The following is a 56,621-nucleotide window of genomic DNA, read 5'->3' as shown; positions in this document are numbered from 1 at the left end:
ATGGGATACTGAACCGTTTGCTTTTTGGTCGTAAGTACCAGAAAATCGGATGTGAAAGACACTACAGGTTTGTCGGCTAATGCGAAGAACGTCGCCGTTCCGTCAGCATCGCTGACCTTGACATGCACGTAGTCGGCAGCCATGGCCGAAACACCAGCCATCGACAGCAGCAAAAGGCATGTCAGTTTTCGTAAATTTGTTTTGAATCTCATATTGTTTGAAGTTTTTTCGAGTCTGAAAACGGATGCAAAAGTAAACAATATGGAAAACAATCGCAATCCTTATTTATTGGGATTTTTACGTCAGCATTTGTCTTTGCTTCAATTCCAGGTACTTATTAATGACATCTATGCTGAGCGCTTCGGGCCTTGTCAGCAGACTTAGGATGCCATGCTGTTGGAGTTTTGTGACAATGAGACGTTTCTCGTAGGCGAATTTCTCAGCTATGACATGCTGGTAATAATCCTCCGTGGTGCGTTTGTCGGACTTTATAAAGTCGTTCAATTCCGAATCCTCAAAGAAAACCACCAGCAGGCGATGGCGTCGGCTGAGCATCTTCAGGTAAGACAACTGCCTCTGCAGGGCCGACATTCCCGAAAAGTTGGTGTAGAGAACCAGTAGGCTCCGTTTGCTGATTTGTTTGTTCACATTTACACAAAGATTGCTGAAGTCGGTCTCGCTGAAATTGGTCCGCTGATTGTAGAGAGCACCGAGAATGTGCTGCATTTGCCCCGGACGGCGAGACGGGGTGAGCAATGTGTCGAGCTCATCGGAGAAGGTTATCAGTCCGGCCTTGTCCTCCCGGTGAATGGCAACATAGGAAAGCACCAGCGACGCATTGATACTATAGTCCAAAAGCGTCATACCATTGAACGCTTGCTGCATGACGCGTCCTTTGTCTATCACCGAATAGACCTGTTGCGACCGTTCCTCTTGATAGACATTCACCATCAATTGATTACGACGGGCACTGGCCTTCCAATTGATGGAACGGTATTCGTCGCCTTTCACATACTCCTTTATCTGCTCGAACTCAGTGTTGTTGCCCACACGACGGATGCGTTTGATGCCCATATCAGTGAGGTTGTTGCTCATGGCCAACAGTTCGTAATGGTTCAGCATGAGATAGGAAGGATAGACTTTCACATTTTTGTCCTCGCCCTCTGTGTATCGGCGCTCCACTAACCCCAGCATGGTATGCGCAAAGATACGTATCTTGCCGAAGTCATATTCTCCCCGTCTGACAGGGCGCAACGTGTAGGTAAGTCGGCGGACAGCATGTGCGGGGATGACGAGACGGTATTCCACGTCTCTGCGCTGAAAGACTGCGGGTGTCTCATCGATGACCGTCGTCCTAATCATAAACGGATAGGCACTCTCAACCTTGATTACCACTTTGTTGTCATCGCCATTTGACAGGCGGTCGGCACACTCACGCGTTGCTTTAACGGCCTTTTTATAATAGAGTAGCACAGCATCGGTCAACAAAATTGCCAGAAAAGCGCACAACAATCCTTTCCCTATCGTGAACAACAGAGGAAAAGCAAAACCAAGTCCGATAATCAGAGCATTGGCCGTCAACAAGATGTAAAACCTTCGAGATAGGTACATTGATAATCTTTTCTGATGATGAAGAGTTAAAAGAATTGGGAAATTTTTCGTTCCTTACTTGGGCACTTCCACCTTCTCTATCAGCCGCTGGGCAACCTTCAGCGGTGTGTAGCCTTCCATCTCCGCCTCAGCGGTGAGCATGAGACGGTGCTGAAGTACACTCGGCGCTACAAACTTGATGTCGTCTGGCGCAACGAAGTCGCGGCCATTGAGAAGAGCATAGGCCTTGGAGGCGTTGAGAATGGCCACCGACGCACGGGGGCTCGCTCCGAGATAGACTGCCTTTGAGGTGCGCGACCGCTGAACAATGGAGGCAATGTAGCCAATGAGACTCTCTTCGACATAGACTTTCTCAAGCATCTTGCGCATGCCAAGCAATTCATCGATGGAGAGAACAGGCCGCACACCTTCAAGGCGGACGAGGTTTCGTTTGGCCTGATGACGCTTCAATATGTTTATTTCGTCCTCCAAAGAAGGATAATCCATCGTCACTTTAAACAAGAAACGGTCGAGCTGCGCTTCGGGAAGGCGATATGTACCTTCTTGTTCGACAGGATTCTGCGTAGCAATGATTGTATATAGGTCGCCCATCTGCCTTGTCGTGCCGTCGATGGTGACCTGTCGTTCCTCCATCACCTCGAAGAGGGCGGCCTGTGTCTTGGCTGGGGCGCGGTTGATTTCATCCACCAAAACAAGTTGCGAGAAAACCGGTCCCTCGTGGAAATCGAACTGTGAGGTCTGCATGTTGAACACTGTTGTTCCGAGAACATCACTCGGCATCAGGTCGGGCGTGAATTGAATGCGCGAGAAACGGGCATCAATCAATTTTGAGACCAGACGTGCCAGCAGTGTTTTTGCGACACCTGGCACACCCTCAATGAGCACATGTCCATCGGCGAGGATTGCTGTCAGTATGAGATCAACAGCCTGTTGCTGTCCTACAATCACATTGCCTATCTGCTGATGTACCTCAGCAATCTTGCCACTGAAAACGGTCAGGTCGGTTCGTTCAACTGTATTCTCTTCCATAATTTTCTATTGCATTTATAATTGGTTCAATATTTTGTCCATAGCGTCAACAAGCTCTTTCAGTTCGGAGTCTGATGTCTTGGCGGCATCTTTCAGCTTTCTTATTTTCAGTAAGGTATTTTCCACTTCCTGACGGGTCAGCCCTGTGTGGTTGGTTATCAGCGTCACCGTTTCGCGCTGCTCTTCATCGGCCATGATGTCGGCCATGATACTGCGACGGATGGTTTCGGCAAAGTAATTACACTTCTTTGTCAGGATGTCGCGATTGTCGTGGTGCTGATGATAGAGGGTTCCGATGAGTCTCACAAACTCAAGCGATTTGTTTTCTGGTGGTGTGACAACGGGGATGACACGCTGGCGACGACGTGCCGTGAAGACAAAGAAAAGCAGGAGTCCGAAGAGAGCAAGATAGACAGCCCATCGGAGTGGCTCCTTCTCTAAGAAATAGCTCAACGGAGAGTTTGATCCGCTGGACGATTTCGGCAGATAGGCCTGCGTCCTCACCACCTCCATGTTGCCAAACTGTGATATGGTTCGAAAAATCAACGGATTGATATCCTTATCAAGTATCCCGTAATTGGTGAACAACTGCGGGACAGCATTAAGCAAAAGCGTACCCTTGCCTATGCGCATGGAGATTATCTTTGGTTGCCAACCCTCGGTTGTAGGCTGTATGGCCTGCGTGTCGGCAAGTTCGATATCCAGCTTCCTGTATTGCAGCAAGGTGTCACACTCTATTCTTTTTCTGTATTCAAAGCCACCACTCATCAATGGATAGTAAACACGGAACATTCGTTTCTGATAAGGTTTTTGGTCCGCCCACCAAAGGGTATCCATCGGATCGCCCATCTGCTGCAGACTGATTTGCACCATACGTGGGCTGAAGGTACCATAACTGTCAATCCAGACAGGAATTACATCTACACACCTGCTCTCTGGTCTATAGTCGTGCACCACCAACATGATTTTATTTCCTCTGCGAAGCAGCTGTTTCATAGCTTTCAAATCTGTTACGGTCGGTGTGAAGTTGATGGCATTTACCATTATTGCACGAGGTTGTTTACCTTCTGACAGCAGTTGGGGCAAGGTTTTGTTGGTAACAGAATAGTCTTGAGATAGTGAACTCTGCACCAGCGAGTCGAATACGGCACAACCAAAGGGCTGACGGTCGGTGTGAAGGTAGGTGGGTTGCCAGACAAACTTGCTGGGAGCATTCCATTGGAGGACAAACACAAACACAAGGAAAGCCAAAACGCCCAAAACAAACTTACGGTTCATGGTTGCCCTCCTTCCGTTATTTCTTTCTGCAACTCCAACATCAAAGCCACTTGGGCACCGTCAGCCTGATAATTTCCATAGCGAACTCGCATAAAGAGATTCGTGAAACGAACGAAAGCAGGCAAAAGGAATTCCTTGGTGTATTGTGTCGGGGTCTTGTATATCTGCCAGTTTATGCGATGATTATCGGCCAACCAGCGAAGCGTCTGCAAATAGACGATACACACACACCGATTGTAATCATTGAGTCGCCGTGCCTTATCAAACTCCGCCTCAAAGTCAATGCCGTAGATGTTGTTCTCCTCGAAAGCATTTTTCGACGACCGTCCTTCTGTTCTGAAAAGGGCCGGTTTGTAGCGCCAGAGCAAATATCCTACCACGCCCAACAGGGTCAACGCCACAAGAATGTAGAGCAAAATCCGCACGTCACCATCGGACTTGATGGAGAACACATCATCGAGGAAACGGCTTATCTGCTGAAGAATCCATCCAAACAAGCTGCTGTCTGGTGCTTCAAGCTCACGAGCATAGTTGTAAGCCTCATCAGACTGAAACTGATGAAGTAGTGAACTGTCGCACGTTAGGGTGTCCTTGAGCTGTGAGAGCATTGGCAAAGCAGTTAGACTAAGTCCTCAAAATTATCTATTTCCTTGCTTTTGGCAGACATTTCCTCAAAGCGTTGTATGTCCTCATCTACCGAGACATCGTCCATTTCCTCAGCCAAGCTACCGTACTGATAGCCCAGGCCAATTGTGTTCAGTGACATTGAGAGATACATTCCGAAAGTCTGAATCACAGCAAAAAGGTAGAGAGCGAAGCTGAAGATGGATGAATTGACTATGGGATTCTCATTGTCGCTTACCACAAACAAGGCTTTTACCAAGAACATGATGTACCATGGCAGCATGAAACACCCCTGAATGACATTCGCAAGGATATTCAACACAAGCAAAAAGCCCAAGATAGCCCAAAAATGATGCGCCGTTAGCCTTATGCTTTGCCTAAGAGAGTTGAACACTGTCTGACTGTCCTCGAAGATATAAATAGGGTATGCCAATGACAGGGGTACGATAGCGACCACAACCAGCAAAACAAGCAGTAAGAGAATCCCCCACCATTCCGTAAGATAGACTATCAAACCAAACACCGCATATAACAACAACACAATCGTTCCCAAAGTTAAACCCATAATGAGGGAACGCTTGGCAGCCTTAATGATTTTCGGTTTGAGGTCTTTCAGTGTGACCCCTCGCAGTCGTTCGTCATTTTCGTGGTAATGACGCATCATCGCATAGGTAAAAGCCGCCAAGAGAATGCTTCCTATCAAGATAAAGATGAAATAAGAAACATAAGATATGATTAGTTTTACGACAAGGGAATCCCCTATGTTTACCGCCTCATTGACTGCCATATCCGAAAAGATGGAGGTCAAATAATTCAGCGAAAACGCTTGCAACAGGCTAAGAGGAAGGAGCAGATACAAACATCCTTTCAACCATAATTTGCTGTTTTCCTTGAGAAAGTCGAAAGTATCTGAAAACTTATCGCCGAAAGAGCGAACTTTATAGAGTTGAATTTTGGGGCGTTCTATCTGCATTGTGATTACGTTTATAAGGTAAATAAATAAAATAAAATACGACAAATATCGCCGAAAGGGCTATGATGGTCAGCCGAAGCTCGTCGCCCATGTCTGTATGCCGTGTGAGAAAACTCTCAATGAATCCTGCTATGATAAACAAAGGTACTGTCCCAGCCACTATTTTCATGCCTCGCCGTGCACCACACTTGAAGCTCTCAAGACGGGAATACGTACCAGGGAAGAGCCATCCATTACCCATTGCCAAGCCAGCGGCACCAGCCACTATGATGGACGACAGCTCAAGCGTGCCATGAAGCATGGTTGCCATGAGGCTTTCGCCAAGAAGCCCCTGTTGATAGAAGAAAGTATCGAAGCAACCGATCATCAAACCATTCTGAAAGAGTATCAATCCAGGAATGAAACTTGTGAGCAGACCTGACACGAAGATATTGAACGACACCATTATATTATTGAAGGTGATTTGCCAGAACATGGAATCCGAGGGAGACAAACCATAAACACCCATCGGATGTCCAGCCTTGATGTTCTCCATCGTCATGTCCATATAGGCATCGCCCATGATAAGACGGGGGAAATCACTGTCGCCGACCGTTGAAACCACTCCGACAAAGTCACTTACGGCGAAAATCAGGAAGGAAATCAGGAGCAACCGCCGTTCGTTCCACATCACATCGGGCACTTCTTGCGACCAGAAAGTGATCAATCTTGTCCACTTCTCGCGCTTGTTCCGATATATCTCGTTGTGCAAGGCCGAGGCAAGGTTGTTCAAATAAGCCGTGATTCGTGAGTTGGGATAGTGGGTTTGTGCAAAGGCAAGGTCAGCCGTCAGGTCGGTATAGACATCGGCAAGGTGGTCCGGTGAATCGTTCGTGGCTTTTTCCACAACGCTTTCCGTAGCTCTCCACTTGTCAATGTTATTCCGGATGAACAATATCTCTTTCATGAAATTAGAGGTCTGACCGTACTTTTACTTTAGTTTAGCAGCAAAAGTACAGATTTATTCTTATATTTGCAACAGAAAACAGAAATTCTTTTGACTACGATCATGCCTGAATCCAATATCATTACGGGACAATACGTTCGCATCAATCAAACCGCAGCCAGCATCGGGACACGCCTTGTGGCAAGAGGAATAGACGCCATCATAGTGGTTGCCTATGCCATTGGAATAATTCTGCTGATGGAACAGGCCATCACTATTAACCGCTATTACATCTTTGTTTTTCTTCCGGCAATCCTCTATTCGTTTCTCTTCGAGCTCTTCAACAACGGACAGAGCCTCGGCAAGATGATCATGCATATTAAAGTGGTGAAAATAGATGGCAGCACACCCACCATAGGCGACTATTTCATGCGTTGGCTGTTGCAAATCATCGACATTGACATGATGGGAGTGGGCGCATTAGCCATCCTCCTCACCAAGAACAGCCAACGGTTAGGCGACCTCGCCGCAGGCACGATGGTCATCAAGCTGAACAATTACCGGCAATTGCAGGTCTCGCTCGACGAGTTCTCTTATCTGGAGCGCAACTATATGCCAGTTTATCCGCAAGCAGAGGACCTCACTCTCAAGCAGATTGACGTCATCCAACGAGCCCTCAACTCTGACTATGGGCAAGAACGCAACAACAGAATAGAATTATTGGCCGAGAAAGTACACAGTATGCTCGGGATTTCCTATGACAAAACGAGTGCGGAAAAATTCCTCTACACAATAGTAAGGGACTATCAGCACTACTCGCTGGAAATCGTGTGACACCTACCTATTATATTGATATAGATTAGACACTTTGCTAAAAGAGTTGATTAAAATTTTAAAATGCGTACTTTCGTCAGGAAAATTAAATATTTCACATAAAAGCACTTCTGCAATTACCAAGGCTTAAATTTCGACAAAAATACAAAATAAACACTTGCATTCATGCTTTTTAGTTGCAAAACTGATATTTTTTTTATTCTTTTGCAAAATACAGCTTGAGCCAATTGGCATCAATAAATTACATATTGTTGGCGATGGGAAGAAAAAGACACGATTTTCTTTGGTGTTTTGATTTAATTTGGATAAATTTGCGGTATCATTTGACAAACTAACACTAACATAAACATTTAAAGTTACAATTACTATGGAAGTTGTTAAAATTATGAAAGCTCTGGAGCAGAAGCATCCAGGTGAGTCTGAGTACTTGCAGGCAGTGCAAGAGGTTCTCGAATCTATCGAGGAAGTTTACAATCAGCATCCCGAATTCGAGAAGGCTAAAATCATCGAAAGAATGGTAGAGCCTGAACGTATCTTCACGTTCCGCGTTACATGGATTGACGATAAGGGCGAAGTACAGACTAACCTCGGCTATCGCGTACAGTTCAACAGCGCAATCGGTCCGTACAAGGGTGGTCTTCGTTTCCACAAAGCTGTTACACCTTCAATGTTGAAGTTCCTCGGTTTCGAGCAGACCTTCAAGAACGCGCTGACAACATTGCCCATGGGCGGTGGTAAAGGTGGTTCCGACTTCGACCCGGTAGGCAAGTCTGAAGCTGAAATCATGCGTTTCTGCCAAGCATTCATGCTCGAGCTCAAACACAATATCGGTCCCGATCAGGATATCCCTGCCGGCGACGTAGGCGTTGGTGGTCGCGAAATCGGTTTCATGAACGGTATGTATCAGAAACTCACACGCCAATACCACACGGGCGTGCTCACCGGTAAAGGTCTCACCTGGGGTGGTTCTTTCTTCCGTCCTGAAGCTACAGGGTTCGGTGCACTCTACTTCACAGAGCACCTCCTCAAGAAAGCCGGCAAAGACATCAAGGGTAAGAAAATCGCTATCTCCGGCTTCGGTAACGTGGCTTGGGGTGCTTCAAAGAAAGCAACAGAATTGGGCGGTAAGGTAATCGCTATCTCAGGTCCTGACGGTGTTTGCGAAATCCCTGACGGAATGACAGCCGAGATGAATGACTACATGCTCGAAATGCGTTCTTCCAACCGCAACAAGGTAGAAGACATGGCTACTAAGTTCCCGGGCAAGGCTAAGTTCACAGCTGGCAAGAAAGCATGGAGCATTCCTTGCGACATCGCTCTGCCATGTGCATTCCAGAACGAGCTGAGCGAAGACGACGCTAAGGAGCTGAAAGCTAATGGTTGTTGGTGCTGCTGCGAGGTTTCCAACATGGGTTGCCAACCGGGTGCCATCCACTTCTTCCAAAAGAACGGCATCCTCTTCGCACCGGGCAAGGCTGTAAACGCAGGTGGTGTTGCTACTTCCGGTCTTGAAATGACTCAGAACGCAGCTCACCTCAATTGGGCTCCTGAAGAAGTAAACGAAAAACTCCACTGGATAATGCAAAGCATCCACGAGCAGTGCGTTAAGTTCGGTACACAGCCGGATGGTAGCGTTGACTACGTGAAAGGTGCCAACATCGCAGGCTTCATGAAGGTTGCGCAGGCTATGCTTGAGCAAGGCATTATCTAATAGGTTTTCTCCGTCAGCCACAAGCTAAACAAGTGGCGACGACAATACAGGGAGGAAACAGAACAAAACTTTTGAATATGAAGAAAATCAGAATCCTCCTAATAGTATTAACATCATTTGCAGGCTTTACCATCTCGTCATTGTGCAACGCACAGACGAGTGGTAAAGCCTCTTATTATAGCAACAATCTGCACGGACGCAAGATGAGCAATGGCGAACGTTATAACCGCGACGACTTCACTTGCGCACATCGCTCCCTACCTTTCGGTACAAAACTCAAAGTTACCAATACCAAGAACGGACGTTCAGTAGTGGTGCGCGTTACCGATCGCGGTCCATTTGTCAGAGGAAGGGTGGTTGATCTCTCGTATGCTGCGGCAAAAGAAATTGGCATGATTTCGAGTGGCGTGGCTTACATCAAGGTTGAAAGACTGGAGAAGGAAACAGAAGTGCCCTACGCTGCCAATCCAAACATCATTCATGTGCCGGAGATAGAATACGGTTTGGCGGGTGTCTGCTATGAATTCATCCCGGAATGGAAGGAAAACAACAAGTTGGAGCAGCCCAAGAAGATAACACGAAAAAGACAACACCCCACCAAGCAAAATCAACAACCGCAAAAGGAATCTAAATCAAAGAGCTGGACAAACTTCTTCAAGAAAGTAAAAGAAGGCGTAACGGGGCTGTTTGAGTAAGCGCGAGATTTCTTGCTTTTTCACAAATTTTCTTATCTTGGGGCAGACAATTCCCCACACCTGATTTCAACCTCCATGCTTTCTCGTTCTAAAAGCTAAACTTTCAAGACGAGAATCACAGCCCAATGTTTATCAGTGCCCTTCTTCTCTGTCCCTGACATTTTCCATAATGCACTTACGGCGATGGCAAACCGGTTCAATTTGACAAGAAGAAAGGCATATCGACTTCTCGATATGCCTTTCTTTATGGTTGCTTCTCATCGTCAAGAAGCAATGTCCCAAATCAGAGATTATTGTTATCTTTCTTCCATTCAGCCACAGCGGGGATGATACCCAAACTAACAATCTCTTCACGCATTTTGCAGAGGTGGTTGTAAGAAGCCTTGAGCGAAGCCATTTCCTCATCTGTACCCTTTGGTAGCTCATAGTGAACTCCGGTGGTGTCAATTGTCGTCGGCATCGCCATCATTACGTTGTGGAAGCCGAGTTCATCGTTGTTCACATAGCAACCGGCAGGCAACGTGAACTTCTCGCCACCCATGGCAGCCTCTATCATCTTCACCGCATTGTGAGCCGGGCTTTGGAAGGAGCTACGTCCGCGCAGTTTAATAATGGTGGAACCACCCTGTACCGTGCTGTGTTTGATGCTTTCCCAACGATCGGCTGCCAAATTCATTTCCGTCAGTGGCTTGCCATCAATTTTAACCTGCGATGCAAATACTGCCATCTGTTCGCCGTGACCGCCATAGGTGTGCGCACCCGTAACTTTGTCTTGCTGAACACCAAACTCCAATGCCAGCGCTTGTTGCAGACGAGTGGAGTCGAGAGCAGCCAAAGAGGTGAGCTGGTTGGGTTTCAAACCGGAATGGATGAGTGCCGTGAGTGCCGTAACATCAGCCGGGTTGAAGATAACGACAACAAATTTAACCTCCGGACAATATTTCTTAATATTCTCACCGAATTCTGCGGCAATCTTGCAGTTGCCTTTCAACAAATCTTCGCGAGTCATACCCTCCTTGCGAGGTGCGCCGCCTGACGAGATGATGTATTTGGCACCGGTGAATGCCTCTTCGGGATTGGTTGTCCAAGTGATGTTGGCACCCGGAAAGCCACATTGAGCTATTTCGTTAGCTACACCGTGAAGTCCCGGTTCGTAGATATCATAAAGACACACGTTGGGAGTGAGACCAAGCGTGAGAACGCTCTGAGCCATGTTTGAACCAATCATACCGCCTGCACCGACGATAACAAGTTTCTCGTTTGTTAAAAATGACATAATAGTTTACTTATATTAAATTGAAATACTAAATTACCCTCTATTATTTTTATCCGCAAATTTACTAAAAATTGAGTAAACATCCGCATTTTTTCTCGTCTTATTTGTTATTTATTCTAAAACTACTTTGTTTGCCATCCGGGGATAGCAAATAATCGTGAAGTAAGATTTGAAAAATGGGGATGTATCAGAGAATATGCGTATCTTTGCCATGAGAAAAACTACTGAACATGAAAACCGAAATCAATGCGCGTTTAACGGCTTTGCGCAGAGTAATGCGAAGGAAAGGGTTTGCCGCCTTTGTCTTTCCGAGTACCGATCCTCATCAAGGCGAATACGTCCCCGACCATTGGAAAGGAAGGGAATGGATTTCAGGATTTGATGGCTCCGCGGGAACTGCCGTCGTAACAATGACGAGCGCAGCCTTATGGACCGACTCTCGCTACTTTATAGCAGCTGCCGAACAGCTGGCGGAAACAGAATTCGTATTGATGAAAGAGCGAATCGCGACAACACCTTCTGTCAGCGAATGGCTCGCAAAAGAACTGAAGAAAGATACTTGCAAAAAGATTGGGATTGACGGATGGGTGTGTTCACATTCGGTTGCCGAAGACTTGAGAAAAGCTTTGAAGAAATTGGGTGATTTCACTTTGCAGACCGATTTCGACCCTTTGGCTGAAATTTGGAACCACCGTCCGCTGCGTCCGAAAAATAAAATCTTCTTGCACCCTTTGCAATATGCGGGCGAGACGTGTTCTTCCAAGCTGAGACGCATCCGCAAGGCGTTATCCGAACAACAAGCCGAGGGCACAATCGTTTCCGCCCTCGACGATGTGGCATGGACACTGAATCTCAGAGGTTCCGATGTGCATTGCAATCCGGTGTTCGTGGCTTATCTCTTTATTCTCAAACAAAAGGCGGTGCTCTATACCGATATGGAGAAAATCTCGCCGGAGATAAACCGCTATTTGTTGTCGGAAGGGGTGGAAACAGCACCTTATGAACAAATTCCAATCGCACTGGCTCAATGTACGGACATTGCGTTGCTGTTGGATTCGGATGCACTGAACGAGCGTTTATTCACGGTGGCTTTCAACGCAAGAAGCATCATCGGGAAGTTGCCCATTCCTACCATGAAAGCCGTTAAAAACGAAACAGAGATAAGGGGCTTTCGCAATGCCATGTTGCGCGATGGAGTGGCAATGGTAAAGTTTCTGAAATGGCTCAGACCTGCGGTAGAGGCAGGAGGACAAACCGAAATAACACTGGGCGAAAAGCTCACCTCGTTGCGTTCAGAACAAGCTTTGTATGAGGGAATTTCGTTTGATACCATCGTGGGATATGAAGCGCATGGTGCCATCGTGCATTACGAAGCAACGCCTAAAACCGACAGGCTCGTTGAGCCTCGAGGACTTGTGTTGATTGACAGTGGCGCGCAGTATGTTGATGGCACGACAGACATCACCCGGACAATCGCACTCGGACCGGTTAGTGAGGAACAGCGAAAGATTTACACACTTGTGCTGAAAGGGCATATACAGTTGGCATTGTGTAAATTCCCTACCGGTGTTTGTGGTTCGCAGCTCGATGCCTTTGCCCGACAAGCCATGTGGCGCGAGGGTTACAACTTCATGCACGGCACGGGGCACGGCGTGGGGAGTTTTCTCAATGTTCATGAAGGACCTCACCAAATAAGAATGGAATGGGTGGCTGCGCCTTTACTTCCGGGAATGACCGTTACAAACGAACCGGGAATATATTTGGAAGGGAAATTTGGAGTGCGCATAGAAAACACGATGCTTATTCAGCCTCATCGGCAAACCACATTCGGAGATTTTCTTGGTTTCGATGCTTTAACGCTCGCCCCCATTGACACTACTCCCATTGATTTCAATATGCTGACAGCGGAAGAAGTGCACTGGCTGAACAGCTATCACGAAAGGGTCTATCGCGAGCTTTCACCTTATTTAACCAATGAGGAGCAGACGTGGCTAAAAAACGCCACACAACCTGTCGAAAGAAAGTGAAAATAAACAGCCGGAATTAAATCCAAATCGGGCATAAGTAACAAAAAAAGAACTAAAGTGGTTTCTAATGGTCGGTTGAGGTTAAAGATATTTCTTAACCCATTCTGCCGTTGTATTCTTCCGTTGCGAATCGTTGCAACAAATTGAATATGTGCATCTCTCAAAGAATAATTGGGAGGAATGTCAAGAGTGTCGATATTTTTCTTTATTTTTGCAAAAGATAAATTTAATGACAATGAAAAAAATATTAACAGCAGTTCTTTTAGGACTTTCTCTTTCTGCAATGGCAGGAAACAGTCCTTTGTGGATGCGATTCAGTGCCATCTCTCCCGATGGGCAGACGATCGCATTCTCTTACAAAGGCGACATCTTCACCGTTCCCGTTGGTGGAGGTGCTGCTCGCCAACTTACCACCAATCCGGCTTATGACGCTTATCCTGTTTGGAGTCCCGACGGACAAAAGATTGCTTTCGCGTCATCGCGGGAAGGAAGTTTGGATGTGTACCTGATGTCAAAAGAGGGAGGTGCGCCCACACGCCTGACTACGAATAGCGGAGATGAAATTCCCATGGCGTTCAAAGACAACAACACCGTACTTTTCTCTTCCTCGCTCATGCCCACGGCAAAATCAATATTATTTGCTTCGGGTTCTTTCCCACAAACTTACGAGGTGAGTATTGAGGGCAGCCGACCTCGTCTCTTCTCGCCGATGCCCATGCTTGATGTGTGCGTAAGAACGAATGGGGACATACTCTATCACGACCAAAAAGGGTATGAGGATAATTTCAGAAAACACCATCGTTCGCCGATTGCTCGTGATATCTGGATGTACAGCAAAGGGAAATATACCAAACTGACAGATTTCAACGGAGAAGACCGCACACCGGTTTGGGCAAACAGTGGCGACAGCTATTATTACCTGAGTGAGGAAGACGGAACTTTCAATGTGTATAAACGCAATATCGATGGCTCCGGAAAGGTACAAATCACGCATCACGTGAAGAATCCGGTGCGATTCCTTACCATCGCCAACAATGGTACGTTGTGTTATGGTTACGATGGCGAGATTTACACCGTGACCGATGGTGAACAGCCGCGAAAGGTAAATATCAGCATTGTTACCGACCAAATCGATCAACAGCTCAATCGCCAGTTGCGCACCTCGGGAGCAACGGAAATCAAGGTGTCGCCCAACGGAAAGGAAATCGCTTTCGTGCTGCATGGCGATGTGTATGTAACATCGGTGGATTACAAGACTACGAAACAGATTACCAACACGCCGGAACAGGAACGCGATATCGACATCTCGCCGGATGGAAAGAGCATTGTTTACGGAGCAGAGAGAAACGGTATTTGGCAGATTTATCAAACGAAGATAAAGAACAGTGGCGAAAAGAACTTTACTTACGCCACGGACTTGGTAGAGGAACGCATGACCAACACCAACCAAACCTCGCAAATGCCTCAATACAGTCCTGATGGCAAAAAAATTGCCTTCTTTGAAAATCGTGCTTCCCTGAAAGTAATGGATGTAAAGACAAAGAACGTGATTGCCGTTACCGATGGAAAGGATTTGTATTCTTACAGTGATGGCGACATTTGGTTCTCTTGGAGTCCCGACAGTCGCTGGCTGTTGGTTCCCTATATGGGAAATGCAGGCTGGAACAACTCCGATGTATCATTGGTGGATGCCACCGGAAAGAAAAAGCCTTTTAACCTCACACAGAGTGGCTACAACGACGAATCGGCTAAATGGGCTTTGGGCGGAAAGGCAATGCTCTTCTTCAGCGACCGCGCCGGCTATCGCAGTCATGGCAGTTGGGGAGCAGAGGCGGATGTTTACCTGATGTTCTTCGACCTTGATGCATACGAGCGTTTTTGCATGACGAAGGAGGAAAGGGAACTTGCCGACCAACTGGAAAAGGATAAGAAGAAAACAGAAGCCGAAACCAAAGAGAAAGAGAAGGCAAAGGGAAAGAAGAAAGGGAAAGACGCCGACAAGAACAAGAAGAAAAATGAGGTGAAGCCCTTAGAGTTCGACTTGGAAAATTGTCGCGACCGAATTGTTCGACTAACGGTCAATTCCTCTCATTTGGGCGATGCAGCATTAAGTCCCGGAGGCGACACGCTTTATTATCAGGCATCGTTCGAAGGGGGTTACGACCTTTGGAAACACGACTTGAAAGAGAATAAGACGCAGATTGTATTGAAGGATGTGGGAAGAGGGGCATTGGAGGCCGACAAGAAGTTCAAGAACCTTTACCTCTGTTCGCGTCGCAACATAAAAAAGGTGGATTTGACAAAGAACTCCGTGAGCAACGTGCCTTTTGAAGCTCGGTTCGACTACAAGCCGTATGAGGAACGTGCTTACATCTTCGACCATATCTGGCAACAAGTGACTGACAAGTTCTACGTGGAAGATTTACATGGTGTGGATTGGGCAGGCTATCGGAAGATTTACGAGCGATTCTTGCCGCATATCAACAACAACTACGATTTCCGAGATATGCTTAGCGAACTCCTTGGCGAATTGAATGCTTCTCACACCGGAGCGCGTTTTAGTCCCGATGGTCCGAGTCTCTACACCGCTCGCTTGGGATTGTTCTATGATGAAAATTACAATGGCGACGGACTGAAAATCGAGGAGGTAATCAAACGAGGTCCCTTTGCCGTTAAGAAAACAGGGGTAACAGCCGGTTGCGTGATTGAGAAAATCGACGGAGAGCCCATTCTCAAAGGTAAGGATTACAACTATATGCTCGATGGAAAGGTAGGAAAACCCATTCGAGTATCGGTATTCAACCCAAACACGAAAAAGCGTTTCGACGTAACTGTAAAAGCCATCAGCAAAGGCGCGGAACAAGAACTGCTCTACAAGCGTTGGGTGGATCGCAACCGTGCTTTCGTGGATAGCATCTCAGGGGGGCGCATTGCCTATGTACACGTGAAGGGCATGAACAGCCCGAGCTTTCGAACGGTTTACAGCGAACTGCTCAATGCCGAAAACAGGGCAAAGGATGCCGTGATTGTCGATGAACGCCACAACGGTGGCGGATGGCTGCACGACGACCTCTGCACATTGCTCAGCGGAAAGGAATATCAGAAATTCATCCCACATGGAAAACTGATTGGAACCGACCCCTTCAACAAGTGGAACAAACCATCATGCGTCCTGATTTGCGAGGATGATTACAGCAACGGACATGGTTTCCCACAGATTTATCAGAACTTGGGAATCGGTAAACTCGTGGGTACGCCCGTGGCAGGAACCATGACTGCCGTATGGTGGGAGACGCTCATCAATGGAATGGTGTTCGGCATTCCGCAAGTAGGCTGTCAGGGAATGGATGGTAAGTTCGCCGAGAACAAACAGCTCAATCCCGACATCGAGGTGTACAACACACCGGAAGACTATCTTAACGGCTACGACCGCCAGCTCGTTCGTGCCGTCGAGGAAATGATGAAGAAATAATCATTCCATCGTAAGACAAACAGGTGTCGGAGATATAAATTTCTTTTGTCATGCCGGCTCCCGACTTCACGATGAAAAGTCATTCCCTTCCATTCGTTGTTCGTCTCTGCTCGACCACACACGGGGAAATTCTGTTCATCGTGATTCTTCCCTTGCCAACCGTGGCAATTCCATTTCTCCGTCGGGACAAACCTTGTGTTTGTCCCGATGGTAGATAAGGTTTGCCAATCGGTGGATACATATTGCAAAGAAATTCTACTGCCTTGTGGGTGCATCTTAGGGACACTGCCAAATACTTTCTCTTATATTGAATTTATGTTCATTGACTTTAAATAATGTTAAATGGGGGGGGTAAATGTGTACTTATTGGAAAGAAATTTATAGTTTTGCACCAATTTCAATAGAAAATAGGATAAAACTGACTTTAATATTCTGCAAGCCGGACTTGAGAGATAGCGAAGTCGATTCCTATAGAATGGCTTTCGGGCATACCTGAGAAAAGACTTATTCGGAATCAAAAGAAGCTAATTGATTGTACTAATATATTTAAAACAAATGACTCAGTCAAAATTGCAGTCAAACGGGGTCAGTCGTAAAACGGTCGTTCAAGAATTATCACACAGCCTTTTTCAGAGTCGTCCGGTTCTCGCATCACGGGAAAAGACAACCGTAAAAAGCGAGTGACAAAAAGGAAAGATGGAACAAATAATGTAAAAAATACCGGAAATTATTTCGTTAATAAAAAAAAGAAAGAACTTTGCAGCAGTATAAATACAATAAGCCCCATATATAATTACCAAACAAAATCAAAAGCTTACGCAAGGGAATAAATCTTGTGATAATTATAAATTTATAACATTATATTCATCATGGTCAAAATTACAGAAAAAAATGAAAAACAGCATTATGTAAAACCGGAAATGGTTGCATTGATGCTTGAAAACCAATCATTATTGGCAGGGTCAGGTCCCGTAAAACCAGAAGACAAGCCAACAGAAGTCCCGGGTGAGGACGGTACCGATGCTCCCAAAGGAGACTGGTAAACACATCATTGTCAATATGATAAGTGAACAACTATTTAAAAAAATCAAGAATTTCATTATGAAAAAGAACAAATATTTATATATGGCCTCTCTTGCCATCGCATCATTGGCAATGGGAGCTTGTAGCAGCGACGATGCAGTTACGGGAGAAAACGGCGAGCAGAACGCACGCAAAATAGAGCTTACGGCAACTTATCCAACCGACGACAATGCCACAGCCAACGCCAAAGGCACACGTGTTACCTACACTCCCGACGGCAAGAACTTCATCTGCAAGTGGGAATCAACCGACAAGATGAAATACTATGGCAGCAGCTTCACTTCCACACCTACAGATTTCAGCATTGTGAGGATGACTGACGACAAAGCTGTTTTCGCAGGCACAGCCACAGAAACCAGCGGAATGGTGATGTATCCGGCAAAGGATTATGAATTAGCAGGCTCCAAGCTCGTGATCGACATCGACCATCAGAAAGGCACAAGAGAAGGCTTGAAAGACGTTGACTACATGTGGGGCAAAGTGAATGTTTCCAAAGGTGAGTCTCAAGCTCCAAAGTATTATACCAAGCTTCAGAAGCTGACCAATACCGTTCATTTCGTTGCGCAATTGAACGCAGAAGACAAAGATCAGAAAATTATGAAGATACTCGTTTCAGGCGAGAATTTCAAAACCAAGGCAACAGTGGACAATTCCGGCTCAGTGGGTTCAGATGATAGCTATATCGGTTACTTGACCATCGAGCCTGAAAACATGACTGTCGGTGCCGATGGGAAGACTCCCGACATCTACTTCAAGACGTTCCAAACCGAAATTTACATTGCTCAGACGATGACCATCCAGATTTTGCTCGAGAACGGTAAAACATATAAGAAGACCTATGGCAGAACCAAAAAATCAAGCAGCAATGCGGTGAAGTTCAATACAGGCTCGGATGAGCTATACGGTCACATGATGCACTTCAACAACATCACCCCGGAGCGCAACATCAACACCTACCTCTTCAGCGACGGTGTCTCAGCAACTATCGACGAATACTACGGCAACAACAACGCCGGCGCAAAAGACCCATCACACCCGGGATGGCCTATCGCATGGGTAGTTCCACAAGCAGATGCAGAAGACTTTGCCGGAAATGCAGTTGACGAGAACGGCAATCCATTGAAGCACATCGCCATCGCTCTGACAGAGTTGGAACAGGGCACCAACTACGTGAACGCATGGGGTCCTTCAACAACAAGATACGACAACCATCCTCTTGAAACAAACGCATCCGACCCCAAGCAGGATTATAACGGCTATGACTATACCTACAGCCCTCTTGGTTACGTAGGGGAAGGTGGTAACATAGTAAATGCCAATATCATCAAAGCTGAAAGTAAAAATTATCCTTTGTTCTATCTAACGGCAACCTACTTCCATGAGCAGAACTCTCCTTGCGACGATGGTACCAACACCCGCAAGATGGTCGTACCGGCAGGCTGCTCAAAATGGTTCGTTCCAAGTTGGGCACAGTGGGCAAAATGTCTCCAGAATAACTTCAAGGAGGGATTCCTCGGAGCAGATCACCGGCCAAGTGTCACAGACCGCTATGAGTCCAACTTTGAGGATGCGACGATGTACGCCACAGCAGAATTGGCTCTTTGCTACAAACTGACCAATGCCGACTTGAACTTGACAGACCGCAAGGTTGGTTATAACCTGACGGCAGGAAAGATTTACGCAGTAAGTACAGATGGTAACGATACCAAAGCTGTCCCATTCTACCTCGCATTCGGTAGATACGGCAGACCTACATCGTTTAACCTCGCTGATGATGGTACGGCAGTATCCGGTTTCGATGAGACCAACTATCACAAGACCAGACCAATGTTTACTGTTCGTCCGTTCATTGCTTTCTAAGCATAGTATTAATATGATAATTACTCTTGGGAGATGTGCCGAAAGGTGCATCTCTCTTTTTTATCATGGCATTCCCATCAACAGAGGAGGAACGGATATCCAACGAGGGGCAAACCTTATCCACCGCAGGGACAAACCTTATTCATTTGTTGGCAACACATATCCAGCGATTGGATAATCTTATCCACCATAGGGACAAAAAAGGCAGTGGTAATAAATCCACTGCCTGAAATTTCCTGCGAAGAAAATAGGAGACCCAACCTACCTCTTCCGAGTTTGAATATTGAATTCTGTTACTTTACTGATGCTTCGCTGTCCTTGTAAGACGGTAACGGCAAAAGTAGCCGTGCCGGACTTTAGACGCTTGTCGGCTTTGACAAGTGCCGTATAACGAACGCCATCTCCGGGTGCAATGCTTTCGACATGAATGGACGGACTGATATAGATGTATTTGTTATTGGTGGTTTCAAGAACAGAGGGCTGAACATCAAAGAGAGTCTCCTCTCCCCTATTCATGATTTCAAAAATCAGTTTGCCCATTTCTCCGGCCGACAAGACACCATCCTCGTTGTCATCAACGAAACGGGCATTTCGGATTTCGATATGAGGGGCATACTGATAGGCACGCACCAAGTCTTCAACACTTGATTCGGAAGGAATGACCGACGTGGGTGGGACAGCACTGTAATCGCCGGTATATTCGCTATTCGTGAAATCATAAATTCTGTCGTCGCCGGAGTTCGTGGCATCAAATCCACTTTGCTCGCAATTGGAATTATCCAATGAAGGGCTTGTGGCGGCATAGGGATTCATGCCTTCGGCTTTATTGCGTTGTATCTGCTCGTAACGTTCATGCAGCTGCCCACGGTCTTGTTGCTCTTTTTGAGCGGCAATGGAAGCACCAATAACAGCTCCTCCCGCCATTCCAATAATCGTTCCTACATCAGACCCACGTGCTCCATTGGATATGCCTCCAATCGCACTGCCCAAAATGCTTCCAAGGTAGGCACCGTCAAGAGCACCGGAACCGGTATAAGTGCTACAAGAACCAAAAAGAAATAAAGACGCTATGGCAATGATGGCACTATTTTTCATACGCTATATTTTTTAATTTGTAGCAAAGATAGAAAGAATAAAACAAATAAATGCAAATAAAATCCCTATTAATAAAAGGATTTTCCCTAAACAGCCCAACAGTGTCCCAATTTTTCTTCATTCCTCCATCCAAAGCTTAGCTCTCACTTTCCAAAAGCTTACCTTTTGCACTGCAAAAGGTCATGAATTGGAATGCAAAAGCCAAGCTTTTAAATTGCAATTAATATCATCCTGATTATCAACAGATTACGAAGCATGTTCCCAACATAGTTTTTTGTAATGTAATTTCATGGTGTCGGGCAGGTCGGATGCTCGCTGTCAAGCTTCTGTTTACCACCACCTGAAATAAAAAAAGTCCCTGACAAGAGTTTGCCAAGGACTGATATTTAGAAGAGAAAAAGAATTAATTTATTCAGCGGAAGCCTCTTTAGCCTCAGTCGATTCAGTGTTATCAACCGTCGGTTCTGCCTTCTTTGAAGAACGACGACTACGACGTGTCTTCTTAACTTCGGCCTTAGGCTGTTTTGCCATATTCTCATCGTAATCAACCAATTCGATGAATGCCATTTCAGCTGCATCGCCTTGACGTGCACCCAACTTAATAACGCGAGTATAGCCACCGGGACGATCGCCCACCTTAACAGAAATTTCTTTAAACAATTCTGTTACGATTTTCTTGTCCTGAAGGTAACGGAAGACAACGCGACGAGAGTTGGTCGTGTCGTTCTTGGCACGCGTGATAAGGGGTTCTACATATTTCTTCAAGGCTTTTGCCTTGGCAACGGTCGTAGTGATTCTTTTGTGCCGAAGCAAGGAAATAGCCATATTTGCCAACATGGCATTGCGATGGTCGGCAGTACGACCTAAATGATTGAACTTTTTATTGTGTCTCATTTTTTGTTTTAATTGTTGAGGTAAAGAAAAGAGGGAGAAAAATTGGAGGAGCAAAAGTCCTACAATCAACTTCTTCAAACTTATTCTTTATCCAATTTGTATCTTGAAATGTCGGTTCCAAACGATAGATTCAGACTCTCAAGCAAATCATCAAGCTCTGAAAGCGATTTCTTACCAAAGTTACGGAACTTAAGAAGGTCGGTCTTGTTGTATTGAACCAAATCGCCCAACGTCTCCACATCGGCAGCTTTCAGGCAATTAAGTGCCCGTACGCTAAGATTAAGCGTGGAATCAGTGAGTTTAGTCTTTAACAACTGACGCATGTGCAACACTTCTTCATCAAACTCTTGATTGGTCTCCTGCTCGGGATTCTCAAGGGTAATCTTCTCGTCGGAGAACAACATGAAGTGGTAAATCAGAATTTTTGCAGCTTCCTTTAGCGCGTCTTTGGGGTGAATGGAACCATCGGTAGTAACTTCCAATACCAGTTTGTCATAGTCGGTCTTTTGTTCAACACGATAAGGCTCAACTGAATATTTAACGTTACGGATAGGAGTATAGATGGAATCGATTGGTAGCACATTGACATCGGTGCAGAATTCACGATTTTGTTCAGAGAACACATAACCGCGTCCTTTGTTGATGGTGATATCCATCTGCATGGATGCCTTGGAATCTAAATGACAAATCACTAAATCCGGATTTAACACTTCAAATCCAGAAAGATACTTACCAATATCACCTGCTTTGAACTCTGTAGAATTCTCAACGGTGATACTAACTTTCTCATTCTCGAATTCTTCTACTACTTGCTTGAATCGAACTTGTTTGAGATTCAAGATGATGTTGGTAACGTCCTCCTTCACTCCCGGTACGGAAGAAAATTCATGCTCCACACCATCGATACGAATGGTGTTGATGGCATAACCTTCAAGAGAGGAAAGGAGAATGCGGCGCAAGGAGTTACCGATGGTAACACCAAAGCCGGGCTCAAGGGGACGAAATTCGAATTTTCCGAATTGGTCATTAGCCTCCAGCATCACAACTTTTTCAGGTTTTTGAAATGCTAATATCGCCATTAATTTAATGATTTTATTGTTTAGAGTACAACTCTACGATTAACTGCTCCTTAATATTCTCTGGTATGTCAGCTCGATCCGGTTTGTGGAGGAACTTGCCACTCTTGGTGTTTTCGTCCCACTCTATCCAAGGATACTTGCTGTGATTGAAGCCGGCCAATGCTGCTTCAATAACCTCCAAAGACTTTGCCTTCTCGCGAACACCAACGATGTCGCCGGGTTGAACAGAATAAGATGGAATGTTTACAACTTTACCATTCACGATGATGTGCTTGTGTCCCACTAACTGACGTGCAGCAGCACGAGTTGGAGCAATCCCAAGACGATATACTACGTTATCGAGACGGCTCTCAAGATTTTGGAGCAATATCTCACCGGTAATTCCACTTGCCTTTGCAGCACGCTCGAACATATTGCGGAACTGACGCTCAAGAACACCGTAAGTATATTTTGCTTTCTGCTTCTCTGCCAACTGTGCTCCATACTCAGAAACCTTGCGACGACGGTTATTTCCGTGTTGCCCGGGAGGATAGTTTCTCTTAGCCAACACTTTATCTGCACCGAATATTGGTTCACCGAAACGGCGCGCAATTCTGGATTTTGGACCTATGTATCTTGCCATAATTAATATAATTTCTTTTAATTGTTATAAGATGTGATTATACGCGACGACGCTTGGGAGGACGACAGCCATTGTGGGGTAAAGGTGTTACGTCCACAATCTCCGTTATCTGAATACCTGCGGCGTTAACGGCACGGATAGCACTCTCGCGACCATTTCCCGGACCTTTCACGTAAGCCTTAACCTTACGAAGACCAAGGTCGAAAGCAACCTTCGCACAGTCCTCGGCTGCCATTTGAGCAGCGTAAGGAGTATTCTTCTTTGAACCGCGGAAACCCATCTTACCGGCAGAAGACCAAGATATAACCTGACCTTCATTGTTTGCTAAAGATACAATAATATTGTTAAATGAACTATGAACATGAAGCTGACCCAATGCGTCAACTTTTACGTTTCTTTTCTTAGATGTTGCTGATTTCTTTGCCATAATTTCTTTTAGTTTAAGCATGAAGTCCGAAAAAACAAAAGAGATTTGCTTATTTCAGGACTTTGAACTAAATATTACTTAGTAGCTTTCTTCTTATTAGCAACAGTCTTCTTCTTTCCTTTACGGGTACGAGCATTATTCTTAGTGCTCTGACCACGAACCGGAAGACCATTACGATGTCTAACTCCACGATAGCAACCTATATCCATGAGGCGCTTGATGTTCATTTGGATCTCGGAACGGAGATCACCTTCTACCTTGAATTCAGCACCGATAATTTCACGGATTTTAGCAGCTTGGTCGTCAGACCACTCGCTAACCTTCAGGTCGCGATTGATACCTGCTTTATCCAATATCTTTGCTGAACTACTTCGACCTATACCATAGATATAAGTCAATGCGATTTCGCCACGCTTATTTTGGGGCAAATCTACTCCAACAATTCTTATTGCCATTGAATGTAATAAATTAATAAAACGTTTTTGCTATGAAAAGCATGCAAAGGTAACCATAAATTTATTCACAATCACCTTTTTACGATTCTTTAACTCAACCCTGACGCAGTTTAAACTTAGGGTTCTTTTTGTTAATAACGAACAGACGACCTTTTCTACGTACTATTTTACAGTCGGCTGTGCGCTTCTTTAAAGATGCTCTTGTCTTCATTTTAATTCTATTTATTTGTATCTGAAAACTATTCTGCCTTTTGTTAAGTCATAGGGGCTCATCTCAACTTTCACCTTATCGCCGGGAAGTATCTTGATGTAGTGCATTCTCATCTTGCCCGAAATATGGGCAGTAATATCAACACCATTTTCCAACTCAACACGAAACATTGCATTTGACAATGCTTCAACTATTGTTCCGTCCTGCTCTATTGCAGTTTGCTTTGCCATACTTATATTCTTTTTCTTTCTAAATGTTCAACTTCTTACTTATGAAGATAAAATGTTTCACTCGAATTGAGAATTGCTTTCAAAAAGATGGATGCGGTAACTACAACCCGGTGGCGATTAGTGTCTGAAAAATCCAAACACGTAATCAGCCACATGGATTTATTTCATCTTCTGCTCAAGGAAGTATATCAGTTCATCAAGAAAAAACTTAATAAGCAGCTACACCACCATTGCCTCGTGTGTGTCCGGCATTCAACAATCCATCATAGTGACGCATCATCAAATGCGACTCTATCTGCTGAAGTGTATCAATGACTACACCAACAAGGATGAGAAGGGAGGTACCGCCAAAGAACTGTCCGAAAGCATCTTGAACGTTTAACCAACCTACGAGAGCCGGCATAATAGCAATGAATGCTATGAAAAGCGATCCGGGGAAAGTGATACGCGACATAACGGTATCGATATAGTCTGCGGTGTCTTTTCCCGGCTTTACTCCCGGAATGAAGCCATTGTTGCGCTTCATGTCCTCTGCCATCTGTGTAGGATTAAGAGTAATAGCTGTATAGAAATAGGTAAATGCGATGACTAAAATCACATATATCACATTATACAGAACACTCTTGGTGTTCATCAATGATTGAAGAATCGGACTCGCATTATCGGTCGAATACTGCACAATTGCCAAAGGAATGAACATCAACGCTTGCGCGAAGATAATGGGCATAACGTTGGCAGCGAAGAGCTTCAAAGGAATATACTGGCGAGCTCCTCCATATTGCTTATTCCCGACAATGCGCTTGGCATATTGCACCGGAACTTTTCGAGTTGCCTGGGTGAGAAGAATTGCAGCGCACATTACGGCGTACAGGATGATAAGCTCAACGATGAACATTACCAAACCACCACTGGTGATTGCGGTGAAACGGCTGCTGACCTCCTGAATGAAAGCCTGGGGCAGACGTGCGATAATACCCACCATAATAATGAGCGAAATACCATTTCCCACACCCTTATCGGTGATACGCTCTCCCAACCAAAGGATGAACATGGAACCTGCTGCCAAAATAATGGAAGCAGAGAAAATGAAAGCCGTCCAGCTAACGCCTGATGCGAGAGCACCGGCAGCTTGGGTTTTCAAGTTGATGAGGTACGCAGGTGCCTGAAAGAATAAGATAATTATCGTCAAGACACGAGTGTACCAATTGATTTTCTTATGTCCACTTTCACCTTCACGCTGCATCTTTTGGAAATAAGGTACAGCGACGGCAAGGAGCTGCATTACAATGGAAGCTGAGATGTAAGGCATGATTCCCAATGCAAAAATGGAAGCATGGGAGAATGCACCACCGGAGAACATGTCCAACAGCGACATAAGACCGCCGGCTGTCTGCGACTGCAATTTTTCAAGTAACGCAGGGTTGATACCCGGGAGTACGATGAACGACCCAAAACGGTAAATTGCCGTAAAGAGGATGGTAATGAGAAGTCGCTGACGCAAATCCTCTACCTTCCAACAGTTCTTCAGTGTCTCAATAAACTTTTTCATTGATTTAGATTATAGTTGTGTTACCACCAACTGCCTGAATTGCTTCTTGGGCAGTTTTTGAGAATGCATTTGCCTCTACATCGATTTTTGCTGTCAATTTTCCCATTCCGAGAATCTTAACAAGTACATTGCCTTTGATTAAACCGGCTGACTTCAATTCTGCAAGTCCTATCTTCGTGAGGTTCTGCTGCTCAGCAAGTTTCTGAAGAGAAGACAAGTTTACAGCAAAGTATTCCTTACGATTGATATTCTTAAAGCCACCTTTAGGAACACGACGCTGAAGTGGCATTTGTCCACCTTCAAAACCAATCTTCTTCTTGTAACCGGAACGAGATTTGGCTCCTTTGTGTCCACGAGTAGAAGTACCGCCGAGACCAGAACCTGGTCCGCGACCAATGCGACGACGTGAATGAGTGGAACCCGATGCCGGTCTCAAATTATTTAATTTCATAATTACTTTTACCTTTTATAAGATGAATTAATCAATTATTGATACCAGATGATGAACCTTGTTAATCATTCCGCGGATACTTGGAGTATCTTCTACTTCAACAACCTGAGAAATCTTACGAAGCCCAAGAGCCAATAATGTGCTCTTCTGGTCTTTAGGAGCGTTGATACGGCTCTTTATTTGCTTAACCTTTATTGTTGCCATAATTTATTCTCCTTAATTAACCGTTAAATACTTTTTCCATCGAAATACCACGTTCACCTGCCACGGCGTACGCATCGCGCATCTGAGAAAGAGCTGCAATCGTTGCCTTAACGAGGTTGTGTGGGTTGGACGAACCTTTAGACTTTGCTATCACATCAGAGATGCCCGCACTCTCAAGAACGGCACGCATGGCACCACCGGCTTTTAGCCCGGTACCGGCTGCTGCCGGTTTAAGGAGTACCTGTGCCCCACCGTAACGAGTCTCTATCTCATGAGGAATAGTACCTTTTAACACGGGAACCTTCACAAGGTTTTTCTTGGCAGCATCAGTACCTTTCTGAATAGCTGCTGTTACCTCTCCGGCTTTACCAAGTCCCCATCCGATTACGCCTTTACCGTCACCTACAACGACGATAGCAGCGAACGTGAAAGTACGACCACCTTTTGTAACTTTCGTCACGCGGTTGATGGCAACCAAGCGGTCTTTCATTTCAACATCACTATTTACTTTTACTTTATTCATTGCCATAATCGTTTAGAATTTAAGTCCTCCCTCACGTGCTGCATCAGCCAAAGCCTGGACGCGACCATGATAAAGGTATCCATTACGGTCGAAAACAACCTTTTCAACACCTGCTGCTGTTGCTTTGTTCGCAACAAGAGCTCCTACTTTCTTAGCTTGCTCTATCTTAGCCATTTTCTCAAGACCAACCGAAGAAGCTGAAGCAAGAGTAGTGCCTGTCAGATCATTTATCACCTGTGCATATATCTGCTTGTTACTGCGGAAGACGCATAAACGTGGACGCTCTGCAGTTCCTTCCACATTCTTACGAATACGGAATTTTATCTTAAGTCTTCTTTGTTCTTTCTTTGTTGTCATAATCTCAATAAATTATTAAAGTTACTTAGCTGCAGCTGTCTTACCAGACTTTCTGCGAATAACCTCTCCCTTGAAGAGAATACCCTTGCCCTTATAAGGCTCCGGCATACGGAAAGAACGGATTTTAGCACAAATAAGACCTAACAACTGTTTATCAGCCGATTCGAGTTTTATGAGAGGGTTCTGATTTCTCTCACTCTTGGTTTCAACTTTGACTTCATTCGGTAGTTGAAGGAAGATGGGGTGAGTGTAACCAAGTGAAAATTCTATAAGATTTCCTTGATTAGAAACACGATAACCAACACCTATAAGCTCCAAAGTCTTTGTATAACCTTCGCTAACTCCAACTATCATATTGTTTACGAGTGAACGATACAAACCATGATAAGCCTGCTTCTGTTTGTAATTCTCAGGATGATTTTCATCAACCTCAAAACTTACCTGATTCTCATCGATGATAGTCTTAATGGAAGGATGTACAAATTGGCAGAGCTCACCTTTGGGGCCTTTTACCGTAACTACATTATCCTTGAGATTAACCGTAACGCCGGCAGGGATACTAATTGGTAATTTTCCGATTCTTGACATAATAATCCTCCCAATTAATAAATGTAGCAAAGAACTTCACCACCGATTTTCTCGGTAGCAGCCTCTTTGTTAGTCATTACACCTTTGGACGTAGAAATAATCGCTATTCCCAATCCGTTAATAACTCTCGGCATGTCTTTGTAGCCAGTGTACTGGCGAAGACCCGGTGTTGAAACGCGCTTCAAACTCTTGATGGCGTTTTTCTTTGTAACAGGGTCATACTTCAGCGCAACCTTAATGGTACCCTGAGGACCATCTTCAATGAACTTGTAGTTCAGAATGTAGCCCTTCTCAAAGAGAATCTTCGTAATAGATTTCTTCAAGTTCGACGCAGGAACCTCAACCACACGGTGATGAGCCATAATAGCGTTCCTAAGTCTTGTCAGATAATCTGCTATTGGATCTGTCATAAATATAAATGTTTAATTAATCGGGACTGCCCCGACAATATTAAAAAAAATCTTCATCTTCACTGCGTTATGTATTTAAGGACTCAAGCCTTAAACACATAACACAATAGATAAATTACCAGCTAGCTTTCTTTACTCCGGGGATTAGCCCTTGAGAAGCCATCTCACGGAACTGTATTCTGGAAAGACCGAACTGACGGATATATCCTTTCGGACGACCTGTAACTTTACAGCGATTGTGAAGACGGATAGGATTCGCATTCTTAGGAATTGCCTGAAGTTTACGAGCAGCCTCATATGCTTCAGCCGGATCGTTAGAAGTAGCGATAATCTTTTTTAGAGCCGCGCGTTTTTCAGCATAACGTGCAACGAGTTTAGCACGTTTGATTTCGCGAGCTTTCATTGATTCTTTTGCCATATCTCTTAATCGTTTTTAGCGTTCTTAAACGGTAGTCCGAAGCCTTTCAAGAGAGCATAACCTTCCTCGTCCGTTTTGGCGGTGGTTACGAAAGTTATGTTCATACCTTGAATACGATCTACCTGATCGATGTTAATTTCCGGGAAGATAATCTGCTCATTTACACCTAAGGTGTAGTTGCCACGACCATCAAATTTGCTCTCAATACCTTTAAAGTCGCGAATACGAGGTAAAGACACACGTACCAACTTTTCGAGGAATTCATACATTCGTTCCCTTCTCAAAGTTACCATAACACCAATTGGCATTTTCTTGCGTAGCTTGAAATTCGCAATATCTTTCTTTGAATAGGTAGCCACAGCTTTTTGACCAGCGATCTCGGAAATTTCATTGAGTGCCACCTCTATGATTTTCTTATCTTGAGTCGCATCACCCAAGCCTTGATTGATAACAATCTTCTTCAAGACAGGAATTTGCATGGCAGAAGTGTAGTTGAATTGCTTCTGCAATGCGGGAGCAATCTGCTCCTTATACGCTTTCTTTAACTGTGCTGTATTCATCATTTAATTTCCTCCCCTGACTTTTTAGCGATGCGCTTCACAGTTTTGCCTTCACGCTCGATTTTAATACGAGTTGGCTTACCGCTTTTAGGATCTATCAAACTTAAATTTGAAATATGAATAGGTGCCTCTTGCTTAACAATACCTCCCTGAGGACTTGCTGCAGAGGGTTTTGTGCTCTTGGACATCATATTGATTCCTTCAACAAGCACGCGTTGTTTGTCAACGAGTACTTTCAGCACTTTACCACTTTTACCCTTATCAGAGCCAGCAAGAACGATCACCTTATCGTCTTTCTTTATATGGAATTTTGCCATTTTATTATTCGATTTAAATAATTAAAGAACCTCAGGTGCCAAAGATACCACTTTCATGTTTACTGCACGAAGTTCACGAGCAACAGGACCGAAAATACGGCTGCCTCTCAATTCACCGGCGTTATTCAGTAAAACACAAGCATTATCGTCGAAACGAATATAGGAACCATCGGCACGACGAATTTCTTTTTTAGTACGTACTATCAAAGCTTTTGATATTGCACCCTTTTTAATTTCACTTGATGGGATGACGCTCTGTACAGCAACTACGATAACGTCACCAACACTTGCATAACGACGACGTGTACCACCAAGAACGCGGATACACTTAGCTTCACGAGCCCCGCTGTTATCACATACTGTAAGTTTTGATTCTGATTGTATCATAATTACTTAGCTTTTTCTACTATTTGAACTAATCTCCATCTCTTTGTTCTACTCAAAGGACGTGTTTCCATAATGAGAACGGTATCGCCCACGTTGGCTTCATTCTTCTCATCATGAACATGGTACTTTTTCGTTTTCTGAACAAATTTACCATATATAGGGTGTTTCTCCTTGAACTTAGCGGCAATAACGATGGTTTTATCCATTTTGTTGCTGATAACGACACCCTGTCTTACTTTTCTTAAATTTCTTGTTTCCATCTGGACCATTGTTATTTGTTAAGTTCTCTCTGACGAAGTTCTGTCTTCATACGCGCAATATCGCGACGAGTCGCCTTAATCTGTGATGGATTCTCAAGTGGAGTAATGTGGTGGTTCAGCTTCATTTTCGCAAGAGCTGCCTCCGCATTCTCGATTTTCTCAACCAAATCCTTGGTTTCGATTGATTTAACTTCTGCTGTCTTCATCTTTCTTAAGCGTTTTTATCGTAATCACGTCGTACAACGAACTTTGTCTTAACAGGAAGTTTCTGTGCGGCGAGACGTAAAGCCTCTTTTGCCACATCAAAACTAACCCCTTCCACTTCAAAGAGGATGCGTCCCGGTGTTACCGGTGCCACCCAACCTGCAGGATCACCTTTACCTTTACCCATACGCACATCGGCAGGTTTACGTGTAATAGGCTTATCCGGGAAAATACGAATCCAGACCTGACCTTGGCGGTTCATGTAGCGGTTTACGGCTACACGTGCTGCCTCAATCTGTCGGCTGTCAATCCATTTCGGTTCAAGTGTCTTGATACCAAAAGAACCAAAAGCCAATTGTGTACCTCTGTGAGCATTGCCTTTATTGCCACGCCCATCTTGAGGTCTCCTATATTTTACTCTTTTTGGCTGTAACATGATAGCTTCTACATTTAACGGTTATTGTTTCTTCTGCGATTACCGCGTCCGGAGCGACCTCCGGTGTTGGAACGATTGTTGCCCTTGTCTTGGGTAAAGGTCGGGGTAAGATCCACTTTCTTATACACCTCACCACGACAAATCCACACTTTGATACCTAAAAGTCCTACCTTTGTAAGAGCTTCGGTTTGGCAATAGTCGATATCGGCACGGAAAGTATGAAGAGGGGTTCGCCCTTCCTTGAACATTTCCTTGCGTGCCATTTCGGCACCGTTCAAACGACCTGTAATCTGCACTTTAATACCTTCAGCACCGGCACGCATAGTATTGGCTACAGCCATTTTAATGGCACGACGGTAAGCAATCTTACCTTCGATTTGGCGAGCGATATTGTTGCCAACAATGTTTGCATCCAGCTCAGGTTTTTTAACTTCAAAGATGTTAATTTGAATATCTTTCTTAAAAAGATTCTTCAATTCTTCTTTCAACTTGTCAACGTCCTGACCACCCTTACCAATGACGAGTCCGGGGCGGGCAGTGCAAATAGTGATGGTGACAAGTTTCAATGTGCGTTCGATGACAATACGAGAAACACTTGCTTTCTCCAAGCGTTTGTTCAAGTATGTACGGATTTTCTTATCTTCCAAGAGATTATCTCCGAAATCCTTGCCACCAAACCAATTTGATTCCCAACCGCGGATAATACCCAAGCGGTTGCTTATTGGATTAACTTTCTGTCCCATTCTACTATTTAATTATCATTGTTAGCGTCAGACTTTGAATCTACAAAGAGTGTGACGTGGTTAGAACGTTTACGAATTCTGTAGCCACGGCCCTGAGGTGCAGGACGCATGCGCTTCATTGTTACACCTTCATCAACGAAGATCTTAGAGATATAAAGTTCACCGTCTTCAGCTTTGCGGTCATTCTTATTCTCCCAATTAGCAATAGCTGAACGCAAAAGTTTCTCAACGTTCTGCGCAGCTGCCTTTTTAGAGAACCTAAGCACGCCAAGGGCACGATTCACCTCCATACCACGAACCATATCTACGACATAGCGCATTTTGCGGGGTGATGAAGGGCAGTCCTTGAGCTTTGCAAAATACTGGCTTCTTAAAGCTTCCTTGCGAGCCTCTGCCTTTATATGTTTTCTTGCTCCCATTATTATTTTATTTTTCTAAATGGTTTTGACCTGCTTACTTCTTATTATTACCGGAATGTCCACCAAAACGACGAGTAGGGCTGAACTCTCCGAGCTTATGTCCTACCATGTTCTCAGTAATGTAAACAGGGATAAATTTATTTCCGTTATGAACTGCAACAGTGTGTCCCACGAAATCCGGGGAAATCATTGATGCTCTGGCCCAAGTCTTAACGACACTTTTCTTACCACTCTCATTCATTGCGAGGATTTTTTTCTCGAGTGAAACGTTAATGTAAGGACCTTTTTTTAATGAACGACTCATAATTTACTCTTAATTACTTAATTACTTCTTGTTAGCTCTTTCAATAATATACTTGTTTGAAAGCTTCTTCGGTGCGCGTGTCTTCAGTCCCTTAGCATACAAGCCCTTGCGAGAACGTGGGTGTCCTCCGGACTGACGACCTTCACCACCACCCATCGGGTGATCAACAGGGTTCATAACAACACCACGGTTGTGTGGGCGACGACCTAACCAGCGAGAACGTCCGGCCTTACCAGACTGTTCGAGAGCATGGTCAGAATTACCAACACTTCCGATCGTAGCTTTACAAGTTGAAAGAATCTGACGTGTTTCGCCAGAGGGGAGCTTAATCACACAGTAACTGCCTTCACGAGAAGTAAGCTGAGCAAAGTTACCAGCCGAACGAACAAGCAATGCACCTTGTCCCGGTCGTAATTCAATGTTGTGAATTACGGTACCAACGGGAATGTTTGCCAATGGAAGTGAGTTTCCAACCTCAGGTGCGGCATCTGCGCCGGACATGAGACGTGCGCCCACTTGCAGTCCGTTTGGAGCAATAATGTAACGTTTTTCACCATCTGCATAGTATAACAAGGCAATTCGAGCAGAACGGTTAGGATCATACTCGATTGTCTTCACTACAGCTGGAACACCATCTTTCTCACGTTTGAAATCAATGAAACGGTACTTTCTTTTATGACCGCCACCCATGTAGCGAACCGTCATCTTACCGGTGTTGTTTCGACCGCCGGTAGAACGTTTACCGTAAACGAGAGACTTCTCTGGCACGGATGCAGTAATATCCTCGAACGTGCCAATAATCTTGTGTCTTTGTCCCGGGGTTACCGGTTTTAATTTACGTACTGCCATTTTCTATTTAAATATTGCTGTAAAAATCAATTGTATCGCCTTCTTTCAAAGTTACGATAGCCTTCTTGAATGCGTTCTTCTGACCTTTCACAAGTCCTGCCTTTGTATAACGTGCCTGACGTTTTCCGGCATAACGAATCGTATTCACATCAATCACTGTAACATTATACAGACTTTCAATTTCCTTCTTAATCTCAAGTTTGTTAGCTTCCGGTTTCACGATAAAGCCGTATTTCGGTTGAGCTATCTTGGTGTAGGTATAAACGGTTTTTTCCTTGTTTATACCTTCCGGATGGCGTCTATTCTTAACAACGTACTTGCGGATTTCAGCAGTTGCGTTATGGCGTTTGCCTGCCTTTTCGCTGGGAGCTGTAATCTTTTTGTCTTCGGAAGACTTGTCTGTAATTTTGGTCATCTTCTCGGTGACCACCGGTTTAATGATAAATCCCATAATTCTAACTGTCTCCTACTTTTACTTGGTTAAGATTTCATCAATCGTCTTCAAAGAATTTTCGGTTACAACAAGCACGTCAGCATTGAGAACATTATATGTATTCACCTGTGCTGCTGTTGTAACTTCGGCTTTCTTCAAATTACGAGCTGACAAATATACATTTTTTTCCGCATTCGGCAAAACGAGAAGTACTTTCTTACCGTCAATCTTAAGATTTTTAGCAATGTTTATAAAATCTTTAGTTTTCGGTGCGTCAAAGTTGAAATCTTCTACGATTACTATCGCGTCGTCTTTTGCCTTGTAAGACAGAGCTGACTTACGTGCGAGCACTTTCACCTTCTTGTTGAGCTTAAAGCTATAATCACGGGGTGTTGGTCCAAAAACACGTCCGCCACCAACAAGAACAGGCGAGTTGATATCACCACGACGAGCTCCGCCGCCACCTTTTTGGCGACCAAGTTTGCGTGTAGAACCGGCATGTTCGCTTCTTTCCTTTGACTTTGCTGTTCCCTGACGTTGTGCAGCGAGATATCGCTTTACGTCAAGATAGAGTACATGATCGTTTGGCTCAATTCCGAAGATATTCTCGTTAAGAGTAACCTTACGGCCGGTCTCCTGACCTTTGATATCTAATACGTTAATATCCATTACTTATTAATTATAAGGGTTGAACCATTGCATCCGGCAACACTTCCTTTCACGAGAAGAAGATTATGTTCCGGAATTACCTTTAACACTTGAAGGTTCTGAGTAGTAACTCTGTCGCCTCCCATTTGACCGCCCATGCGCATTCCTTTGAAGACCTTCGCAGGATACGAACAAGCACCGATAGCTCCCGGTTTACGAGCGCGGTCGTCCTGACCGTGAGTAGATTGACCTACACCACCGAATCCGTGGCGTTTTACAACGCCTTGGAAGCCTTTACCCTTAGACGTACCTACGACATCAACGTATTTCACATCGTTGAACAGTTCTACGGTAATCGTGTCACCGAGGTTGTACTCCTCATCAAATCTGAACTCGGCCAAGTGCTTTTTCGGTGTTGTGCCTGCCTTCTTGAAATGTCCCAACTGTGGCTTAGAGGTTCTTTTCTCCTTAGCCTCGCCGAAACCTAACTGAACAGCCTTGTAACCATCTTTTTCTTCTGTTTTGACTTGGGTTACAACACAAGGACCGGCTTCGATAACAGTGCACGGTACATTTTTACCGTCGGCACTGAAAACGGATGTCATTCCGATTTTCTTTCCTAATAATCCTGGCATTTCAATTAAATTTTAATTAAAAAACAATTTTGTTTACTTTACTGAATAAGTGCGATTACACTTTAATTTCAACTTCCACGCCGGAAGGCAATTCCAACTTCATCAATGCGTCAACCGTCTTGGGAGTTGAGCTATAGATGTCGATAAGACGCTTAAAGTTAGACAACTGAAACTGCTCACGTGATTTCTTGTTAACGAAAGTTGAGCGGTTTACCGTGTAAATGCGCTTGTGTGTTGGCAAAGGGATAGGTCCACTTACGATAGCACCTGTGGCTTTTACTGCCTTCACAATCTTTTCAGCTGACTTATCAACCAACTGGTGGTCGTAAGATTTCAGCTTGATACGAATTTTCTGACTCATATTTTAATTAAATTATTATTGATAACAAGTGGGCATACTTTCATAAGAGTCATTCGCTATGAAAGTATCGCCCTCTTTTAAATATTATTTCAATAAATCCGAATTTCCATTCAACTCTTCCAAGATGTCTTTCGCGAGGTTGTTGGAAACGGGCGAGTGATGGTCATACTCCATTGAAGAAGTGGCACGTCCCGAAGTAATTGTACGAAGAGCGGTTACATAACCGAACATCTCTGCCAAAGGAACCATGGCTTTCACTACGCGTGCTCCGCTTCGTGCCTCTTCCATGCCCTGTACGAGACCGCGACGTTTATTCAAGTCGCCAATGACATCACCCATGTTTTCTTCCGGAGTTACCACTTCCACTTTCATGATAGGTTCCATCAGCACCGGACCCGCCTGCGGACAGAGTTTCTTGAATGCCTGATGAGCTACCAACTCGAAAGATAACTGGTCGGAGTCAACCGGGTGGAAAGAACCATCAGTAAGTGTTACCTTCATACCTGTAAGTGGAAAACCTCCAAGAACGCCGTTGCTCAGACATTCCTTAAATCCTTTTTCCACTGAAGGGATGAATTCCTTGGGTACGTTACCACCTTTTACCACGTTGATAAACTGTAAATCACCTTCCTTGTAATCCTCGTCCTTGGGTTCAATCGTAACATCGATGCAAGCGAACTTACCACGACCACCCGATTGTTTCTTGTAGGTTTCACGACTTTGGGCAGCCTTAGTGATTGCCTCCTTGTAATTAACCTGTGGTTTACCTTGGTTGCACTCAACCTTGAATTCACGCTTCAAACGGTCAATAATGATATCCAAGTGCAACTCACCCATACCGGATATAATGGTCTGTCCGCTCTGTTCATCCGTACGTACGGTGAATGTTGGGTCTTCTTCAGCAAGTTTTTGCAGACCGGTATCCAATTTAGCAATATCTGCCTGACTCTTTGGTTCTACCGCAATAGAAATCACGGTATCAGGGAAAGTCATGGATTCCAAAACAATAGGGTGAGCCTCATCGCACAACGTATCACCGGTACGAATGTCCTTGAATCCAACGCCTGCACCAATATCACCTGCATCAATAGACTCCATGGCGATTTCCTTGTTGGAGTTCATCTGGAACAAGCGACTGATACGCTCTTTTTTTCCTGAACGAGGATTATATACATAAGAGCCTGCTTCCACCTTACCGGAATAAACGCGGAAGAACACCAAACGTCCCATGAACGGGTCAGTGGCAATCTTAAACGCGAGTGCCGCCGTAGGTTCGCTAACGCTTGCTTTTCTGTCTTCTTCCTCTTCGGTATCCGGGTTGGTACCCACGGTTACAACTGTGTCAAGCGGAGAAGGCAAGAATGCACAAACGTAATCCAACAATGTCTGCACTCCCTTATTCTTATAGGAAGAACCCAATAGCATTGGGCAACAATCCATGGAAATACAACCTTTACGAATGGCAGCGATGATTTTTTCCTCCGGAATGTCCTTACCCTCAAGGTAAAGTTCCATTACTTCGTCATCGTAGTTGGCAGCACCTTCGAGAAGTTTATCACGCCATTCTGCTGCTTCATCTGCCAATTCAGCGGGAATTTCTTCTACTTCATATTCAGCGCCCATTGTCTCATCATGCCAGAAAATAGCTTTCATCTTGATGAGATCTACAACGCCCTTAAAGTTTTCCTCAGCTCCAATAGGTATCTGAACGGCGATAGGATTAGCTCCCAAAATATCTTTCATTTGGCTGATTGTCTCGAAGAAGTCAGCTCCGGAGCGGTCCATCTTATTAACATATCCAACGCGAGGTACATTGTATTTATCTGCCTGACGCCATACGGTCTCTGACTGTGGTTGAACACCGTCAGCGGCAGAATAAGTAGCCACGGCACCATCGAGCACACGCAGTGAACGTTCCACCTCAGCGGTAAAATCCACGTGTCCCGGGGTATCAATCAAATTGATTTTGTAAGACTTTCCCTGATAATTCCAGTTACAGGTTGTAGCGGCCGATGTAATGGTGATACCGCGTTCCTGCTCCTGTGCCATCCAGTCCATTGTAGCTGCACCATCGTGTACTTCACCGATTTTGTGCGTCTTACCCGTATAGAACAAGATGCGTTCAGAGGTTGTCGTCTTACCGGCATCAATATGAGCCATGATACCGATGTTACGCGTTAAATGTAAATCCTGATTTGCCATTTTTTTTGCTTTATAGTTAAGTTTCGTCGTTTAGAATCTGAAGTGAGCGAAAGCACGGTTAGCCTCAGCCATGCGATGCATATCTTCCTTACGCTTGTAAGCACCTCCCTGACTGTTGGATGCATCCATAATCTCGGCAGCAAGTTTTTCAGCCATGCTCTTTCCACCGCGTTTGCGCGCAAAAGCAATCATGTTCTTCATTGACACACTTTCCTTGCGATCAGGACGAATCTCTGTCGGTACTTGGAATGTCGCACCACCAATTCGGCGACTCTTCACCTCTACTTGAGGCGTGATATTGTCGAGTGCCTGTTTCCAAATTTCAAGCGGAGACTTCTCTTGGTCTTTCATCTTTGTCGCTACAATGTCCAACGCGGCATAGAATATTTCGTATGAGGTATTCTTCTTACCATCATACATAAGATGATTAACAAATTTTGAGACCTTTTGGTCATTAAACTTTGGATCCGGTAAGATCACACGTTTCTTTGGTTTTGCTTTTCTCATTTTATATTAAAAACTTTTATTAGTCTGCGGAGGCTGTCGTCTTTTCCGTTCTTCAAAATCCACTCTTGGACTTTTACTCAACCTTGTGATTAACAATTCTCCAGCAAAACTTATTTTGACTTTTCTATTGTTTTCCTCTCATTTACCAACCTTCTCCGACTGTTAATTGAAAGGCTTTACAACCATTCAAGTTCCCTTCCCTGTAAAGGGAAAGAAACTCAAACGATTATTACTTCTTAGCTGCTTTTGGACGCTTTGCACCGTACTTTGAACGGCGCTGTGTGCGGTTTGCAACACCTGCGGTATCAAGCGTACCGCGAACGATGTGATAGCGTACACCAGGGAGATCCTTAACACGACCACCACGAACCAACACGATACTGTGTTCCTGTAAGTTATGACCTTCTCCCGGTATGTAGGAGTTGACTTCCTTTTGGTTTGTCAAACGAACACGGGCAACCTTACGCATTGCCGAATTAGGCTTTTTAGGTGTTGTAGTATAAACACGAACACAGACTCCACGACGCTGAGGACAATTATCCAAAGCCGGAGACTTGCTCTTTTCTACAATCACTTTTCTGCCATTTTTTACCAATTGTGAAATAGTAGGCATAATTGAATTTATTATATATTATTATTTTGTTTGTTATCAACCTGTTAAAACGCCAATGCACACCTTAATATATATGAAGACACGCATAGAGGTGTTTCGGGGTGCAAAGGTACAAACTTTCTGTTAAAAGACCTAAGAATAAGAAAAAGAATAACTTAGCTCATTTATATAATTAACAATAAATAACTTTTGTATCGTTATTTAACATTCGTCTCGTCATCCATCCGTTTAAAATTTCCAAACATCGTTGCAACTCATTCCCTTATCGCAGGCTTCTTGCGAAACAGCTGCCATCCCAATCCTCACATTATAAATGCAATATTGCACGTAAAAAATCATGTTTTTAACCCATAGTGTCCTAAATATTTTCATTCTATCAGTACAAAGCTTAACTTTCACGTTCCGAAAGCTGACCTTTTGCAATGCAATAGGTCATGAATTGAAGTGCAAAAGCTCACCTTTTAGATCATAATCAATATCACATTGATTATCAGAAGGTTACGAAATGCTATCCGAATGTTGTTTTTGTCATATTATTTCGCAGCGATGGTCGGGTCGCTTTTTTCGGTAACAAGAATCTGTTTTCCACCGTCTAAACATGAATTGAAAACATGAGGAGCCGGGTGCTGTTCGGCATTGGAGCACGACACGTCAAGTCGCATGATCGGATGCAACGCATCGTGAGTTCTCTAAAAATATTTAGGACACCATGGATAAAAACGAGCAAACAGACCATCCCCAAAAATAAACAGGGGCAATCTGATTAGTTTGGCTTTTTCCATTATTACGCCTCGCCCTTGTTTACACCGAAGGGGGCTATTGTGCGTGGTTGTTGGTTAGGGATATTTATTTTACCAAATTCCGCTTCGTATCTGATGATATTCTCCTGTAACGCGCCCAACAAGCGTTTAGCGTGTTCGGGGGCCATCACCACCCTACTGGAAACAGAAGCCTTGGGTATGCCCGGAAGCATGGTTACGAAATCTATCACAAATTCCGAACTGGAATGGGAAATGATTTGAAAATTGGTATAAACACCTTTTGCCAATTCGGGACTTAAATCTATTTGCAACTGCTGACCTTGTGGTTTTTGATTGTTATTTTCCATTTCTTCTTTTGATTATTGATTTAACTGATGCAAAGTTAATGTAAATAAGGGAAAGCAACAAGAAAACATCATCATCTTTTTCCACGTAAAAGATCATAAGCCAACAACAAGACGTAGAAAATGAAAGGAAATGATTAAAGTGTGCTTACTTGGACGCAAGTAAAAAAAACGTGTATCTCTGTACAATGTTCGCACGCAAGAAAATCAACCTCCCGGGCACTGTCAATATCACGGTTGTGAACAAAGCGCATAACAATTCGCAGATTACCTTTTGCAATGTTCCATTAAAAAAACGGTTACACGTCCATTCCCAATGCGAATATAGAGTTACGCCTCATTCCGAAAAAGGATTGAAAAAAAGAGGACATACCATAGGCATGTCCTCTTTTTATTCAAAAGTATAGAGATTTATTCCTCTTCGACTTCGTTACCATCTTGATCGGTGAAGTCGAGAACGTTCTTTTTATTGGCCTCCATACGCACATGATCTTCTTTTGAGCCGACAACGAGTCGTTGCCACTGACGAAGTCCGGTTCCCGCAGGAATAAGATGACCACAGATTACATTTTCCTTCATACCATCCAATGTATCGCTCTTAGCCCGGATAGCGGCTTCGTTGAGCACCTTGGTTGTCTCTTGGAAGGAAGCGGCACTCATGAAGCTCTTCGTACCCAAAGCGGCACGAGTGATACCCTGCAGCATCTGGGTGGCTGTGGCTTGAACGGCATCGCGCACTTGAACCAACTTGAGGTCGCGACGCTTCAGGCTGGAATTCTCATCGCGGAGTTTGCGAACGGATAGGATTTGTCCCTTGTAACAATTTTCCGAGTCGCCGGCATCGATAACCACTTTCTTGCCCCATATTCTATCGTTCTCTTCGGAGAAGTCGAGCTTATCAACCAACTCTTGTTCAAGGAACGTGGTATCGCCCGGGTCTTCTATGCGAACTTTACGCATCATCTGACGCACGATAATCTCAAAGTGTTTGTCGTTTATCTTCACACCCTGCAAACGATACACGTCCTGAACCTCATTAACGATGTATTCCTGTACGGCGGTAGGACCTTTGATAGAAAGAATGTCTGCCGGTGTAATGACACCATCTGAAAGTGGGGTTCCGGCACGAACGGCATCATGTTCCTGAACAAGTATCTGTTTGGACAGACTTACGAGGTACTTGCGTTGTTCACCGGTTTTTGAAGTGATAATTATCTCACGATTACCACGCTTCACTTTACCCATTGCCACCTCACCATCGATTTCTGAAACCACGGCAGGATTGGATGGATTACGCGCTTCGAAGAGTTCGGTAACACGTGGAAGACCACCGGTGATATCGCCTGCGCCTCCAACAGAACGCGGTATCTTTACAAGCGTTGTTCCGGTCTTGATTTCAGCACCATCGCGCACAATCTGCTCAAGGTGTCCGCCCACCGGAAGGTTATAAGTTCCGAGAATATCCTTATCCTCATAAACGCCATTAGCACCTTTCTTCGCGCCTTTCTTAACGACATCCACAGTGGGCACTTTACCCTTGTCGCGAGATTCGGTGATGATGCGTTCGGTCAAGCCGGTAGCATCATCGGTTTCCGCCTTGTAGGTAAGACCTTCAGCGACATCGTGAAGCCGAAGCACACCTGCATATTCACTGACGATAACGGCATTGAACGGATCCCACTTACAGATAAGATCACCCTTCTTCACCTTATCACCATTCTTGAAATAGAGTGTGCTACCATAAGGAACGCTCTCCGTCAAAAGCACAATACCGGTATTCTGATCAATGAACCTAATTTCAGCCAAGCGGCTTACTACCTTTTGGCAGGCTTTATCCTCATCGTCAACAAAAGGAACGGTGCGAAGTTCATCAAACTCCACTTTGGCATCATTCTTTGAGGTGATGGTAGCGTTCGCTGCGGCGTTTCCGGCTACACCTCCGGCGTGGAAAGTACGAAGCGTCAGCTGTGTTCCGGGCTCACCAATAGCTTGTGCGGCAATAACTCCGACTGCTTCGCCCAAGTGTACCATGCGCGCAGAAGCAAGGTTGCGACCATAACACTTTTGACATACTCCGCGCTTACTCTCACAAGTAAGAACAGAACGAATCTCCACCATCTCCAACGGAGACTCGTCTATCATCTTGGCTTTCTCTTCCGTAATCTCCTCACCCGATGCAACAATGAGTTCTCCCGTGGTAGGATGGATGACATCGTGAACGGAGACACGCCCCAAAATGCGCTCAAAAAGAGAAGCAATGACCTCATCGCCGTTCTTCAATGCCCGACATTCCAAACCGCGAAGTGAACCGCAATCTTCTTCAGTGATAATCACATCGTGAGAAACATCCACCAAACGACGCGTCAAGTATCCTGCATCGGCTGTCTTCATAGCCGTATCGGCAAGACCTTTACGAGCACCATGCGAGGAGATGAAGTATTCAAGCACCGACATACCTTCCTTAAAGTTTGAAAGGATAGGGTTCTCAATGATCTGTGCTCCTTCGGCACCTGCCTTCTGTGGCTTTGCCATCAAGCCTCGCATACCTGCCAGCTGCGCAATCTGGTCGGCAGAACCACGAGCTCCCGAATCAAGCATCATATAGACAGCGTTGAAGCCTTGATCGTCCTCAACCATGTGTTTCATAACGCTCTGTTTCAGTTTGTTGTTCACGTGTGTCCACGCATCAATCACCTGATTGTAACGTTCTTTATCGGTGATGAAGCCCATTTCATAATTCGCCTTCACCTGATCGACTTCTGCCTGCCCTTTACCGACAATATCGACTTTTTCTTCGGGCACGATAATATCTCCCAAGTTGAAAGATAAACCGGCGGTATAAGCCATGCGATAACCCAAGTTCTTGATACCATCGAGGAAAGCACACGCACGCGCCATACCAACGGCTTTAATCACCTCGGCAATGAGACCGCGAAGTGATTTCTTGGAAATGATATCGTTAAAGTAGCCTACCTCTGTCGGGATAATCTGATTAACTATCACACGACCGATGGAGGTTTCAACCATATGTTTTTGAAGTTTTCCATCAATAAGGTCGTCAACGACAACCTTTACTTTTGCGTGCAAATCGCAACGACCTTCGTTATGAGCGATTATCGCCTCTTCAGAGCCATAGAAGCATAAGCCTTCACCCTGTGCACCCGGACGGAACTTGGTGATATAATACAGACCCAGCACCATATCTTGGGATGGGACGGTAATAGGTGCACCATTGGCAGGATTCAAAATATTATGACTCTGGAGCATCAAGACTTGCGCCTCAAGGATTGCTTCGTTACTTAAAGGAAGGTGTACTGCCATTTGGTCGCCATCAAAATCGGCATTGAATGCCGTACAAGCCAATGGATGAAGCTGTATGGCTTTTCCCTCTATCAGCTTAGGCTGGAAAGCTTGAATACCCAAGCGGTGGAGCGTAGGAGCACGGTTCAAGAGTACGGGATGTCCCTTCATAACGTTTTCCAAGATGTCCCAAATAACCGGTTCGCGACGATCTACAATTTTCTTAGCACTCTTCACGGTCTTCACGATACCTCGCTCGATGAGTTTACGAATAATAAACGGCTTGTAAAGTTCTGCCGCCATGAGTTTGGGAAGACCACATTCGCCCATCTTCAATTCCGGCCCAACAACGATAACCGAACGAGCCGAATAATCCACACGCTTACCAAGGAGGTTCTGACGGAAACGTCCTTGCTTACCTTTTAGTGAATCGGAAAGCGACTTCAATGGGCGATTGCTCTCGCTCTTTACGGCTGACGATTTGCGACTATTGTCGAACAAAGAATCGACGGCTTCTTGAAGCATACGCTTTTCGTTGCGAAGAATTACTTCGGGAGCCTTAATCTCAATCAGGCGTTTCAAACGATTGTTACGAATGATAACCCTTCGATAGAGATCGTTCAAGTCGGATGTGGCAAAACGCCCACCATCCAACGGAACCAAAGGACGCAGTTCGGGGGGTGTTACGGGGATAATCTTCATTATCATCCATTCCGGACGATTAATTCCTTCCGATTGACGGAAAGCTTCCACCACTTGCAAACGTTTCAGAGCCTCTGTCTTGCGCTGCTGACTGGAATCCGTAGTGGCACGGTCGCGAAGTTCACCGGCAAGATGATCCAAATCTATCCCAACCAAAAGGTCATAAACAGCCTCTGCGCCCATTTTCGCAATGAATTTCTTGGGATCGGAATTATCCAATCGCTCATTCCCCTCGGGTAGTCTGTTGTCAAGAATGTCCAAATATTCCTCTTCGGAGATAAGATCGAATTTATGAGATCCGTTCAGTTCTTCGTCCGTATCGGCATTTTTCATTCCTTCAACGACACCGGGTTGGATGACGATATATTTCTCATAATAGATTACCGAATCCAATTTCTTGGTGGGAAGTCCCAACAGATAGCCAATCTTGTTAGGAAGGCTTCTAAAGTACCAGATATGAGCAACGGGAACAACCAGTTCGATATGACCGGCACGCTCACGTCTAACCTTCTTTTCTGTTACCTCTACGCCACAACGATCGCAGACAATTCCCTTGTATCGGATACGCTTATATTTACCGCAACCACACTCGTAATCCTTTGTCGGACCAAATATTCGCTCACAAAACAAACCATCGCGTTCCGGTTTATAGGTACGATAATTTATTGTTTCAGGCTTAGTTACCTCACCATAGGAATTCTCAAGAACTTCCTCAGGAGAAGCAAGTCCTATTGTAATTTTGTTGAAATTACTCTTAACCTTATTATCTTTCTTAAAAGCCATTATTCTTCAATTTTTGAGGTGTTCGTATTAGTCAAGTTTAACACTCAAGCCCAAACCGCGGAGTTCATGTAATAACACGTTAAGCGATTCCGGAATACCCGGCGTAGGCATGGGCTCGCCCTTGACAATTGCTTCATAAGCCTTGGAACGTCCAACAACGTCATCCGACTTAATGGTAAGAATCTCTTGAAGGATATGCGATGCGCCAAATGCCTCGATCGCCCAAACCTCCATTTCTCCAAAACGCTGACCACCAAACTGTGCTTTACCTCCAAGAGGTTGTTGCGTTATAAGAGAATACGGACCAATACTGCGTGCGTGCATCTTGTCTTCTACCATATGACCGAGCTTTAAGAAGTAGGTCATGCCTACTGTTGCCGGCTGGTCGAAACGTTCTCCGGTTTCACCATCATAAATATAAGTGGAACAGAGGTTTGGCAAGCCTGCCTTATCCGTCCATTCTTTCAACTCTTCCAATTTAGCTCCATCAAAGATTGGAGTAGCAAACTTTATTCCCAACTTACTCCCGGCTGCGCCAAGGATAGCCTCAAAAATCTGTCCGAGGTTCATACGCGATGGCACACCCATTGGGTTCAAGACCAAATCTACCGGACGACCATCTTCCAAGAAAGGCATATCCTCCACACGAACCACTTTAGAAACGATACCTTTATTTCCATGACGACCCGCAAGTTTATCACCAACTTGAATCTTACGTTTTTTCGCGATATATACCTTCGCCATCTGCAACACTCCCGACGGTAGTTCATCGCCAATGGTGATGGAGAATTTCTTACGTTTCAATTCCGCGTCCATCTGCTTGAACTTGCGGATGTAATTCATGATGACTTGCTGAATCAAAGAATTGGTATGTTCGTCATCCGTCCATCCATTAGATTGAATGCCTTCATAATCAAGGTTCATCAACATCGCGATGGTGAATTTACTGCCCTTCGTAATAATTTCAGCATTGGAATAATCCTTTATTCCTGCCGACACCTTATCCTTGGTAAGTAGGACAAGCTTATCTACCAGCAACTCCTTTAGGTCTTTATTCTTTGCTTCTTGCTCTTCGTCAAGTTTTTTAAGTGTTTCTTTATCTCGGCGTTTGCTTTCACGAGTCTTTACGGCACGAGCGAAGAGTTTCTTATCAATGACCACACCGCTCAAAGACGGATTGGCTTTTAACGAAGAATCCTTAACATCCCCCGCCTTATCCCCAAAGATGGCTCTTAGCAGTTTTTCTTCCGGCGAAGGATCGCTCTCTCCCTTTGGTGATATCTTACCAATCATGATATCACCCGGTTCTACGCGTGCACCAACCCGAATGACACCGTTCTCATCAAGGTCCTTTGTGGCTTCTTCACTTACATTGGGTATATCGGAAGTGAACTCCTCTACACCGCGTTTTGTTTCTCGAACCTCCAGGGAATATTCATCCACATGGACTGAAGTCAGTACATCCTCACGAACCATCCTCTCTGAGATTACCACAGCGTCCTCGTAGTTGTAACCTTTCCATGGCATATAGGCAACAAGCAGATTTCTACCTAATGCTAACTCGCCGTTTTCCGTTGCGTAACCTTCCGTCAGGATGTCGCCCTTCTTCACGCGCTGACCTTTATCGCAGATGGGACGAAGATCGACAACCATGTTTTGGTTCGTCCTTCTGAATTTAGGAATACGATATTCCTTTAATGCCGGCTCAAAACTTACGAATTCTTCTTCTTCGGTACGGTCGTAAAGAATACGAATGGTAGTGGCATCAACATATTCTATCACGCCATCTCCCTCTGCCGTAATCATGGTACGAGAATCCTCGCATACCTGTCGTTCCAATCCTGTTCCAACGATTGGAGCATCATTGTGCAACAAAGGTACAGCCTGACGCATCATGTTACAGCCCATGAGAGCACGGTGACCATCATCATGTTCCAAGAAAGGAATCAATCCTGCCGAAACGGAAGCGATCTGCTGAGGAGATACATCCATCAGCGACACCTCGTGAGGTTCAACTACGGGATAGTCGGCATCCTGACGACATTTCACATAACTACGAATAAATGTACCATCAGGATTCAAAGGAGCATTGCCCTGTCCTACAGGCAAATCCTCCTCTTCTTCAGCTGTCATATAAACAACATGGTCGTTGTCAAGATCAACCTTTGAATCCGTTACTTTTCTATAGGGTGTTACAATAAAGCCAAGTTCATTTATTTTCGCATAAAGGCAAAGAGAGGAAATCAAACCAATGTTAGGTCCTTCAGGAGATTCAATCGGGCAAAGACGACCATAATGCGTATAATGCACATCACGTACCTCAAAACCGGCACGTTCACGAGAAAGACCACCGGGACCCAATGCAGAGAGGCGACGTTTATGTGTTACTTCAGCCAAAGGATTGGTCTGGTCCATGAACTGACTCAGCGGATTGGTTCCAAAGAATGAATTGATAACGCTGGATATGGTCTTGGCATTAATCAAGTCGGTTGGCTGGAACACTTCGTTATCGCGAACATTCATGCGCTCACGAATGGTTCTACTCATACGAGCCAAACCAATAGAGAATTGGTTTGCCAACTGCTCACCCACGGTACGTACGCGCCGATTCGACAAGTGGTCGATATCGTCAACCGTAGCGTTTGAATTGACAAGATTGATGAGATATTTGATAATCTCAATGATATCATCTTTGGTCAAGACACGTACATCCATGTCTGTGTCAAGCCCCAACTTCCTGTTAATGCGATAACGCCCAACTTCACCTAAATCATAACGTTTGTCGGAGAAGAAGAGGTTTTGGAAGACTTCCCGTGCACTGGCATCATCAACAGCATCAGCATTTCTCAACTGACGGTAGATGTAATTAACAGCCTCTATCTCAGAGTGGCTTGGATCTTTAGCGAGTGTATTGAAAATGATGGAATACATATTCGCAATTTCCTCGTCTTTGTGCAAAAGAATGGAAGATACTCCACTCTCAAGTATTTCCCCAATGTTCTCCTCGCTGATTTCAGACTCACGTTCCACAACGACTTCGTTTCTTTCGATGGACACCACTTCACCCGTATCTTCATCAACGAAATCCTCGTTCCAACTTTTCATTACATTGCCGGCAAGCTTTCTTCCGATAGCCGCCTTCATATTCTTCTTATTGACCTTAACTTCCTCGCAAAGGTCAAAAATCTGAAGAATGTCTTTATCGCTTTCAAAACCAATCGCACGGAGCATTGTTGTAACAGGTAGCTTCTTCTTACGATCGATGTACGCATACATGACATTGTTAATATCCGTAGCAAACTCTATCCAAGACCCTTTGAACGGAATGATACGAGCACTATAAAGTAAAGTACCATTGGCATGTACGCCTTGTCCAAAGAATACCCCCGGAGAGCGATGAAGTTGGGAAACAACAACTCGTTCAGCACCGTTAATTACGAAAGTGCCATTAGTGGTCATATAGGGAATAGTACCTAAGAACACGTCCTGTATAAAGGTTCCGAAATCCTCATGATCCGGGTCCGTACAATACAATTTCATCTTAGCCTTCAAGGGGACGCTGTAAGTCAGTCCACGTTCAAGGCATTCCTCAATGGTATAGCGAGGCGGATCAATATAATAATCCAAGAATTCAAGAACAAAATTGTTACGTGTATCGGTAATGGGAAAATTCTCTACAAATACCTTATAGAGACCGTCATTCTTACGTTCCTCCGGTGGAGTATCCAATTGCAAGAAATCGCGGAACGACTTCAATTGCAAATCAAGAAAATCCGGATAAGGATACGGATTCTGAACACTGGCGAAGTTTATTCTGGGTTTATTCTCTGTTGCCATAAATTAAAATTGAAAATAAAGTGTAACTTGAAATACACCTATCGGATTAAATCCGAATAATTGTCGAAAGACACAAAAAGGTTAGGACCTGCCTACTTAGCAAATCCTAACCGAATTTCTATACATTGCGCATAACGTTAGTCAATGACAACGCCATGAACAACATCTGCTATGAGAATTACTTCAATTCTACCTTAGCACCTTCTGCCTCGATAGCTTTCTTCAAGTTCTCAGCTTCGTCCTTAGACAAGCCTTCCTTCAATGTAGAAGGAGCACCATCAACGAGGTCTTTCGCCTCTTTCAAGCCGAGACCGCAAGCCTCTTTAACAGCCTTAACTACCTTCAGTTTGCTTGCACCTGCTTCAGTGAGAACAACGTCAAACTCTGTCTTCTCAGCAGCAGCATCAGCGGCACCGGCTGCACCGGCTGCGGGACCAGCAACTGCAACAGCTGCAGCAGCAGGCTCGATACCATACTCGTCCTTCAGGACTGTTGCCAACTCATTTACTTCTTTAACAGTAAGATTTACTAACTCTTCTGCAATAGCTTTTACGTCTGCCATTTTTATTCTAAATTTTAATTTTTATCTTTAAAAAACTGTAACTAATGACTTTATTAAGATTATTCCGGACGCTCGCCTAAAGTCTTAAGCACACCATGAATGGTGGTTGCGCCTGATTGTAGAGCTGAAAGAACGTTCTTCGCAGGAGATTGCAGCAATGCCACAACGTCGCCAATGAGTTCATTCTTGCTCTTGAGAGCTGCAAGTTCTTCGAGCTTATCTGCCCCCACAAAGATTGTCTCTTCAGCATAAGCTGCCTTTAGAGCTGGAATTCCTTCCTTCTTATAATCTTTTAGGAGTTTTGCGGGAACATTTGCTGTTTGTGCAAACATCACAGCAGTGTTACCTGTCAAAGAACCATACAGAGGTTCATAATCAACATCCGAAGCCTCAAATGCCTTGTGAAGAAGTTTGTTCTTCACAACAACCATTTTTATCTCACTCTTGAAGCACTTTCGACGGAGAGCACTGGTAGCCTCAGCATTTAACCCTGTAACATCTACAAGATAAAAATGAGGATATTCTTTCAGCTTCTCACCGAGTTCAGTGATAATCGTATCTTTTACTTCTTTTTTCATCTTACAAAACTTTTAGAGTTACTCAGCTGATTTAGGATCAATCTTGATACCCTTACTCATTGTGCTTGAAATAAAGATACTCTTAATATATGTACCTTTAGCAGCAGCAGGCTTCAACTTGATAACGGTTGAAATAAATTCTTTCGCGTTACCATAAATCTGTTCAGGTGTCATGCTAACCTTACCAATTGATGTGTGGATAATTCCCGCCTTATCAACCTTGAAGTCAATTTTACCTGATTTAACATCCTTAACTGCTTTAGCAACATCCATAGTCACAGTACCGCTCTTCGGGTTAGGCATCAAACCGCGAGGTCCGAGCACACGTCCTAAAGGACCTACCTTACCCATGCAAGACGGCATCGTAATGATAACATCAACATCTGTCCATCCGCCCTTGATCTTGTCAATATATTCATCAAGACCAACATAATCAGCACCGGCTTCCTTAGCGGCAGCCTCCTGATCAGGAGTACAGAGACAGAGCACACGCGTTACTTTTCCCGTTCCGTTAGGCAATGTTACCACGCCGCGAACCATTTGGTTAGCTTTGCGAGGATCCACGCCAAGACGGATATCAATATCGAGAGAAGCATCAAACTTAGTAGTGGTAATTTCTTTTACCAATTTTGAAGCCTCTTCCAAAGTGTATGCCTTCCCTGTTTCAACCTTCTCAGCTACTGATTTCTGATTTTTTGTCAGTTTACTCATTTCTACTTTTGAAGTTTAAAATTATTTACCAGGGAAGTCACCTTTTACAGTGATACCCATACTACGTGCAGTACCGGCTACAAGTTTCATAGCACTCTCAACCGTAAAGCAGTTGAGGTCTGTCATCTTGTCCTCTGCAATCGCTCTGACCTGATCCCAGGTTACGGAAGCGACTTTCTTGCGGTTAGGCTCGCCTGATCCGCTCTTAATCTTTGCTGCCTCGCGCAACTGAACCGCTGCGGGAGGAGTCTTGATTATAAAGCTGAAAGACTTATCGGTGTAGTAAGTGATGACAACTGGTAGTACTTTTCCAGCTTTATCCTGGGTACGGGCGTTGAACTCCTTGCAAAATCCCATGATATTAATACCCTTGGAACCCAGTGCAGGTCCTACGGGAGGGGAAGGATTTGCAGCGCCACCTTTAATCTGTAATTTGATTAATCCAGCAACTTCTTTAGCCATTTCTTTTGTTAATATTTAAAATTGATTACTATAAAAGAAGAGGTATTCGTAACAATACTTTAATCTTCTTTTCCGACTTGCATAAAACTCAGCTCCAAAGGATTCTGACGTCCGAAAATCATCACCATCACCTTCAGCTTATGTTTCTCATTGTTCACTTCTTCAATGATACCATGGAAACCACTGAAAGGTCCGTCGGTAACTTTCACAGATTCGCCTACTTCGTATGGGATGTTCTGAATATCTTCCAATTCGGATTCTTCCACATTACCCAGCAAGCGATTAACCTCGGACTGACGAACGGGAGTAGGTTCGGACATTCCACCCAAGAATCCAAGTACATTAGGCATATACCGGAGTTTGGAAGCAACTTCCGAATTCATAATGGCTTGAACAAGCACATAGCCGGGAAGACTTAACTTCTCGGAAACTACACGTTTGCCATTGCGCATGGTTGCGTGTGTCTCGGTGGGCAATAAAACCTCTGAGACATACTGCGCAAGTTTGCTGTTCTGTCGCAACTCAGCATCGATGTATTCTTTCACCTTTGCTTCCTTGCCACTAACAGCACGAAGAACATACCATTTCTTTTCTGTTTCAGCCATTTTTCCTAAACTTTTAACCCGGATAGACAAAATCCATCACATGCTGTGATATAAAATCAAAAACGAACACAATCAAAGCAATGACAAGGGAAGCAGATAATACAACCATTGCAGTGTGTGTAAGTTCAGCAGGTGTAGGCCATGTGGTCTTATGCGCAAGTTCGTCGTAGCAAGTCTTGCAGTAATTTACTATCTTCTTAAACATATTATCTTTCTTTAGCACGGGTTGAAGGACTCGAACCCTCGACACCTGGTTTTGGAGACCAGTGCTCTACCAACTGAGCTAAACCCGTATATAGAGTTTCCATATTTTGGAAACTCTATATATGATGTATGTGATTAGTCTTCGTAAACTTCAGTGATCTGACCGGAACCTACCGTACGACCACCCTCACGAATAGCGAAACGCAGACCTGTGTTCAAGGCAACAGCATAGATAAGCTCAACCTTGATTTCAACGTTATCACCCGGCATAACCATTTCAACGCCTTCCGGTAATGTAATTTCACCGGTGCAATCCATGGTACGGAGATAGAATTGAGGACGATACTTGTTACCGAATGGTGTGTGGCGACCACCCTCTTCTTTCTTCAAGATATAAACAGATGCCTTGAATTTCTTGAAAGGCTTAATCTGACCCGGATGGCAAAGAACCATACCACGTTTGATTTCTTCTTTGTCAATACCACGGAGAAGCAAACCTACGTTATCTCCTGCCTGACCTTCGTCCAAAATCTTACGGAACATCTCAACGCCGGTTACAGTGGATTTCTTATCTTCGCCGAGACCGAGCAATTCTACTTCATCACCTACGTGGATAACACCTGTTTCAATACGACCTGTAGCAACAGTACCACGACCCGTGATAGAGAATACGTCTTCAATAGGCATCAAGAACGGTTTGTCAGTAGCACGAGGAGGTTCTTGAATCCACTCATCAACGGTATTCATAAGTTCCATGATCTTATCTGTCCATTTCTCAACGCCATTCAAAGCACCAAGAGCGGAACCGCGAATGATAGGAGTATCTTCCTCGAACTCATACTGGTCAAGAATTTCACGAACTTCCATTTCAACGAGCTCGAGCATTTCCTCATCCTCAACCATATCGCATTTGTTCAAGAACACAACCAAACGAGGTACGTTCACCTGACGAGCGAGCAGAACGTGCTCACGAGTTTGAGGCATAGGACCGTCGGTAGCAGCTACTACAAGAATGGCACCATCCATCTGAGCAGCACCAGTAACCATGTTCTTTACATAGTCGGCGTGTCCCGGACAATCTACGTGCGCGTAGTGACGCTTTTCCGTTTCGTACTCAATGTGTGAAGAGTTGATGGTAATACCACGCTCTTTTTCTTCAGGAGCGTTATCAATCTGATCGAAAGACTTAGCATCTTCACCACCAAATCCCTTATCGTGAAGAGTCTTAGAGATGGCAGCTGTCAAAGTAGTCTTACCGTGGTCAACGTGACCAATTGTACCAATATTAACGTGCGGTTTGGTACGCTGAAATGTCTCTTTTGCCATAGCTTTTTATTTTATTTATATAAATGAATTATCTTTGTTTTTCTCTATCTTTTACTAAGATAAGATTGTAGAGCTGTAACTGAGAGTTGAACTCAGGACCTCTTCCTTACCAAGGAAGTGCTCTACCACTGAGCTATTACAGCAAAACCGTGAGCGGAAAACGGGGCTCAAACCCGCGACCCCCAGCTTGGAAGGCTAGTGCTCTATCAACTGAGCTATTTCCGCATGTTTATCTAAACTATCTCTTGCCCATATTGGGAGTCGAAGGTTAGATGTTTCTTTTATCGAGTGGGTAGTGATGGATTCGAACCACCGAAGCAAGAAGCAGCAGATTTACAGTCTGCCCCATTTGGCCACTCTGGAAACTACCCTTATCATCTATATTGTTTTCTCGTAGTGGAGCCTCTTGTCGGATTCGAACCAACGACCCCGAGATTACAAATCACGTGCTCTGGCCAACTGAGCTAAAGAGGCAATTGCAGCCGCTCGGCCACTTGCGTTTCCACTTGTCGTAAAACGGCTGCAAAGGTAATGCTTTATTTTTTATCCTCCAAGAAAAAAGGATTTTTTTTAATAATTTCTTTGTTTTTCTTTTACCTTGGTAAGTTGTACCTTCATTGCGTCCAAGCATAAATCAACGCCTTCCTCGAACGTATCGCAGGTCTTTTCCACATATAAGTGGCTTCCCGGAGCTGTTACCGTAAGGCTGGTTGTTTTATTTAATGCTGTCGCAGGTTTCTCTACCTTTAATTGCACCTCAACTTTCTGAATTTCCTCGTAAGTTCTTTCTAACTTCTCTACCTTTTTAATAATAAAGGCTTCCAACTTCTCGGTAGTGTCAAAACGAATTGCTTGAATTTTAATTTCCATATTTGCCTCCTTTTTTTGAAAGGTTAAGCCCGTGGGTGGGCATGTTTATAGACTTCTTTCAATTGCTCGAACGTTGTATGCGTATAGATTTCGGTGGTCGTCAATCGCTCATGTCCCAACAATTTTTTCACACTCTCCAAACCGGCATCGTGATTAAGCATGGCTGTCGCAAACGTATGTCGAAGTACGTGTGGACTGCGTTTTTGAAGTGTAGAGACAGACGACAAGCTCTGTCTAACCATTGCGTAAATCTGTGACCTTGCTACGCGTTTTCCTTTTTCCGAAAGGAATATGGCTGCCGATTTCTTGTCAATCTCCTCATCTCGTTTACGCATATACGCCTTAAGCGCCATGTATAGTTCGTCGCCGAAAGGAATGATGCGCTGTTTGTTTCTCTTCCCCGTAACTTTGAGTTCTCGCAAGTCAAAATCAACATCACTGTCATCCAGTCCGACCAATTCCGCCAAGCGAACCCCCGTAGTATAGAATGTCAGGATGATGGTACGTGCGAGAACGCTATTGTAGTCATCTGTCCATTCCTTCGAGTCGAGTAGTTCGTTCACTTCCGACTCTTTAAGAAACTGTGGCAAGGGTTTCTCCCGTTTAGGTCCTTGTATGCCGTAAGTAGGATCGTTTTGCACCAGTTTTCTTTTCAAGGCATAACGATAGAATGTTCTCAGAGCACTCAGCTTCCTATTGACGGAAGTAGCTTTCATGCCTTTATCCATCATGGATTCTATCCAATCGCGAACGAGATCCGAATCAATCACTTCCCATGTCAGGGATTTTTCGATAGTCTTGAAAAACAGCTGAAACTCTTTCAAATCCCCACTGTAGCTCTTTAGCGTCAACAGTGAACTATTTCGCTCCAACAATAAATAATTCAAGAAATCCTCAATCCTCAACACGTCACGAATAATTGGTTATTGGCAACGAATTTACGGAAATTATTTTGAACTACCAAATTCTACGCGATTTTTTATTCTTCCGCATCACGAAGCTTCTGTACATAGATGGCGCGTTCCATCTTCAAGCGCCTCTTAACAGAAGGTTTGTCAAACTGCTGACGTGAACGAAGTTCTTTTACGACACCTGTTTTTTCAAACTTTCTCTTAAATTTTTTGAGAGCTCTTTCGATGTTCTCACCATCCTTTACCGGTACAATAATCATGCTTTTTGTTTTAATTATTTAATTGTTAAACATTTACAAAGTGGCATGTGCCAACTTTAGCGGTGCAAAATTACAGTTTATTTTCCTAACTACCAAATATTTATCGGATAAATGCAAATTTCGCGACGTTTTAAAGGTTGTAGTGGAAAGATTCCAACGATGCACGTCCCTTTCGCGAGAATCCTCGCAAACCAGTGTGAGCTCCTATTTTTAATATGAATATCCGGTTTGCAACAGTCGGAGGTTTTTCGCTCGGGTCTCATTCATGATCAGGAACAAGTCAACAATCCACCATATACCGGCACCACCACAAGTAATCAGTTTCAGAACTCCCAATCCGATATCACCGATGTAGAATCTGTCAATTCCCAATTGCCCCAAAAGAATCGACAAGATGATGGAAATCGTAGGATCTTTCATCATCGAAAATCGTAGATTTGCCGTGTGGAGGTCCATTTCCATCAAGCTGCGTTTCACAAGTTCCCATGCCTCAAATGGGATTTTTCCGCCATTTACTGCCAGTAATTGTTCCACTTGAATTGTGTTCATAGTTGTAAGGCTTTTGAAATTTTATATATGCAATACGTTACGTACAACCAACCAAACAAAAAAAATCACGATATAGGTCCAAACAACATACCGGTGTTCCGCTATCCTGCCCCATTTTGACTTCCATTTTCCTATGGGTAGCACCCAAAGCAAGCACAAAACCAGCAAATAGGGCAGTGCAAGCAACAAGAAATAATTGTAAGAGATAGCCTCTCCGAAATTGCCGTGAAGTGCAGCATGCAAAAACCGCTGCGCTCCGCAACCCGGACAGCTGTAACCCGTTAGCAACTTAACGGGACACTTTGGGGACAACCGATACTGAGCAGGATTTAACAGAAAGTAAAAGCTGCCAATTGCAATTGCCCCCAACAGCAAAAAGGCGATCTTTCTCAACCCTTACTGATTAAGGAGATCCGCAAGAGAGCCAAAACCAAAAATGCCGAAATAGGCTAAATTGCATACCACGGAAATGATAACTCCTATCCAGCACCATTTCTTCACGTCATTGGCAGTTGCCACAGCCAACTCGTACTGATTGGTCATATAATAGGTATTCACCTTATTTGCCAAGATAATCGCATAAATGCCCAAAGGCAAGCAACAACAAATAGTTGTAAAAATGGCAAATATCAGGTTATTGTTAGGTTTCGGAGGCATTACATTGCCTGCACTCCCATTCTGTCCCATGCCATCATTGGTAAAATTTTCATTCATAGTCTTTGGTTTATTAATCAATTGTTTTAAAAGTTGAGTTCAAAAGTACGAAATTATTATCAATGCCACAAATCCCCAATAGTTTTTTTTAGCAATTCCATAAAAGCGATCAGCATATGGTACTGTCCTATAAAAGTGTGTAAGCCCCTTTTTCTTATCTTTGTTTCGGAAAAAATATTATTACTGTCCGCTAAACATCCCACATTTTTTATGAATTAGGGCTGACACTTCTCACGAGGTATCAGCCCTTTTTGTTATCTTTGCTTTTGTTTCCCAACTCAGATAACATGGGCAAAAGTACACATTTTACCGGACAGCAATAATGAATTATCTTGTCTTATACGGATTTAGCT

Annotated in this window: 65 protein-coding genes and 5 tRNA genes (1 of these 70 running past the window's edge); 8 read left to right on the top strand and 62 right to left on the bottom strand. The window is 44.3% G+C overall.

All coding sequences use genetic code 11. The features are described 5' to 3' along the window. The 7 genes from ETF27_RS03695 to ETF27_RS03665 all read right to left on the bottom strand — a co-directional run. Positions 1–212, bottom strand: the 5' portion of a protein-coding gene (locus tag ETF27_RS03695; protein WP_130830024.1) for a T9SS C-terminal target domain-containing protein. It extends 271 nt beyond the left edge of the window; only the first 212 of its 483 coding nucleotides appear in the window; it begins with the start codon at positions 210–212; its stop codon lies beyond the left edge, outside the window. Positions 213–297: 85 nt separating this feature from the next. Next, positions 298–1,611 (bottom strand): DUF58 domain-containing protein, encoded by a 1,314-nt coding sequence (locus ETF27_RS03690; RefSeq protein ID WP_130830025.1) that lies wholly within the window; start codon positions 1,609–1,611, stop codon positions 298–300. 54 nt (positions 1,612–1,665) lie between these two features. After that, the gene (locus ETF27_RS03685; protein WP_130830026.1) at positions 1,666–2,640 is read right to left on the bottom strand and encodes an AAA family ATPase; all 975 of its coding nucleotides are present in this window, start codon (positions 2,638–2,640) and stop codon (positions 1,666–1,668) included. 15 nt (positions 2,641–2,655) lie between these two features. Continuing rightward, positions 2,656–3,918 (bottom strand): DUF4350 domain-containing protein, encoded by a 1,263-nt coding sequence (locus ETF27_RS03680; protein WP_130830027.1) that lies wholly within the window; start codon positions 3,916–3,918, stop codon positions 2,656–2,658. After that, entirely contained in the window at positions 3,915–4,526 is a 612-nt protein-coding gene (locus ETF27_RS03675; protein WP_130830626.1) for a DUF4129 domain-containing protein, read from the bottom strand. The genes ETF27_RS03680 and ETF27_RS03675 overlap by 4 nt, the downstream gene beginning before the upstream one ends. 11 nt (positions 4,527–4,537) lie before the next feature. After that, positions 4,538–5,515 (bottom strand): hypothetical protein, encoded by a 978-nt coding sequence (locus ETF27_RS03670; RefSeq protein ID WP_130830028.1) that lies wholly within the window; start codon positions 5,513–5,515, stop codon positions 4,538–4,540. Continuing rightward, positions 5,481–6,461: a stage II sporulation protein M gene (locus ETF27_RS03665; RefSeq protein WP_130830029.1), complete on the bottom strand. Its 981-nt coding sequence runs from the start codon at positions 6,459–6,461 to the stop codon at positions 5,481–5,483. Before ETF27_RS03665 ends, ETF27_RS03670 begins: the two co-directional genes overlap by 35 nt. A gap of 102 nt (positions 6,462–6,563) precedes the next feature. Between ETF27_RS03665 and ETF27_RS03660 the strand changes: the two genes are divergently transcribed. The 3 genes from ETF27_RS03660 to ETF27_RS03650 all read left to right on the top strand — a co-directional run bounded on the left by ETF27_RS03660 (position 6,564) and on the right by ETF27_RS03650 (position 9,680). Next, the gene (locus ETF27_RS03660) at positions 6,564–7,274 is read left to right on the top strand and encodes an RDD family protein (protein ID WP_130830030.1); all 711 of its coding nucleotides are present in this window, start codon (positions 6,564–6,566) and stop codon (positions 7,272–7,274) included. 367 nt (positions 7,275–7,641) lie between these two features. Next, on the top strand, positions 7,642–8,985 hold the full coding sequence (gene gdhA / locus ETF27_RS03655) for an NADP-specific glutamate dehydrogenase (protein WP_147785506.1): 1,344 nt from the start codon (positions 7,642–7,644) through the stop codon (positions 8,983–8,985). Between the two features lie 77 nt (positions 8,986–9,062). Continuing rightward, on the top strand, positions 9,063–9,680 hold the full coding sequence (locus ETF27_RS03650; protein WP_130830032.1) for a septal ring lytic transglycosylase RlpA family protein: 618 nt from the start codon (positions 9,063–9,065) through the stop codon (positions 9,678–9,680). Positions 9,681–9,963: 283 nt separating this feature from the next. Here the strand turns inward: ETF27_RS03650 and ETF27_RS03645 are convergent, their stop codons facing one another. Next, entirely contained in the window at positions 9,964–10,956 is a 993-nt protein-coding gene (locus ETF27_RS03645) for a malate dehydrogenase (RefSeq protein WP_130830033.1), read from the bottom strand. 230 nt (positions 10,957–11,186) lie between these two features. On the opposite strand from ETF27_RS03645, the gene ETF27_RS03640 reads away from it, so the two are divergent. From ETF27_RS03640 to ETF27_RS11155, 5 genes are all read left to right on the top strand, one after another. Continuing rightward, the gene (locus ETF27_RS03640) at positions 11,187–12,983 is read left to right on the top strand and encodes an aminopeptidase P family protein (RefSeq protein ID WP_130830034.1); all 1,797 of its coding nucleotides are present in this window, start codon (positions 11,187–11,189) and stop codon (positions 12,981–12,983) included. Between the two features lie 235 nt (positions 12,984–13,218). Beyond that, positions 13,219–16,455, top strand: coding sequence for a S41 family peptidase (locus ETF27_RS03635; protein ID WP_147785505.1), 3,237 nt, complete (start codon positions 13,219–13,221; stop codon positions 16,453–16,455). 869 nt (positions 16,456–17,324) lie between these two features. Then, positions 17,325–17,498 carry a hypothetical protein gene (locus tag ETF27_RS11160; RefSeq protein ID WP_158635975.1) on the top strand — a complete coding sequence of 58 codons (174 nt, stop codon included), beginning with the start codon at positions 17,325–17,327 and terminating at the stop codon, positions 17,496–17,498. 58 nt (positions 17,499–17,556) lie between these two features. Beyond that, on the top strand, positions 17,557–19,398 hold the full coding sequence (locus ETF27_RS03630) for a fimbrillin family protein (RefSeq protein WP_147785504.1): 1,842 nt from the start codon (positions 17,557–17,559) through the stop codon (positions 19,396–19,398). 65 nt (positions 19,399–19,463) lie between these two features. Next, positions 19,464–19,628, top strand: a complete 165-nt coding sequence (locus tag ETF27_RS11155; RefSeq protein WP_158635974.1) for a hypothetical protein — start codon at positions 19,464–19,466, stop codon at positions 19,626–19,628. 31 nt (positions 19,629–19,659) lie between these two features. Here the strand turns inward: ETF27_RS11155 and ETF27_RS03625 are convergent, their stop codons facing one another. From ETF27_RS03625 to ETF27_RS03360, 54 genes are all read right to left on the bottom strand, one after another. Then, on the bottom strand, positions 19,660–20,493 hold the full coding sequence (locus tag ETF27_RS03625) for a hypothetical protein (protein ID WP_130830037.1): 834 nt from the start codon (positions 20,491–20,493) through the stop codon (positions 19,660–19,662). Between the two features lie 408 nt (positions 20,494–20,901). Beyond that, entirely contained in the window at positions 20,902–21,387 is a 486-nt protein-coding gene (rplQ, locus tag ETF27_RS03620; RefSeq protein WP_130830038.1) for a 50S ribosomal protein L17, read from the bottom strand. An 80-nt stretch (positions 21,388–21,467) separates the two neighbouring features. After that, positions 21,468–22,466, bottom strand: a complete 999-nt coding sequence (locus ETF27_RS03615) for a DNA-directed RNA polymerase subunit alpha (protein WP_130830039.1) — start codon at positions 22,464–22,466, stop codon at positions 21,468–21,470. 13 nt (positions 22,467–22,479) lie between these two features. Next, positions 22,480–23,088 (bottom strand): 30S ribosomal protein S4, encoded by a 609-nt coding sequence (rpsD, locus tag ETF27_RS03610; RefSeq protein WP_130830040.1) that lies wholly within the window; start codon positions 23,086–23,088, stop codon positions 22,480–22,482. Positions 23,089–23,125: 37 nt separating this feature from the next. Then, complete coding sequence (gene rpsK / locus ETF27_RS03605; RefSeq protein WP_130830041.1) at positions 23,126–23,515, bottom strand: 30S ribosomal protein S11; 390 nt, start codon at positions 23,513–23,515, stop codon at positions 23,126–23,128. A 74-nt stretch (positions 23,516–23,589) separates the two neighbouring features. After that, positions 23,590–23,970, bottom strand: coding sequence for a 30S ribosomal protein S13 (rpsM, locus tag ETF27_RS03600; RefSeq protein ID WP_025067926.1), 381 nt, complete (start codon positions 23,968–23,970; stop codon positions 23,590–23,592). 94 nt (positions 23,971–24,064) lie between these two features. Next, complete coding sequence (gene rpmJ, locus ETF27_RS03595; protein ID WP_004335771.1) at positions 24,065–24,181, bottom strand: 50S ribosomal protein L36; 117 nt, start codon at positions 24,179–24,181, stop codon at positions 24,065–24,067. 11 nt (positions 24,182–24,192) lie between these two features. Further along, entirely contained in the window at positions 24,193–24,411 is a 219-nt protein-coding gene (infA, locus tag ETF27_RS03590; RefSeq protein ID WP_130830042.1) for a translation initiation factor IF-1, read from the bottom strand. A gap of 208 nt (positions 24,412–24,619) precedes the next feature. Next, on the bottom strand, positions 24,620–25,960 hold the full coding sequence (gene secY, locus ETF27_RS03585; protein ID WP_130830043.1) for a preprotein translocase subunit SecY: 1,341 nt from the start codon (positions 25,958–25,960) through the stop codon (positions 24,620–24,622). A gap of 4 nt (positions 25,961–25,964) precedes the next feature. Continuing rightward, the gene (rplO, locus tag ETF27_RS03580; RefSeq protein ID WP_130830044.1) at positions 25,965–26,411 is read right to left on the bottom strand and encodes a 50S ribosomal protein L15; all 447 of its coding nucleotides are present in this window, start codon (positions 26,409–26,411) and stop codon (positions 25,965–25,967) included. Between the two features lie 27 nt (positions 26,412–26,438). Beyond that, a complete protein-coding gene (gene rpmD, locus ETF27_RS03575) occupies positions 26,439–26,615 on the bottom strand; it encodes a 50S ribosomal protein L30 (protein ID WP_130830045.1) in 177 nt (58 codons plus the stop codon). A gap of 16 nt (positions 26,616–26,631) precedes the next feature. Next, a complete protein-coding gene (rpsE, locus tag ETF27_RS03570) occupies positions 26,632–27,144 on the bottom strand; it encodes a 30S ribosomal protein S5 (RefSeq protein WP_130830046.1) in 513 nt (170 codons plus the stop codon). Between the two features lie 6 nt (positions 27,145–27,150). Then, entirely contained in the window at positions 27,151–27,495 is a 345-nt protein-coding gene (rplR, locus tag ETF27_RS03565; RefSeq protein WP_130830047.1) for a 50S ribosomal protein L18, read from the bottom strand. A gap of 21 nt (positions 27,496–27,516) precedes the next feature. Beyond that, the gene (gene rplF / locus ETF27_RS03560) at positions 27,517–28,083 is read right to left on the bottom strand and encodes a 50S ribosomal protein L6 (RefSeq protein WP_130830048.1); all 567 of its coding nucleotides are present in this window, start codon (positions 28,081–28,083) and stop codon (positions 27,517–27,519) included. Between the two features lie 14 nt (positions 28,084–28,097). Beyond that, positions 28,098–28,493 carry a 30S ribosomal protein S8 gene (gene rpsH / locus ETF27_RS03555; RefSeq protein WP_130830049.1) on the bottom strand — a complete coding sequence of 132 codons (396 nt, stop codon included), beginning with the start codon at positions 28,491–28,493 and terminating at the stop codon, positions 28,098–28,100. Between the two features lie 115 nt (positions 28,494–28,608). Beyond that, on the bottom strand, positions 28,609–28,911 hold the full coding sequence (rpsN, locus tag ETF27_RS03550) for a 30S ribosomal protein S14 (protein WP_130830050.1): 303 nt from the start codon (positions 28,909–28,911) through the stop codon (positions 28,609–28,611). 5 nt (positions 28,912–28,916) lie between these two features. Further along, on the bottom strand, positions 28,917–29,471 hold the full coding sequence (gene rplE / locus ETF27_RS03545; RefSeq protein ID WP_130830627.1) for a 50S ribosomal protein L5: 555 nt from the start codon (positions 29,469–29,471) through the stop codon (positions 28,917–28,919). Beyond that, positions 29,471–29,788: a 50S ribosomal protein L24 gene (gene rplX / locus ETF27_RS03540; RefSeq protein ID WP_130830051.1), complete on the bottom strand. Its 318-nt coding sequence runs from the start codon at positions 29,786–29,788 to the stop codon at positions 29,471–29,473. The genes rplE and rplX overlap by 1 nt, the downstream gene beginning before the upstream one ends. A gap of 21 nt (positions 29,789–29,809) precedes the next feature. Continuing rightward, positions 29,810–30,175, bottom strand: coding sequence for a 50S ribosomal protein L14 (rplN, locus tag ETF27_RS03535; protein ID WP_130830052.1), 366 nt, complete (start codon positions 30,173–30,175; stop codon positions 29,810–29,812). A 2-nt stretch (positions 30,176–30,177) separates the two neighbouring features. Continuing rightward, positions 30,178–30,444: a 30S ribosomal protein S17 gene (gene rpsQ, locus ETF27_RS03530; protein ID WP_130830053.1), complete on the bottom strand. Its 267-nt coding sequence runs from the start codon at positions 30,442–30,444 to the stop codon at positions 30,178–30,180. 2 nt (positions 30,445–30,446) lie between these two features. Continuing rightward, entirely contained in the window at positions 30,447–30,641 is a 195-nt protein-coding gene (gene rpmC / locus ETF27_RS03525; RefSeq protein ID WP_130830054.1) for a 50S ribosomal protein L29, read from the bottom strand. A gap of 5 nt (positions 30,642–30,646) precedes the next feature. Beyond that, a complete protein-coding gene (rplP, locus tag ETF27_RS03520) occupies positions 30,647–31,075 on the bottom strand; it encodes a 50S ribosomal protein L16 (protein ID WP_130830055.1) in 429 nt (142 codons plus the stop codon). A 14-nt stretch (positions 31,076–31,089) separates the two neighbouring features. Continuing rightward, positions 31,090–31,818 carry a 30S ribosomal protein S3 gene (rpsC, locus tag ETF27_RS03515; protein ID WP_130830056.1) on the bottom strand — a complete coding sequence of 243 codons (729 nt, stop codon included), beginning with the start codon at positions 31,816–31,818 and terminating at the stop codon, positions 31,090–31,092. Positions 31,819–31,826: 8 nt separating this feature from the next. Next, positions 31,827–32,237 (bottom strand): 50S ribosomal protein L22, encoded by a 411-nt coding sequence (rplV, locus tag ETF27_RS03510; RefSeq protein WP_130830057.1) that lies wholly within the window; start codon positions 32,235–32,237, stop codon positions 31,827–31,829. A 34-nt stretch (positions 32,238–32,271) separates the two neighbouring features. Then, a complete protein-coding gene (gene rpsS, locus ETF27_RS03505; protein WP_005844140.1) occupies positions 32,272–32,541 on the bottom strand; it encodes a 30S ribosomal protein S19 in 270 nt (89 codons plus the stop codon). A gap of 21 nt (positions 32,542–32,562) precedes the next feature. Next, the gene (gene rplB / locus ETF27_RS03500; RefSeq protein WP_130830058.1) at positions 32,563–33,390 is read right to left on the bottom strand and encodes a 50S ribosomal protein L2; all 828 of its coding nucleotides are present in this window, start codon (positions 33,388–33,390) and stop codon (positions 32,563–32,565) included. 7 nt (positions 33,391–33,397) lie between these two features. Then, positions 33,398–33,841 carry a 50S ribosomal protein L23 gene (gene rplW / locus ETF27_RS03495; RefSeq protein ID WP_130830059.1) on the bottom strand — a complete coding sequence of 148 codons (444 nt, stop codon included), beginning with the start codon at positions 33,839–33,841 and terminating at the stop codon, positions 33,398–33,400. A gap of 21 nt (positions 33,842–33,862) precedes the next feature. Then, positions 33,863–34,492 carry a 50S ribosomal protein L4 gene (rplD, locus tag ETF27_RS03490; RefSeq protein WP_130830060.1) on the bottom strand — a complete coding sequence of 210 codons (630 nt, stop codon included), beginning with the start codon at positions 34,490–34,492 and terminating at the stop codon, positions 33,863–33,865. Then, positions 34,492–35,106, bottom strand: coding sequence for a 50S ribosomal protein L3 (gene rplC / locus ETF27_RS03485; protein ID WP_130830061.1), 615 nt, complete (start codon positions 35,104–35,106; stop codon positions 34,492–34,494). Before rplC ends, rplD begins: the two co-directional genes overlap by 1 nt. Before the next feature lie 55 nt (positions 35,107–35,161). After that, on the bottom strand, positions 35,162–35,467 hold the full coding sequence (rpsJ, locus tag ETF27_RS03480) for a 30S ribosomal protein S10 (protein WP_130830062.1): 306 nt from the start codon (positions 35,465–35,467) through the stop codon (positions 35,162–35,164). 84 nt (positions 35,468–35,551) lie between these two features. Continuing rightward, complete coding sequence (gene fusA / locus ETF27_RS03475; RefSeq protein ID WP_130830063.1) at positions 35,552–37,669, bottom strand: elongation factor G; 2,118 nt, start codon at positions 37,667–37,669, stop codon at positions 35,552–35,554. A 30-nt stretch (positions 37,670–37,699) separates the two neighbouring features. Further along, positions 37,700–38,176, bottom strand: a complete 477-nt coding sequence (rpsG, locus tag ETF27_RS03470) for a 30S ribosomal protein S7 (RefSeq protein WP_130830064.1) — start codon at positions 38,174–38,176, stop codon at positions 37,700–37,702. 229 nt (positions 38,177–38,405) lie between these two features. Further along, positions 38,406–38,789, bottom strand: coding sequence for a 30S ribosomal protein S12 (gene rpsL, locus ETF27_RS03465; protein ID WP_025875841.1), 384 nt, complete (start codon positions 38,787–38,789; stop codon positions 38,406–38,408). A 784-nt stretch (positions 38,790–39,573) separates the two neighbouring features. Next, positions 39,574–39,897, bottom strand: coding sequence for a DUF3467 domain-containing protein (locus ETF27_RS03460; protein WP_130830065.1), 324 nt, complete (start codon positions 39,895–39,897; stop codon positions 39,574–39,576). Between the two features lie 408 nt (positions 39,898–40,305). After that, positions 40,306–44,679, bottom strand: a complete 4,374-nt coding sequence (rpoC, locus tag ETF27_RS03455; protein WP_130830066.1) for a DNA-directed RNA polymerase subunit beta' — start codon at positions 44,677–44,679, stop codon at positions 40,306–40,308. A 27-nt stretch (positions 44,680–44,706) separates the two neighbouring features. Then, positions 44,707–48,516: a DNA-directed RNA polymerase subunit beta gene (gene rpoB, locus ETF27_RS03450; protein ID WP_130830067.1), complete on the bottom strand. Its 3,810-nt coding sequence runs from the start codon at positions 48,514–48,516 to the stop codon at positions 44,707–44,709. A gap of 178 nt (positions 48,517–48,694) precedes the next feature. Further along, entirely contained in the window at positions 48,695–49,078 is a 384-nt protein-coding gene (rplL, locus tag ETF27_RS03445) for a 50S ribosomal protein L7/L12 (protein WP_130830068.1), read from the bottom strand. Positions 49,079–49,137: 59 nt separating this feature from the next. Then, positions 49,138–49,656: a 50S ribosomal protein L10 gene (gene rplJ, locus ETF27_RS03440; protein ID WP_130830069.1), complete on the bottom strand. Its 519-nt coding sequence runs from the start codon at positions 49,654–49,656 to the stop codon at positions 49,138–49,140. Between the two features lie 18 nt (positions 49,657–49,674). Then, entirely contained in the window at positions 49,675–50,367 is a 693-nt protein-coding gene (gene rplA / locus ETF27_RS03435) for a 50S ribosomal protein L1 (RefSeq protein ID WP_130830070.1), read from the bottom strand. Between the two features lie 21 nt (positions 50,368–50,388). Further along, a complete protein-coding gene (rplK, locus tag ETF27_RS03430) occupies positions 50,389–50,829 on the bottom strand; it encodes a 50S ribosomal protein L11 (protein ID WP_130830071.1) in 441 nt (146 codons plus the stop codon). Positions 50,830–50,888: 59 nt separating this feature from the next. Beyond that, positions 50,889–51,434: a transcription termination/antitermination protein NusG gene (gene nusG, locus ETF27_RS03425; RefSeq protein ID WP_130830072.1), complete on the bottom strand. Its 546-nt coding sequence runs from the start codon at positions 51,432–51,434 to the stop codon at positions 50,889–50,891. A 13-nt stretch (positions 51,435–51,447) separates the two neighbouring features. Continuing rightward, on the bottom strand, positions 51,448–51,639 hold the full coding sequence (gene secE, locus ETF27_RS03420; protein ID WP_130830073.1) for a preprotein translocase subunit SecE: 192 nt from the start codon (positions 51,637–51,639) through the stop codon (positions 51,448–51,450). A 15-nt stretch (positions 51,640–51,654) separates the two neighbouring features. Beyond that, positions 51,655–51,727 (bottom strand) — tRNA-Trp (locus ETF27_RS03415). 46 nt (positions 51,728–51,773) lie between these two features. Next, positions 51,774–52,964: an elongation factor Tu gene (tuf, locus tag ETF27_RS03410; RefSeq protein WP_130830074.1), complete on the bottom strand. Its 1,191-nt coding sequence runs from the start codon at positions 52,962–52,964 to the stop codon at positions 51,774–51,776. Positions 52,965–53,035: 71 nt separating this feature from the next. Further along, a tRNA-Thr gene (locus tag ETF27_RS03405) sits at positions 53,036–53,107 on the bottom strand. 9 nt (positions 53,108–53,116) lie between these two features. Next, positions 53,117–53,189, bottom strand: a tRNA-Gly gene (locus ETF27_RS03400). A gap of 64 nt (positions 53,190–53,253) precedes the next feature. Then, positions 53,254–53,335 (bottom strand) — tRNA-Tyr (locus ETF27_RS03395). 26 nt (positions 53,336–53,361) lie between these two features. Next, positions 53,362–53,438 (bottom strand) — tRNA-Thr (locus ETF27_RS03390). 96 nt (positions 53,439–53,534) lie between these two features. Next, entirely contained in the window at positions 53,535–53,834 is a 300-nt protein-coding gene (hpf, locus tag ETF27_RS03385; RefSeq protein ID WP_130830075.1) for a ribosome hibernation-promoting factor, HPF/YfiA family, read from the bottom strand. 23 nt (positions 53,835–53,857) lie between these two features. Beyond that, positions 53,858–54,742 (bottom strand): tyrosine-type recombinase/integrase, encoded by an 885-nt coding sequence (locus ETF27_RS03380; RefSeq protein ID WP_130830076.1) that lies wholly within the window; start codon positions 54,740–54,742, stop codon positions 53,858–53,860. Between the two features lie 71 nt (positions 54,743–54,813). Continuing rightward, positions 54,814–55,005, bottom strand: coding sequence for a 30S ribosomal protein S21 (gene rpsU / locus ETF27_RS03375; RefSeq protein WP_130830077.1), 192 nt, complete (start codon positions 55,003–55,005; stop codon positions 54,814–54,816). Positions 55,006–55,215: 210 nt separating this feature from the next. After that, on the bottom strand, positions 55,216–55,554 hold the full coding sequence (locus tag ETF27_RS03370) for a TM2 domain-containing protein (RefSeq protein WP_130830078.1): 339 nt from the start codon (positions 55,552–55,554) through the stop codon (positions 55,216–55,218). 21 nt (positions 55,555–55,575) lie between these two features. After that, positions 55,576–55,842, bottom strand: coding sequence for a DUF2752 domain-containing protein (locus ETF27_RS11430; RefSeq protein ID WP_255418189.1), 267 nt, complete (start codon positions 55,840–55,842; stop codon positions 55,576–55,578). Positions 55,843–55,950: 108 nt separating this feature from the next. Next, positions 55,951–56,268 (bottom strand): CD225/dispanin family protein, encoded by a 318-nt coding sequence (locus tag ETF27_RS03360; protein ID WP_130830080.1) that lies wholly within the window; start codon positions 56,266–56,268, stop codon positions 55,951–55,953. Positions 56,269–56,621: the final 353 nt, after the last annotated feature.

Source organism: Prevotella brunnea (assembly GCF_008016795.1).
GTDB classification, from domain to species: domain Bacteria; phylum Bacteroidota; class Bacteroidia; order Bacteroidales; family Bacteroidaceae; genus Prevotella; species Prevotella brunnea.
This window is presented reverse-complemented; position numbering and strand designations above follow the sequence as displayed.

Excerpts from the sequence above, each read along its gene's own strand:
- ETF27_RS03690 (WP_130830025.1), bottom strand. The coding sequence starts at position 1,611 with ATGTACCTATCTCGAAGGTTTTACATCTTGTTGACGGCCAATGCTCTG.
- ETF27_RS03685 (WP_130830026.1), bottom strand. The coding sequence starts at position 2,640 with ATGGAAGAGAATACAGTTGAACGAACCGACCTGACCGTTTTCAGTGGC.
- ETF27_RS03680 (WP_130830027.1), bottom strand. The coding sequence starts at position 3,918 with ATGAACCGTAAGTTTGTTTTGGGCGTTTTGGCTTTCCTTGTGTTTGTG.
- ETF27_RS03675 (WP_130830626.1), bottom strand. The coding sequence starts at position 4,526 with ATGCTCTCACAGCTCAAGGACACCCTAACGTGCGACAGTTCACTACTT.
- ETF27_RS03670 (WP_130830028.1), bottom strand. The coding sequence starts at position 5,515 with ATGCAGATAGAACGCCCCAAAATTCAACTCTATAAAGTTCGCTCTTTC.
- ETF27_RS03665 (WP_130830029.1), bottom strand. The coding sequence starts at position 6,461 with ATGAAAGAGATATTGTTCATCCGGAATAACATTGACAAGTGGAGAGCT.
- ETF27_RS03660 (WP_130830030.1), top strand. The coding sequence starts at position 6,564 with ATGCCTGAATCCAATATCATTACGGGACAATACGTTCGCATCAATCAA.
- gdhA (WP_147785506.1), top strand. The coding sequence starts at position 7,642 with ATGGAAGTTGTTAAAATTATGAAAGCTCTGGAGCAGAAGCATCCAGGT.
- ETF27_RS03650 (WP_130830032.1), top strand. The coding sequence starts at position 9,063 with ATGAAGAAAATCAGAATCCTCCTAATAGTATTAACATCATTTGCAGGC.
- ETF27_RS03645 (WP_130830033.1), bottom strand. The coding sequence starts at position 10,956 with ATGTCATTTTTAACAAACGAGAAACTTGTTATCGTCGGTGCAGGCGGT.
- ETF27_RS03640 (WP_130830034.1), top strand. The coding sequence starts at position 11,187 with ATGAAAACCGAAATCAATGCGCGTTTAACGGCTTTGCGCAGAGTAATG.
- ETF27_RS03635 (WP_147785505.1), top strand. The coding sequence starts at position 13,219 with ATGAAAAAAATATTAACAGCAGTTCTTTTAGGACTTTCTCTTTCTGCA.
- ETF27_RS11160 (WP_158635975.1), top strand. The coding sequence starts at position 17,325 with ATGGTCAAAATTACAGAAAAAAATGAAAAACAGCATTATGTAAAACCG.
- ETF27_RS03630 (WP_147785504.1), top strand. The coding sequence starts at position 17,557 with ATGAAAAAGAACAAATATTTATATATGGCCTCTCTTGCCATCGCATCA.
- ETF27_RS11155 (WP_158635974.1), top strand. The coding sequence starts at position 19,464 with ATGGCATTCCCATCAACAGAGGAGGAACGGATATCCAACGAGGGGCAA.
- ETF27_RS03625 (WP_130830037.1), bottom strand. The coding sequence starts at position 20,493 with ATGAAAAATAGTGCCATCATTGCCATAGCGTCTTTATTTCTTTTTGGT.
- rplQ (WP_130830038.1), bottom strand. The coding sequence starts at position 21,387 with ATGAGACACAATAAAAAGTTCAATCATTTAGGTCGTACTGCCGACCAT.
- ETF27_RS03615 (WP_130830039.1), bottom strand. The coding sequence starts at position 22,466 with ATGGCGATATTAGCATTTCAAAAACCTGAAAAAGTTGTGATGCTGGAG.
- rpsD (WP_130830040.1), bottom strand. The coding sequence starts at position 23,088 with ATGGCAAGATACATAGGTCCAAAATCCAGAATTGCGCGCCGTTTCGGT.
- rpsK (WP_130830041.1), bottom strand. The coding sequence starts at position 23,515 with ATGGCAAAGAAATCAGCAACATCTAAGAAAAGAAACGTAAAAGTTGAC.
- rpsM (WP_025067926.1), bottom strand. The coding sequence starts at position 23,970 with ATGGCAATAAGAATTGTTGGAGTAGATTTGCCCCAAAATAAGCGTGGC.
- rpmJ (WP_004335771.1), bottom strand. The coding sequence starts at position 24,181 with ATGAAGACAAGAGCATCTTTAAAGAAGCGCACAGCCGACTGTAAAATA.
- infA (WP_130830042.1), bottom strand. The coding sequence starts at position 24,411 with ATGGCAAAGCAAACTGCAATAGAGCAGGACGGAACAATAGTTGAAGCA.
- secY (WP_130830043.1), bottom strand. The coding sequence starts at position 25,960 with ATGAAAAAGTTTATTGAGACACTGAAGAACTGTTGGAAGGTAGAGGAT.
- rplO (WP_130830044.1), bottom strand. The coding sequence starts at position 26,411 with ATGAAATTAAATAATTTGAGACCGGCATCGGGTTCCACTCATTCACGT.
- rpmD (WP_130830045.1), bottom strand. The coding sequence starts at position 26,615 with ATGGCAACAATAAAGGTTAAGCAAATAAAGAGCCGTATCAACGCTCCT.
- rpsE (WP_130830046.1), bottom strand. The coding sequence starts at position 27,144 with ATGGCAATGAATAAAGTAAAAGTAAATAGTGATGTTGAAATGAAAGAC.
- rplR (WP_130830047.1), bottom strand. The coding sequence starts at position 27,495 with ATGACAACAAAGAAAGAACAAAGAAGACTTAAGATAAAATTCCGTATT.
- rplF (WP_130830048.1), bottom strand. The coding sequence starts at position 28,083 with ATGTCAAGAATCGGAAAATTACCAATTAGTATCCCTGCCGGCGTTACG.
- rpsH (WP_130830049.1), bottom strand. The coding sequence starts at position 28,493 with ATGACAGATCCAATAGCAGATTATCTGACAAGACTTAGGAACGCTATT.
- rpsN (WP_130830050.1), bottom strand. The coding sequence starts at position 28,911 with ATGGCAAAAGAATCAATGAAAGCTCGCGAAATCAAACGTGCTAAACTC.
- rplE (WP_130830627.1), bottom strand. The coding sequence starts at position 29,471 with ATGAATACAGCACAGTTAAAGAAAGCGTATAAGGAGCAGATTGCTCCC.
- rplX (WP_130830051.1), bottom strand. The coding sequence starts at position 29,788 with ATGGCAAAATTCCATATAAAGAAAGACGATAAGGTGATCGTTCTTGCT.
- rplN (WP_130830052.1), bottom strand. The coding sequence starts at position 30,175 with ATGATACAATCAGAATCAAAACTTACAGTATGTGATAACAGCGGGGCT.
- rpsQ (WP_130830053.1), bottom strand. The coding sequence starts at position 30,444 with ATGGTCCAGATGGAAACAAGAAATTTAAGAAAAGTAAGACAGGGTGTC.
- rpmC (WP_130830054.1), bottom strand. The coding sequence starts at position 30,641 with ATGAAGACAGCAGAAGTTAAATCAATCGAAACCAAGGATTTGGTTGAG.
- rplP (WP_130830055.1), bottom strand. The coding sequence starts at position 31,075 with ATGTTACAGCCAAAAAGAGTAAAATATAGGAGACCTCAAGATGGGCGT.
- rpsC (WP_130830056.1), bottom strand. The coding sequence starts at position 31,818 with ATGGGACAGAAAGTTAATCCAATAAGCAACCGCTTGGGTATTATCCGC.
- rplV (WP_130830057.1), bottom strand. The coding sequence starts at position 32,237 with ATGGGAGCAAGAAAACATATAAAGGCAGAGGCTCGCAAGGAAGCTTTA.
- rpsS (WP_005844140.1), bottom strand. The coding sequence starts at position 32,541 with ATGAGTCGTTCATTAAAAAAAGGTCCTTACATTAACGTTTCACTCGAG.
- rplB (WP_130830058.1), bottom strand. The coding sequence starts at position 33,390 with ATGGCAGTACGTAAATTAAAACCGGTAACCCCGGGACAAAGACACAAG.
- rplW (WP_130830059.1), bottom strand. The coding sequence starts at position 33,841 with ATGGGATTTATCATTAAACCGGTGGTCACCGAGAAGATGACCAAAATT.
- rplD (WP_130830060.1), bottom strand. The coding sequence starts at position 34,492 with ATGGATATTAACGTATTAGATATCAAAGGTCAGGAGACCGGCCGTAAG.
- rplC (WP_130830061.1), bottom strand. The coding sequence starts at position 35,106 with ATGCCAGGATTATTAGGAAAGAAAATCGGAATGACATCCGTTTTCAGT.
- rpsJ (WP_130830062.1), bottom strand. The coding sequence starts at position 35,467 with ATGAGTCAGAAAATTCGTATCAAGCTGAAATCTTACGACCACCAGTTG.
- fusA (WP_130830063.1), bottom strand. The coding sequence starts at position 37,669 with ATGGCAAATCAGGATTTACATTTAACGCGTAACATCGGTATCATGGCT.
- rpsG (WP_130830064.1), bottom strand. The coding sequence starts at position 38,176 with ATGAGAAAAGCAAAACCAAAGAAACGTGTGATCTTACCGGATCCAAAG.
- rpsL (WP_025875841.1), bottom strand. The coding sequence starts at position 38,789 with ATGCCTACTATTTCACAATTGGTAAAAAATGGCAGAAAAGTGATTGTA.
- ETF27_RS03460 (WP_130830065.1), bottom strand. The coding sequence starts at position 39,897 with ATGGAAAATAACAATCAAAAACCACAAGGTCAGCAGTTGCAAATAGAT.
- rpoC (WP_130830066.1), bottom strand. The coding sequence starts at position 44,679 with ATGGCTTTTAAGAAAGATAATAAGGTTAAGAGTAATTTCAACAAAATT.
- rpoB (WP_130830067.1), bottom strand. The coding sequence starts at position 48,516 with ATGGCAACAGAGAATAAACCCAGAATAAACTTCGCCAGTGTTCAGAAT.
- rplL (WP_130830068.1), bottom strand. The coding sequence starts at position 49,078 with ATGGCAGACGTAAAAGCTATTGCAGAAGAGTTAGTAAATCTTACTGTT.
- rplJ (WP_130830069.1), bottom strand. The coding sequence starts at position 49,656 with ATGAAAAAAGAAGTAAAAGATACGATTATCACTGAACTCGGTGAGAAG.
- rplA (WP_130830070.1), bottom strand. The coding sequence starts at position 50,367 with ATGAGTAAACTGACAAAAAATCAGAAATCAGTAGCTGAGAAGGTTGAA.
- rplK (WP_130830071.1), bottom strand. The coding sequence starts at position 50,829 with ATGGCTAAAGAAGTTGCTGGATTAATCAAATTACAGATTAAAGGTGGC.
- nusG (WP_130830072.1), bottom strand. The coding sequence starts at position 51,434 with ATGGCTGAAACAGAAAAGAAATGGTATGTTCTTCGTGCTGTTAGTGGC.
- secE (WP_130830073.1), bottom strand. The coding sequence starts at position 51,639 with ATGTTTAAGAAGATAGTAAATTACTGCAAGACTTGCTACGACGAACTT.
- tuf (WP_130830074.1), bottom strand. The coding sequence starts at position 52,964 with ATGGCAAAAGAGACATTTCAGCGTACCAAACCGCACGTTAATATTGGT.
- hpf (WP_130830075.1), bottom strand. The coding sequence starts at position 53,834 with ATGGAAATTAAAATTCAAGCAATTCGTTTTGACACTACCGAGAAGTTG.
- rpsU (WP_130830077.1), bottom strand. The coding sequence starts at position 55,005 with ATGATTATTGTACCGGTAAAGGATGGTGAGAACATCGAAAGAGCTCTC.
- ETF27_RS03370 (WP_130830078.1), bottom strand. The coding sequence starts at position 55,554 with ATGAACACAATTCAAGTGGAACAATTACTGGCAGTAAATGGCGGAAAA.
- ETF27_RS03360 (WP_130830080.1), bottom strand. The coding sequence starts at position 56,268 with ATGAATGAAAATTTTACCAATGATGGCATGGGACAGAATGGGAGTGCA.